The organism is Secundilactobacillus malefermentans (assembly GCF_008033155.1).
GTDB lineage: Bacteria > Bacillota > Bacilli > Lactobacillales > Lactobacillaceae > Secundilactobacillus > Secundilactobacillus malefermentans.
Window position 1 is genome coordinate 57,672 of the sequence record NZ_CP042371.1, and the last position, 57,671, is coordinate 115,342.

The following is a 57,671-nucleotide window of genomic DNA, read 5'->3' on the forward strand; positions in this document are numbered from 1 at the left end:
CTTCAATAAGTGACAACAAATCGTGAACAGCTAATGGATCAAGGCCTAAGAATGGTTCATCAATGATCATTAATGGTGCTTCAGTTACGAAGGCACAAGCAATCATAACCTTTTGCTTCATTCCCTTTGAAAAATTAGCTGGGAACCAATCCAATTTGTTTTCTAATCGGAAAATTTTAAGTAATTCAGTTGCACGCTTCCAGGCTTTTTCGTGATCAAGTCCGTAAGCCATAATCGTTAACTCAATGTGTTCTCTTAGGGTGAGCTCCTGATACAAAATCGGCATTTCAGGAATATAAGCAATTTGCTGTTTAAATTCTTGATTATCTTCCGTGATTGTCAGGCCATTGATTTTAATCGTACCCTTTTGTGGGGTTAAAAGTCCGATAATATGGTTAATAGTTGTCGATTTACCGGCACCATTTAGCCCAATTAGCCCCACTAATTCGCCATCCTTAACGTCAAAACTGATATCTTTTAATACTGGAATTTGTGAGTATCCACCCACAAGATGAGAAACTTCTAAAGTCAAATTAGTTCACTTCATTTCTTAGACATTTTATCGTGAGTAATTATAACATAGTCCCTGTTCTCATTCATGAAGATAGCTAATTGATAGTGTATAATATGAGGTATCAATTGAAGGAAGGTTATTTTATGGAACATAAATACGACGAAGATTGCATTTTCTGTAAGATTATTAAGGGAGAGATTCCCAGCTATACCGTATATGAGGATGATGACGTCAAAGCGTTTCTCGATATTTCGCAAGGAACGCCAGGGCATACGCTTGTAATTCCCAAAACCCACGTACCCGATATTTTTGCATACGATTCAGAATTGGCTGCAACGGTATTTTCAAAGATTCCTAAGATTGCAAATGCACTAAAAGCATCAAATCCAGCGATTATCGGTATGAACATCGTTAACAATAATGGTAAAGTTGCATATCAGTCAGTCTTCCATTCTCATTTTCATTTGGTACCTCGTTATAGCGATCATGATGACTTTAAAATGATTTTCAAGGATAACTCTGCTCAATATGACGAAGAGCAACTAACCAAGCTAACGAATCAAATTAAAGCTCAGTTCTAGGAGGTCATTTAATGAACCGATTTATTAAATTCAGTTTACTCACAAGCGCTGCGGCTGTCGCAGGCTATGTGGCGCTTAACCGAAACGAAACGATTGCTTTCGCAACAAAAACAGCTGATAAGTTCAGCGAAAAAAAGCAGGATTTAGCCAATTGGAATCGAAGCAAAAAGGCAGTCACAGGTAATCTAAAAAAACTAAAATCTTCTATTGAAGAAGCGCCCCCCCTACTTGATGAGCTCCAATCTGATATTGATAAGTTTCAATACAAGATTCAACCTTATTTGGATAAGATTGAATCAGTCACAAATAATCTACAAAAATAGTTTATTTTCACTCGTACCAGCACTTTTGACTTCTTGCGTTTTAATTAAATCCATCTTGAAAACTTTATTTTAAAGGTGATTGTGTTATATTAGTCAGAGAATGTTCACTTGACAGGTGGATAAATACTTAATTATAGGATGTGTTCACATAATGAAAAAATGGTTTATTGCTCTTGCCGGTGTCTTTTTGAGTTTGACACTAGCCGCATGTGGTAGCAAAACGGTTGCCACTACTTCTGGTGGAAAGATTACAGAAAGTGCTTACTACACCAGCTTGAAGAAGTCTTCAAGTGGTAAGCAAGTTCTTCAACAAATGATCTTAAACAAGGTTCTTGAAAAGGACTACGGTGATAAGGTTAAGAAGAGCGAAGTTACAAAACAATACAATGCCTACAAACAGCAATACGGTTCTTCATTTAGCAGCGTACTTTCACAAAGTGGTACAACAGCTTCTGGGCTTAAGACAGAAATTCGTTCAAACCTCTTATTGAAAGAAGCCGTTAAGGACAACACTAAGATTACTGACAAGATGTTAAAAGCTCAATACAAGAAATACGAGCCAAAAGTCCAAGTTGCTCAAATCCTAGTTGCAAAGAAATCTACTGCAGAAACAGTTATCAAGCAACTTAAAGATGACAAGAGCTTCACAACTTTAGCTAAGAAGTATTCAACAGATACAACCACTAAGAGCAATGGTGGTAAGATTTCTGCATTTGACAATACTGATACATCATTAGATTCAAGTTTCAAGACTGCTGCCTTTAAGCTTAAGACCGGTGAGTATACAACTACGCCAGTTAAGACAGATTCAGGATACTACGTCATTAAGATGATTAAGAACCCTGGAAAAGGCACTATGAAGGAACATGAATCAGAATTGAAGAGTCAGATTATCGATTCTAAGATGAACAGTAGCACTGGCCTTCAAAAGGTAGTTGCCAAAGTTCTTAAAGACGGTAACATTGACATCAAGGACAATGATTTAAAGAACATTTTATCTGACTACCTTTCATCAAGTAGCTCAAAATAATTGAATTTAAGTCAAAAAGAAAAGCCGGAAAATTAATTTTCCGGCTTTTTTGTATCTTGTTCATGATTTTTTGTTCCTTCGAATTCAAAGAAACGTCGATTATCCATTCCAAATAATCGCTCTGAAAACTCACCTGGTTCAGTATGATCAAGACTAGTCTGAATAGCCATAATTGAGGCATCTAATTCATCTAAATCGTGAAGTATTTCTGCTTCTAGTACTTGCGGACGAACTGGTGACCCATACTCAAGTAATCCATGATGGGCAAGAATCATATGCCTAAGCAAAATGACATCCTCTGAGGATGGATCAAGTTTTAATGTTTGGCATGCCTCGACTAACTCCCCATCAATTAGCGAAATATGACCTATCAAATTTCCGGCCACTGTATATTGTGTCGTAATTGGGTCAGATAACTCAACCGTTTTGCCTAAATCATGGAGAATCGCAGCAGCATACAACAATGGTGCATTAACGTTTGGATATTGGTTACAAACTGAATGCGCTAATCTTAGTATTGAGATTGTATGAAATGCCAATCCCCCTTCAAAAGCATGATGGTTCGTTTTGGCAGCAGGAAAATCAAAAAAATCAGCCTGATGTTTGTTAATTAAAAATCTGGTCAACCGATTCCAAGTCGGATTTGTTATTTCAAACATGACTTGGTTTATTTCATCAACCATTTCTGATTTTTTCATCGGCGCTCTCGTAACAAATTGACCTGGATCACTTGGTTCCCCAACGTTCGGCGTTCTCAACTGGCTAATTTTAATTTGTGGTTTGCTTTGATACTCTTCTCGTTTACCAATTAAATGAACTACTTTACCCGCTTTGAAGGTTTCAATATCCTGTTCTGAAGCATCCCAATACATGCCACCCATTTCGCCAGATGAGTCCTCAAAAGTAAACGCAATGTAGCGTTTGTTATTTTTTGCAGTCCGAACTTCCGCTGCCTTTAATAAGACAAATATTTCTATTTTATCGCCAACTTGATAAGACATCAATTTTTCATCCATCAAGCTCACCTCCTGGTTTATTGTCGTTTTAGCGTCATTATCTGATTACTTATTAACTCACTTGAAAAGCTGAAATTGGTTGTGAAGTAGATAACCTGAATATTTTGACTAAGCTTGTTTAGTAATTGAATTGCGGTATCTTTTCGGACATCATCAAAGTTCACAAATGCATCATCTATCAGAAGTGGCAAGTTAGCTTGTTTGCTAATGACAACTGCAAAAGCAAATGAAATCGCCAAATAAAGCTGCTGCGCCGTGCCCTTTGACAATTCGATAATATTAAATGACCGTGAATCTTTTCTAATGAGTGTTAACTGGTCATCAATAAATTTAACCTCATTATACCTGTTTTCAGTCAAAATTTTAAAATAGTTATTCGTCAGTTTCAGGATTTCCGGTTGTCGATCACTCACTGCCAAATCCAAAACTAATGTTATTAATTTACTTGAAAGAACAGCTGTCAGCCAGCTAAACACTAGCTCATTTATCTCACTTTGTAGAGATGCCTGTTTTTGCAAAAGTTCTTCGAGCTTAGTATCCCCCATCATGATATTAATTTGTGAGTTAACATCTGCTAATTGCTGAATAATCGTCTGATTTGTTTCAGCTAGTTGGGACATGTTTCCTTTAATCTGACTAATGTTATCAGTAATTGCCGCTAGATCAGTATACTGTTCTAATTTCTCGATTACCGAATCACTAAGCTCAGATTTTAGTATTGACTGAGTTGCCTGATCCTTAGCGACCACTTCTTGTTTTTGATAATCTGCTTCAAACTGGCTTGCTGTAGCGCGATGGTGTTCCTCCAAAAACTTTTGCATTTTGGATTGTACAATAACTATCTGCTCATTCGTATCAGATTTTTGTTGTGCCAAAAGTTGCGTCCGATTGTTTTCATCCATCATGCTTTGACTCTCTTGCTGTAGGTTATCCAGCAATTGTTTGAGCTCAAAAAGATTTCCCACTGCAGCCTTATTTTCTTCATGAGCAGGTAGAAGCCGTTTCCAGGAATTAGCATAATCATCTAAAAGGGATTCATTACTTTTAATCTTCTGAGATAAATTATCTAATTTCCGCTGGTTTTCCATTAAACTTTCAAGCTTCGATTGAACAATGAACCATTGGCTTTGTGGAAAATCACTAAGTTGGAACTCTTCCGCAATTTTGGTCAATCGATTTTGCACTTGAATCAAATCATCAGGACTTTTACTTAGTTGTAAATTACTTTTTTGAGTGCTCAAGTATCCAGCGATTAAAAGTAAAATTCCAACTACTGTACCAACAAATTTAAAACCACCATGGAAAAGTAGCAATGATCCAGCTGTAACAAGGATTCCAAGTAAGTAAAAAATAGTGTTTGTTTGTTTTTTCTCGCTCTGTCTAAGCCTACTTTTTTCGACAGGTCTATTCTTGACTAACTGCTCTTGTTGATTTAATAACTCGACGACTTCTTCATTTGTCGCTTCATCGAACGGGATTGCGGTTTTTACGTCTCGTTCAAAGGATGACTGCTCCTCCTGCAAAGACTGCGCATTCTTTTTGAGATCAGAAATTTCACTAGTTATTTGCGTCATTTCTGGTAACTGGCTCACAAGCTGATTCCAAATCACCTTATTTTGTTGTTGAATTACCATTAATTCTGACTGAGGATGCTTCTCATTAAATTCTTTTTGCTTTTGATAAAGTTGGTGGGTAGTGCTCTCTAACTGACTAATTTGTCCCTTCATCACGCCAAATTTTTGCCAAGCATCTTCATCAATTCGCTCTCGCAAATTCTGAGACGCTATTTTTTTAGAAATTTGGTGTAATCGTTCATAGGCGGGCCAGGAACTAGCAAGATTTCTAAACTTTTCCAATTCCTGAGTAAGTTTATCTATTTGCTGTTGATTTTGTTGATTTTCAGAATTAAGGTTCCTTTTTTTCAAAAGTAAATTTTGATAAGCAGTAAAATCTCTTTTTTTATGTGCAATTTGATCTTCAAATTGATTCAGTTCATGAAGTTTGACGACAATCGGCTGTTTACGACCACGAACTTTATAAAGTCGAGCAGCCTCTTCATCATACTCACCTATTAATTCCGCCCAATCGCCGCTTCCCACTGCACCAATAACTCTGATTCGATTGGCTAATTCCGATTGACTCATCTGAAAGGCTTGATTTAATTTATCATCACTCAAATCAAAAACCTGGTAAAAAATAGTTTCATTAATTGGATCAATTAAACGTTGAAAATCATCAGCGTCAAGTTCTTCTTCCGTCGTCAAGTTCTTTAGTGAAAAATCGCCGCCTCTTTTACCTGAAGTGCGGATTAAAAGATAATTATTTTCGCTATTACTAAAATACAGCTCACCACCATAGCGAGATGACTCTTTAGGAACATAGCGATTCAAAGCAGATTTACGAGTTGGAAAACCAAACAAAAGGTCATGAATAAATCTGGCAATCGTTGTCTTACCAGATTCGTTTGGGCCCACAATGATCTGCAATTTTTCATCAATCAGAATCGTCTGATCAATAAATTTACCAAATCCATAAATTCGAAGTTTGGTTATTTTCATTCACTTTGTCCTCCCTTATGCCCAGCTTTCTGTTTAATATTTCTTAAAACCGCCTGCTTCAATTCTGACTGAACCTTTTGGTCATGGAAATGATTCGCAATGAAGGCGTTTGAAAATAAGGTGCCAGCAGTTTCCGTGATGACATCATCCGTAAATAATTGTGCTTCAGATGCTTGCCAAAATTTGTTATCAACTTCCGAAAATACCCTTTCATTGGGTTGAATAACTTCTTTAATTTCATAAGGCCAATAACTTGTTTGTCGACTAAACATGTCCTGTAGGCGCTCTAAAAGAGTCCCATTCTGAATTGCCGTTTCTTCCGTATTGCCAACTTGATTCTCGATTTCAACTGAAATAAGGGCTAACTTATCACTTATATTTTCCTTTATTTTGTCAGCCATTAACTCCAAAATTTCAGCAATTGATGACTTCTCGTCAACTGAAATACTAATTTTTTGCCAGGTAATGACATCGGTTTCAATAAAGTTCACTTTAGTCTCCGTATGGGTTAGGTTAACTAATAACGCGCCCTTTGTGCCATCTTCATTGTGATTTCGTCCCTGAATCGTCCCTGAATAATAGATTGGAACGGAAGACGCCAACTTTTGGAATTGATGAATATGACCTAAAGCCCAATAGTCAAATCCTGCTGCCGTTAATTCACCTACAGTAAATGGTGCATAGTGGTTGTTCCGTATTTCTCCCGTTTTTTCACCGCCATGCAACATGGCAATGTTAAATTCTGCATTTTTATCAGGAACAAAGTTGGAAATTAAATCTTCATTTAGCCAGCGAGTTCTGTAACTGAAGCCACTAATCGCAACTTGTTCACCCGACTTTAATTGAATTTTATGCGACGAAACCTGAGAATCAAAGACTGTGACATTTGAAGGCCAATCAATTTCTGGCCGACTTTCGGATGAATAATCATGGTTTCCCCAGCTAATAAAAACTGGAATATCGACTTCATCAAGTCTTTCAAGCTGATTACGTAAAAACAGTTGTGCCTGAATATTTTGCGTTTCTCGATCAAACAGGTCACCAACAAGCAAGATAAAATCTACCTGCTCACTGATTGCACGATCAATTAGGTTGATTGTGGCCCGTTCGCTAGAAGAATAAATAAGCTTCCAGATTGAGGCTGGAGCGGTTTTTAATCCTAAAAATGGACTATCCAAATGTAAATCAGCAGCATGTATAAATTTCAACAAATTCACCTCCATAAAAAAATGTCGAAGTTTTTAATAGCAACTTCGACGTTTTATCAAACCAACTATTCTTAATTACGATAAAGTTCTTGAATTGGTTTTGTGATAGCTTGATTTAGTTTTGTGAGTAAATCATTCACTTCTTTTTCATGATCCATCAATGCTTTAATTTCATCAATTTTACCCACTTTTTCAGCAATTTCCTGGGCATGTTTCATTTCCTCATCTGATAATTTTTCGCCTTGCATTTGTTTTTGTTGAATCGTTAATTGGATTTCCTGGAAATCTTTAAAAGAATCGTAGGCTTCTTGGTTAGCTTTGATACTATCATAAGCTTCCTTTAACCCCTTAAATTCATCAGATTGTTGTAATTCTTTTGCCATTTGAGTTGCCGTTTTTTCTATATCAGCCATGCTGTATCCTCCTATAAGTTCATTAGTCTATTTTATCATTTATTAGGTTTTTTGCCTATGTGCGTTTCATCACTGGCCAAGAACCGATTTGGCTTGGTCCCATAAATCTTTCGCAGCTTGCGCGGCACCGGAGGCTCCCTTGGTCACCTTATCGCTGAAGTCAGATGCGCCTTTTGCAACGCTGTCCCAAATACTAGAGCTTGATCCACCAGACTCACCCTTGGCAATTGTCGCCGCATCCTTAGTGTTGAATGCGGTATTGGCGGTATACGGCAAAATACTTTGCATTTCATTTCTGAATAACGGTCCAACACCGGTCGCACTTAAGTTTTCCAAATGTTGAGATTTACTCGTATTGTCAAAACCTTCCCAGGTTGTCACTACGATATCTGGTGTATAACCCACAATCCATTTATCCTTTGTTGCATCGCTATCACCAGTTCCGTCTGCTTCCGTGCTACCAGTTTTACCCGCAATCGTGTAGCCATATGGTTTGGCACTCACGCCGCTACCACTATTAAACACACCCATCATCATACTGGTCATTTCTTTAGCAACTTTTTTAGTCATGATGCGTTTATTGCTAACTTTTGGAGAGTCAACAATCACGTTTCCTGAGGCGTCTACAATCTTTGTTATATAGTGCGCCTGAGTTACCTGTCCACCATTGGCAAACGCCGTATAGGCAGCTGCCAGTTGCTGTGGTGAGACGCCAGTACTTAAGCCCCCAAGAGCTAAGGCCAAATTCTTATCAGATTTGGTAATTGGAATCCCAAAATTTTTAACGGATTCATAGCCCTTATTAACCCCAATCTTATTTAATAACCAAACTGCAGGAACATTCATACTCTGGGCTAAGGCCTCATACATTGGAACCTTATTTTGATAAACGTTATTGTAATTTTTTGGAGAATAGTTATTGCTACCAAATGATTGCTTCTTATCACTCAGCTCAGAATCATAGAAGTACCCATTTTGCAGTGCTGGCGTATATACTGCCAGAGGTTTCATGGCCGATCCCGGCTGTCGGCGCATTTGGGTCGCTCGATTATAGCCACGGAACACGTGCTTCCCTCGACCACCAACAACGGCCATTACGCCGCCATCAGCAGGATCAAGCGCGATTGAAGCAGCTTGAACTTTTGTACCATCCGACGCATTAGCGGGAAATAAAGTAGAATTTTTAAATTGAGTTTGCATTTGCTTTTGATAATTTTGATCTAGATCCGTATAAATCTTATAACCACGGTTCATAATTTCTGACTCGGTTAATCCGTACTTACTAATTGCCTCGTTGATAACGGCATCAAAATAGTAAGGGTAGCGATAGGAACTTTGATAATTATAATTGTCGCTGATGTTCATTGAAGTGGCACTATATTTTGTCACTTCAGCACTAGATAGCACTTTATTTTCATTCATCAGCTTTAGGACTAGATTTCGTCGGTCACGCGATGCTTGAGGATGATCGATTGGATTATAGGCACTGGGATTCCTAAGTGAACCAGCAAGCGTTGCTGCCTCAGGAACTGTTAATTCACTAGCTGATTTACCAAAGTATTTTTCAGAGGCATCCTGAACGCCCCAAACACCATTACCAAAATAGGCATTATTGAGGTACATCGACAAAATATCTTTTTTGGTATAAACATTTTCAACCTCAATCGACAGAAATAATTCTTTAGCCTTACGTGTAATTGTTTGCTCCTGCGATAAAAAGGCATTTTTTGTGAGTTGTTGGGTTAAGGTACTTCCCCCGCCACTGATATAATTTCGACCGAGAAGTTTGTTCTTGCCATACAAATAGAAGGCCCTTGCGATACCCTTCACAGAAAAACCATATTCATGATAAAAATTTCGATCCTCTGTCGAAATAACCGCATTTTGAATATTCGGTGAGATCTTATCAAGCCCGACATACGTTCCTTTTTGTGATAGAAGCGTGCCGGCCTTCTTACCCTCTTTATCATAAACAACTGTTGGCTGCTCTAACGCTGCTTTCAGATTCTCAACGTCAGCAGTTTTTGCTTCATACGTCAAAACTGCACTTCCTACTAAAATAATAGCTAGAAGCGTTGCTAGTATGACTCTTGTTAGTTGGAAACGATGCCAAACCTGCTTTAATCGTTTTTTAAAGCTCTGCCAATATGGTGACAGCCCTTTTCTAATTTTTGTAAGGAATCCCCTAAATCCATTCTCGTTCATGTCCATCCTCGATTACTAAAGATTATTAGGTACATTGTAGCATAGACACGCTGTGACACTAATTTAGTGGAAAAATTTAATAAGGATTTAAAAACAAAAAAAGCCGACATTCGTCGACTTCAGTTCTTATGTATCATCAATTAATGAATAATATCGGGATTCATGCTCTCGGAAATTTGTTCGTTCATTTCTTTAGCAACTTCTTCGCTTGGGCTGATAATGAAAATTGTATCATGACCGGCCAGAGTCCCAGCAATTTCCGGCATGTCTAAATCGTCGAAAATAGCTGCCAACAGGTTTCCGTTACTGGGCAAGGTTCTCACAATATTAATAAATTCAACTCTAGTAAGCCCCGTCACAACCTCATTGATTGTCTCACGAAGGTGCTCTTTTTCACTTTTGTTTCCAGCTTTAAAAATCGTGTACCGCAAATTTCCTTGTCCATCTTGTGTCTTAACAATCTGCATTTCTCGAATGTCCCTTGAAATGGTCGCTTGAGTAGCTTTTATCCCCGTATCCTCAAGTCGTTTCATTAAATCTTCCTGGGTGCCAATTGGATACTGATTGATTAATTGTTCAATTCTAGCCTGACGAATACTCTTTTTCATTACACAACCCCCTATCACGTAAAATCGCTTTTATTATAACAAAATTAAAGAATGTTTGCTACTAATTTTTGAATATATATTAAGGAATTCAAGATATTTCGCCCTTTAAGCGGGCCATTAAGCTGATTTTTTTGAATAAAAATACCCTAAAGCAAATCTCGCTTTAGGGTATTCTTAGTAAATTTTAATTTAAATTACATCTGGTCTGGTGCTTGAACACCAAGCAAACGGAGTGATTCTTTTAGCACAACGGAAACACTCTTTACAAGTGCCAAACGAGCTGATTTCTCATCGTCTTCTTCAAGAATCTTAGAATGCGCGTAGTACTTATTGAAAGTCTTGGCCAAACGTATTGCATATTTAGCAATATCAGAAGGTTCAAACTCTTCTTTAGCTTCAATTACTGTCGCTGGAAAGTCCGCTAACGTCTTGATAGTATCCCAAGCTTCAGGATCCGTCATAATTGTATTGTCAGCGTTAATTTCAGTATCGCCAGCTTTTCTCAAGATACTTTCTGCACGAGCATGCGAGTATTGAACATATGGACCCGTCTCTCCTTCAAATCGGAGTTGATCTTCCAAATTAAAGTCAATACTATTTGTTCGTTCGTTCTTCAAGTCTCCAAAGATAATGGCACCAACACCGACTTGTTTGGCAACTTCGTCTTTATTAGGTAGGTCTGGATTCTTCTCAGAAATTTGCTTCTTTGCCATATTGATTGAATCATCAAGAACCTCATCCAATAAGATAATTCGACCAGAACGAGTCGACAATTTTTTACCATTTACTGTAATTAAGCCAAATGGAATATGGTGCAGTTCTTTAGCAGATGGTAGACCCATTTCAAGTAAAACAGCCTTCAATTGTTGGAAGTAATATGTTTGCTCAGAGCCAACAACGTATAAATTCATAGCTGGTTTATACGTCTTGTCACGGTAAATAGCCGTCGCTATATCACGGGTAATATAAAGGGAAGCCCCATCACTCTTCAAAATTAAAGCGGGATTCAGGTTGTACTTTTCAAGGTCAACCACTTGGGCTCCTTGTGATTCCTTAAGCAGCCCCATCTTCTTCAACCAATCGATACCTTCTTGCATCTTATCATTGTAGAAGGCTTCACCATTAAAGGTATCAAACTCAACACCTAACTTCTCATAGATAGCATTAAATGACTTTAAAGATTCTTCACGGAACCAGGTCCAGAGTCTAGTAGCTTCTTTATCACCATCTTCAAGCTTCTTAAACCATTCACGAGCTTCGTCATCTAGTTCAGGCTGGTCAACGTCTTCTTTATGGAAACGAACATAATACTTAACAAGGTTAGTGATTGGATCCTTTTTGACGTCTTCTTCAACACCCCATTTTTTGTAAGCAACAATCAACTTACCAAATTGAGTTCCCCAGTCACCTAAGTGATTATCTTTAATTGGGTTATATCCATTTTTCTTTAGAATTTCCGAAATTGAATTTCCAATAACGGTTGAACGTAAATGTCCCATCGAAATTGGTTTTGCAATATTTGGTGATGACAAATCGATTGGAACATTGCCACCTTCACCAGAATCATTGTCTCCATATGATGCGCCAGCTTTAATAACTTGGCTCAAAACATCTGAACTAAAAATAGCTTTATCCAAGAAAAAGTTAACGTATGGGCCTACAGCCTGGATTTTTTCAAATTTTGATTGATCAATTTTTTCAATTAAATCCGTTGCTATTTGTTGAGGTGCCTTCTTTAAAACTTTTGCAAGTACAAAAGCAGGAAAGGCATAATCCCCCATCTTCGAATCCTTAGGACGTTCAATTTTATTATAAATATCTTCCGTACTTAACGCACCATCTACTGCATCTGATAATGCTGCTGCAACTTGTTGTTTATAGTCCATTTGAATACCTCCAGTATTTTCTTAGTTCCATTATAACAGTCTTAAAAGTGAATAAAAAAAGTCCCTTACAAAATTAATTGTAAGAGACGAGTAAACCCGCGGTACCACTCTAATTGATAGATTATCCACTTATTATTCGATTATATATTCTAAAAAGCGCGCTTCATCAGATTCTTGATTCGGCTTCCATCGTCCCGAATTTGCTATGGCAAGTTTTAACTGACTACTCTTCTTTTATGATTGAATTAGAATGCAGTGACAAATTCCTGTATCCTAAGCGGGTGACGGGAATCGAACCCGCGACACAAGCTTGGGAAGCTTGAATTTTACCACTAAACTACACCCGCAATAACAGAAATTACTATACCACATAAAAACTCATTTGTCAGTATATTCTGCATGAACTTACATTCAAAAAATGCTTAGGCGTCTAGTTCAGCTGGCTTTTCTGGTTCTGGAGAAGCTTTAAGTAACTTAGTTAATTTCTTGCTAACAACCGCGCGTTCATTAAAGTCCGTAACCGTGACGCGATCTTCTTTATCGTACTTTTCAATGTGGACTAAAACCGTGTTTTCGTATACTTTTTCAATTGTTCCTTCAAAATCATGTTCTAGGGAATTAAATTTTTTTGCTTTGACGTAATCCCCCAACTTTAATTCTGCCATGTGATCCACCCACTCTCTCCTGTTTTCAAGATATTATCAAAATCCGCTAAGAAATTCAAGGAAAATTTGGTACTTTATGCAATTAGTGTCATCTTTTTCTAAAACCCAGTAATTTTCAATAGGATTATAGCCATAAATACGATATAATCGGCGTGAATGGGGATACACACCATCAAATGGAGGAATAATTTATGAAAAAGAAATGGCACCTATTAATTACTAGTTTCGCCTTTATGGGCATGGCGCTTTTAGTTCAAACAAATGCTAGTGCCAGCAGCAAAGTCAATGATTACATAAGTTCTCAAGGCTATTCACACGCAAGCATCACGAAATCAATTTGGAGTGGCTTTCCAAAGAATAGTTACCGAAATGGCAAACCTGAAGGGGTCGTTGTCCACGAAACCGCAAACCCAAGCTCAACCATTTATAATGAAATTTCTTACATGAAATCCAACTACCAAAATGCATTTGTCCACACCTTTATAGATGCTTCAAACATCATCAATATTGCCGATACTTCAAAGCTAAGTTGGGGAGCGGGACCAGCGGCAAATGCCCGATTTGTTCAATTTGAGCAAGTCGAAGTTCACTCTAAAGCTGCATTTGCTCAAGAAGTAAATAACGCCGCATACTACACTGCTTATATCTTAAATCAATATGGTCTCACTCCGAGTCGGGCAACAGCAAAGGCTGGAACCATCTATTCCCACCACGACGTTACCAATTATTTAGGTGGAACGACTCATACAGATCCAGATGGTTATTGGGCTACTGCTGGGAAGAATTACTTTGGCCAAGCTTACACAATGACCGATTTTGTGACCCTCGTTCAGAAAAAGTACGCATCTTTAGCAGGGTCAGACACCTCAGATTCCTCGACTTCCTCGACTTCATCTACCTCAAACACCGCAACCAATGCGGTAACGCCTCAAAAAATCACTTACTATCACGGTTACAACAATGAAACTGCAACCTTAAAATCCAATTATACTAAATATTCTGTTTATAACCACGTCAAAGGAACCAGCGGCGCCGTCAAAATTGGATGGCAAGCACTTTCGGCAGATTATGCGGGCAAAAAAGTCTACGTTGATAGTCGGGGCGTGAAAAGTGGTGGCTGGACTGGAACTTGGTATAGAATTCGGTTTAGTAAAGCCAGCAATGCACCTAAATACTGGGTTTATTCCGGCACATTAACCTTCCCTGCCATTAAGTATTCAAACGCAAGCGGTACCGTTAAAATTGCAAATAACACAACGCCTTTGTACAATCACGTGCTTAATTCACGCTTCTTATCTAAGAAAACAGGCACAGCAAGTACGTTTGCAAACAAAAAAATGACAACTAATCAAAAGGCTATTATTAAGAACACAACTTGGTACAGAATTGTAAATGGCTCATCAACTTTCTGGATTCCTGCTGCTGGAACTACGAAATAACTTAAAGGATTAGTCCCTATGTAAAGGCGGGAACTAATCTTTTTTAAATGGCAAACTCAATTTATAACTCACTAGGAGGGTGATTTGTATGTGGTCAATTTTCCACATTTTACTGTACCTCATTCTAATTTGTACGATCTTTGGTACCCGTTTCCAAAATGAAAAGCGAATTTCCTGGACACTCATGTTTCTCAGATTAGTTTATATTTTGGTGCTAGTAACCGGTATTTTAGCTCTTTTCCCCCTCATTCATTCCGTTGCCATATTCATCATTATTATCAGAGTCCTCTTAGACTTGTTATCAATTCTTCTAATTGAACTAATATTTTGGCGTCAGCAAACCCAAAGCGCCTCCAAGTGGTCCTTTTGGGCATTCGGAACAGTTGCCCTTGTCGCCTTAATATTTGACGTATTTCAATTAATCTAAAAAAAGATTGACCAAAATTTTCGTTTTGGTCAATCTTTTTTTACTTCTGGTCCTTTAACGCTAATTCTAACGTTCGATCAACTAATACAGATTGGGCATCAATGATATCTATCTTTTCAATTGGCTCACGTTCCTGAGCCAAAGAAAGTTCTGTACAACCTAAAATAACCACATCACAGTTTTGTTCCTCAAACATTTTTTGAACAAAGCCGTGAAAAAGGGCTCGGTCTACAATATTCTGGTCCTTTATGTCATCAAAAATAAGTTCATTCGTCTGATCCTGAATTTCCTGAGTAGGTCGGACAAATTCATATCCAGCAGCCATAATTTCATCATCATAAATATGGTCTGCAATTGTCCCTTTGGTCGCCACAATTCCAACTCGTTTGGCCTTGGGATATTTCGTCTTAATTTCTTTCACTGCTTCCCTTGGCATGTGCAAAATTGGAACATTGGCAGCAGCCTGCAGGTCTTCATAAAAATAATGAGCTGTATTACATGGCAGCGTGTAAAAATCAGGCTTAAGTGTGTTTTGTTGGGTTAAATCTTCCAGCAACTCTGGCAACGGATTTGGCTTTGAATTATCTAAAATATAATCAGACCGGTCTGGAACGGTAGCATGATTAACTAGGATGTAGTTCAAATAGTCCTGATCCTTGTGTGCTGGTGTCCTTAAATTTAGCTGATGAATATAGCTTTCAGTGGCCATTGTTCCCATTCCACCAATAATTGTAAAGAATTTTTTCAATTTAGTTACCCCTTATTTTCAGCAAAATACTGATTAAAGTTCTTAACATAATTGTGATTCATCCATTTATTTAGGAGCCATCGCTTAAAACTCATATCTTTGGCGTAAGCAAATGTTGTCCCAACTTGCTGTTTTTCAATTAATTTAATGGCAGCTTGTTTGTCAGAGTTTTCCTTAGCATACTTCTTGAATGTTTTTACAGGGACGCCCAACCATAATACATGGTGATCGACATCCTTATTACCGTACACCGGTGTCTGATCCTTAGTTTCACCCGTGACGTAATCCTTTACCACCCAGTCCGCCAAATTATACCCATTTAGCGTAACGAAAAAGCTACTACGGCCCTGTCGTAAATTGATTTCAAATAATTTGAAAGACTGATCTCTTGAATCAAATTTCATATCGAAATTTGCGTAGCCCGTAAATTTGATTTCTTCCAAGAATTTTTGAATTTTATCATATAAGTCCTTGTTATACTCTGGCAAAATGGCAACATAATTTCCAATAGCGGACGGTGCTGGATCTTCAAGTAACGGGTGACCCAAACACATCATTTTAACATGATGGTACTGATCAACGTAGGCATTGAGAACCCGCATGTTACTGTCATCCCCAGGAATAAAGTCCTGTAAAATGAAGTCAGACTTGTAGCCATGTGTATAGGCTTGATCAACGACACGATCAAACTCTTCACGACTTTGAATTCTAAACGCCTTTTTACGACCTTCAAAATGAACATCAAGCCACTCAACACTATTGGCCGGTTTTAACGCAACTGGGTAGTCAAAAGGTTGTTCAATTTGAGACCCCTCATCATGCATTTGCTTACTAACAATGGCAGTTTTAGGGTATGGCAATCCATACTGGTCACAAATTTTGTAGAAACGTTCTTTATTATTTAACTGCTTGAGTAAATCGTAATCAATATATGGGCAGATGAAGGTATCTGAAAGTTCATCCTTATGCTTGGCAATCAACTCGGCATAACCATCCCCACAGCCAATTAATATGACAGGTTCAGTATGATTAGCGTAGCGCTCCTTAATTTTTCTCATGGAGTCAATCCAAACTGGATCTTCATCAAACCCATTAATCAGTTCAAGGTCGACAATTTTAGTAAACCTTGTTGGTGCCAGCTGAATACTGGCAAATGCCTTAACTGGCTTTCCATACTTTTCATAAAATGATCTTGCCATTCCATAGACATTAAAGTCACTTCCTAGCAAAATTGGTGTAAAGTTTGGCACCGATTCATTTTGATTAGTCATTTTCAATCTCCTTCACTACTTCTCTTGCAACCGTCACGTCAGTTGGATACGGTGTGTCCACCCCGTCGACTTTTTGATAGGCATCCTCACCCTTACCAGCTAAAACAACAATATCTTGATTAGTACTGGTCTGGATTGCCTCTTTAATTGCGCTAATTCTATCCATATTAAAATGGACCTCAACTTTATCATGATCAATATAGCTGTCGATTTCCTCAGCAATTGCTTGAGGGCTTTCAAATGCAGGGTCATCCGCAGTTAAAAAGGCGACGTCCGCCTCTTCACTTAGGGCCTGTCCAAATCCTTTACGGCGTGATTCACCTTTGTTACCAGTACTACCAGTTAAAGCAATAACCCGTCCCGCATTCGTTTGCTTTCTTAGGAATGCGAGAAGCGACTTCATACTGCCATAATTATGCGCATAATCAATGTAGACTGTCCCGTGATTTTTCGTTTTAACAAATTCCATCCGTCCAGGTACTAGAATTTTATCCAGACTATCTTTAACATTAACTACCCCAGCACCGGCTAAACCGGATGCAATAATAGCACTTGCTGCATTACTTTCATTATAGTCGCCTGGTAAACTCAATTCATACTGATTGTCCAGTGAAAGTTCTTTTGCCTTTTGACTGATGGAACGTAACGTAAAGTTGCTACCGTGGAGGGTTTCTGATTGATTTTCAAATTCAAAATCCAATGGCAATGCGACTTGCTTTTTCCCACCCTTGCGTGCAAATAGATAAATATCATCAGGTTGACTCGTTGCTTTTGCAGCCTCATAAACATCTTCTAAATGATCTGTTTCCGCATTGATGACACATATCTTGGAGTTAACGAGGAGTTGTTCCTTACAGTGCAAGTAATCTGCAAATGTTGGATGTTCATTTGCCCCAATATGGTCGGGCGAAATATTTAGAAAAACGCCAACATCATACTTTAGATTGTAAACCCGATTTTTTTTGTAGGCTTGTGATGAAACCTCCATGACCAAATGAGTCATGCCATTGTTGACAGCCGTCCTCATGTCGTGAAATAGGTCCAGTGATTCTGGCGTTGTTAAATGCGATTTAAAATGTTGATCTGGTTTAGACCCAACAAATCGGTCAATAGTTGAAAACAGAGCGGTTTTTTCTTGCGTACTCTTTTGTAAAATACCGCGAGAAAAATAAGCAGAAGTTGTTTTTCCCTTCGTTCCAGTAAAAGCCACAATAAATAGGTCGTTCTGAGGGTAATCGTAAAAAGCGGCACCTAGCAATGCCATTGATTTTTGAATATCAGTCACAATAAATTCTGCGAGTCCGGATCCTTCGGCCAAATGACTTTCTGAAACGTAACCAAAAGCACCCTTTTCCTTTGCACTTGTAAGATATTCTGGTTTAAAGTTTCCCTTACAACAGAATAAAGCACCCTCGCGAACCGTTTGCGAATTATAAGTAATTTGATTAAAAATATCGATTGTATTGTCAGGCACATTAACTGATTTCAGCAAATGATGCTCCTTGAGTAACACAATTGTCTCCCTAATGCCGAGTGACATAAATCATTCATCTCCAACTCGTTATAATACCTATCATTATTTCATGATTTTGCAAAAAAAGAAACCAAGTTTGCTGATTGACAAGGGAATCTTCAGAAAATTAAGTCAATTAGGCTACTCGGTTTCTATTGTTAACTAAATAACGGTTCGGTGCACTTTTGAAAGCGTGTCAGCCGTTGTATCCTCTGGGAAATAAACTTGGTACCAAAGAATAAAGGTGTAAATAGTAAAAATCTTTTGCATGCTAGATTTTCCGTTAATATGCTCTTGTAAAATATGCATTAACTCATCCGTATCAAAAAACTTCTGTGCAACATCAGAGGTAAAAGCCTCCTCAATGCGTTTACGATACTTGTCTTCTTTAATCCAACTCGCAATTGGAGAAGGGAAGCCCATTTTTTCCTTATTAGCAACTCGTTCTGGAAGCTCAGATAGAGCCGCAGTCCTGAGTGATACTTTTGTTTCGGTACCGCGGATTCGAGTCTTAGTTGGCATTGTTTCAGCGAACTTCGCAACCTCTTTGTCCACTAGGGGCGTTCTAACTTCAAGGGAGTTACACATACTCATTCGATCTGCTTTGTGCAAGATATCATATGGTAACCAAGTATTGATATCAAAGTACTGCATTTGTGTAATTTCGTCTTTGCCCTTTACGTCATCAAAAATATGCTGCGTGTACTTTGCCGTATCCATGTTTAAACTCTTATTTTTTAGAATTCGGCCACGGTCGTGTTCGTTAAAGACGTAGTTCACTCGATAATAGCGTTCGCTTAGCGGTTCTGCCCCACGGGTTAAGAATCGTTGACCGTGGAAACGAGGTAGGTTTTCTACCGCTTTAGCAAGGCCCTTCCGAACGAATTTTGGAACCATCTTTTGATAGCGTTCAAATGGTACTGCTTCTAAATAAGTGTTGTAACCACCAAAGAATTCATCAGCACCTTCACCTGATAGGGCTACTTTGACACTCTTTCGCGTTCCCTTTGAAAGGTAGTAAAGTTGCATCGCTGACGGATTTGAAAGTGGTTCATCCATATAATACATAATTGTCGGTAAAATATCGAAATAGTCGTCACCCGTCATGGTAAGTGGCGTATTTTTTTGCTTGATTTCCTTTGCAAATTCAGTTGACCAGCTTAGTTCGCTGTACTTTGAATGGTTAAAGCCAAGTGAAAACGATTGAATTGGCTTCAACTTAGCCGCTTCATTCAAGACGTAGCTTGAATCAATCCCACTGGAAAGGAAACTACCAACTTCAACGTCAGCAATCATGTGCGCTTTTACGGAGTCATCAACAAGTCCGCGAATTTTTTTCGCATCATCCTCGATTGTTTGTGAATCATCAATATTATCGTAATTGAACTTGTAATAAGTATGGGTTTCAGTTTCACCATTTTTGTGCAAGAAATACTGTCCAGGAAGTAATTTAAACACATTCTTGAACATTGTTTCCTTTGATGGAATAAATTCAAAACTCAAGTGAACTGGTAATAATTTTTCATTAAACTCTTTAACAAAGTTTGGGTGTTCCAAAAAAGCCTTAATTTCAGAGGCCCAAAGGAACGTTTCGCCATTATCAAAATAATAAAGTGGTTTAATCCCAAAGTGGTCACGAGCACCGAAAACTTCTTTGGTTTTAGTATCATAGATAACGAATGCGTACATTCCTCGCAGTTTTTGCAATAAATCTGCACCCCAGGCGTCATAACCATGAATTAATACTTCAGAATCAACGTCAGTTTGAAATTGATAGCCAAGTTCGATTAATTCTTTACGAATGTCCTGATAGTTATATATTTCACCATTAAAGGTTAAGACCTTAGTTTGGTCACTGTTGAACATTGGTTGCTTACCGTGCGCAAGATCAATGATTGATAAACGACGGAAACCCATTGATGCTCCCTGGTCGTTAAAATAAGCGTCATCATCTGGACCACGGTGCTTAATTCGGTCTGCCATATTTACAATTGTGTCGCTTGGGACATCTTTTTGGTTAACGTAACCAACAAATCCACACATGCACTTTATCCCCTTTAGTTCTTTTCAATTTTTCTTTAGTTATTATTTTTAAATACACAACAGAAATATATTATCAAATTTGGGCAGTGATTACTAGCACCGTAAAGCTTTTTTAAGCTTTGACACTACTCTTGGAAAGTTAAATCGTCTCGATTTAGAATCTTAATTTTTCGCCGACCACTTTGCTTAATGAGTGACCCATCCTCAAATTCGCGTAATTTTCTTGAAAGCGATTCAGGTGTGATTCCCAAATAGGAAGCCAAATCTTTCTTCGTTAGTGGCAACTCAAAGGTTTCACCCTCCTCATCTTCTGCATTCAATAAGTAACTTACCAAACGCTGTGCAGCGCTTTCCGTTGTAAGTGAGGCTGAACGTCGCTCACTATCTTCCAACCGCTTTGCCATTTCAGCTAATAGCGCAACTGCAGTCGTCGGATACTCCTCAAGTAAGTCGATCATATCCTGATGATTGATTGCGCAATAGTGTGTATCCTGGGCAGCTTCAGCAAACGATTCATGGACTGAAACAGTGAATAGCTGATTTTCCCCGATAACCTCACCCGTACTAACAACTTTCAGCAACTGTTCCTTTCCTGACTCACCCATACGCGTCAGTCGAACTTGGCCATGATGGATGATGTAAAGTGTTCCAGACGCTTCGCCAGCACGATACAAAAATTCCCCTTTTTGGGCAGCCCTCATTTCAATCAAATTAGCAACTTGTCCCGTTTGTTCATCATCTAATCCTTGAAAAATAGGCACTAATTTAACACAGCGCTTTCTTTCCTCGAAACTTTCATCCAAATGCATTTGCTTGACCCCCTTGTGTTCCTTTCATGCTGATTATATCAAACATCAGTCCAGGCTGCTTACTCTCGGTTTTCTCATCCAGCCGTGATACACTTATAGTGACTACTTCGAAGGGGGAATTCACCATGTCAAAACGTTATACGCACGCTGCTTGTACTTCGTTTCTTGCTGGAAAAAAAGCGACCTTAGACCAAACCACACTAATTGCCCGAAACGAGGATAATTTTGTTGCCGTTTGGCCTAAACGAGCAGTGATTCATTCTGCAACAGAACTAGTGGCACCACAATTTGTATCTAAAGGAAATCAGTTTTCGATTGAGCTACCTGACACTCATTTAGCATATAGTGCCACACCCGACACTGATTCATCTGCGGGTCCATATGAAGAATCCGGTATTAACAGCCAAAACGTTGCCATGAGTGCTACCGAGAGTGCTTATGCAAATGAACGAATTCTCGCCTTTGATCCATTGGTTGATAATGGAATTGCGGAAGATGCCATGTTAACAGTTGTCTTACCTTATATTTCAACCGCTCGGGAAGGAATTAACCGGCTTGGTAAAATCGTCACAACTTCTGGCGCTGCAGAAGTTAACGGGGTTCTCTTTAGTGATCAACAAGAGGTTTGGTATATGGAAATCGTTTCTGGTCACCATTTCGTTGCGCAACGAATTCCCGATGACAGCTATGCAGTCGTTGCCAATCAACTCGCAATTCAAGAAATTGATTTTAATAATTCAACCGATTTCATTGTTTCCGATGGGATTCAAGAATTTGTTAAAAAGAATAAATTGAACCCAGACGATTCAGGTTTTAACTCACGCCATATTTTTGGAACACGTGATGTCAGTGATCAGCATTACAACACCCCGCGCGTTTGGTACGGACAAAAACTATTTACTCCTAATGTGGATCAGGAACCTACCAGCTTAGAACTCCCCTTTATTCGGAAAGCTAACCATAAAATCAGTGTAGAAGACGTTGAACGTCTGTTAAGTTCTCACTATGAGGAAACTAAATTTGATCCACTTGGAAATGGGACAGATGCTGAAAAAACACGCTTTAGAGCAATCTCACTTTCAAGGACTCAAAATTCTCACATTCTACAAATTAGAAATGAAAAACAGTCAGAATTAAATGGACTCATTTGGCAGGGATTCGCAACAAGTGCCTACACGCCTTACGTACCGTTCTTCGCAAATGCAACAAAATTTGGTAGTCAATATCAAACGATTGATTTGAAGAACGTCAACTTAGAAAATGCTTATTGGCTATATCGTTCTATTTCGACATTAGTTGACACAAATCCTACCCATTTCAGTAGCGCTATCCAGAAGTATAAAAAGCAAGTTCAGCAATATGGACTTGCTAGGATCCAAGCTGCTAATGATTTGAAGGACTTCACTCCGGATAATCTGGGCCGTTTCAATCAGAAAACGTCCGATGAAACACTTAAATTAGCTAATAACTTTTTCAGTGAGCTTTTGCTGTCATCAGCTGAATTTTCCAAACTGACATTTACCATGGACCAAAGTTTATAACAACAAAATAAGGATTCGGCAAATTGCCGAATCCTTATTTTGTTCGATGCATTTTTAAAATTAACAAAAGCCACACAATAAATACGATCGACAAGATGACGATAAATACCCACGCATTTGCCCATTTTTCAAAAGGTAGGTGAACATTCATCCCGTAAAATCCCGTTAATATCGTTGGAATCGCCATTGTAAGCGACCAAATTGTCAGAACTTCCATCGTATCGTTCAGATTATTGTTAACAACACTATTAAAGGTATCGGAAATTCGTTCGACCACTTCAGTTTCAATTTCAATCATTCGTTGAACCTGTTCTGCCTCAATCCTAACATCTTCTATTCGATCTAATCGCTCTTCGTCCCCACTCTGGCCAAAATGAGTTGAAGCAAGATGCTTAAACAAATCTAAATTTAACTGTACGGCACTCGAAAAGAAAGTCAGCGTTTGTCGCAAATAAGATAAGGCAATCAAATCTCTGTTCTTGGCGTTTTTATTCAATACTTTATCCAATTGATTTCGCTTACGCGTAATAAGCCGAATGACCGGAATATAGCTGTCCATCATCGCAAAAAGTGATTCTAAGATAAATAGGTCGGCCCGCTTTGAATTTGAATTTTGCCCCATTTGATCAAATAGGACGTTGACTTCAGGAATATCACTTTGATTAAAGGTAAACAGGTTACCACTGTGAATTAGAAAACTGACTGGTTGGGTAATATAACGAAGCTTATTATCGTCTAAAACCCGAGGCACATGGACAGTGATTAACTCGTTTGAATCATCATCGTCATAGACAAAGTGGGGACTTTCATCCCTGTCAGTCACATACGTTAACATCTCATCCGTCAATCCATAGTCCGTGGCCAATTGGTCCATTTCAGTCTCGGTAAGTTTCTGCGTCTCTATCCATTTAAAATCATGAAAGGTTTTATTAGTCTCAATCATTTTACTGTCTCCCGCCAATCGCCTATATTACCTTAATTATCAAGCTTATGTTTATGGATTTCAACACTTTTTCAAATAAAAAAGTTTCGAGAAAAATGGTCTCTCGAAACTCAATCATGCTATTGATCCACAACCGTGAATCGCTTATTCAAATGAGTTGGACTTTCAATTTCATCAACAACCGCTTTTGCAACATTACCAGTCGTCACAGTTGATTTTCCTTCAGAATTTTTCATGATGCTTTCCTTACCCATCACATACCCCGTTGCTGGGCCCACATTAAATGTCTCTTGTGGTGAGATCGCCGTCCATTTAACATTATCAATCCATTGCAGATAGTCATATTCATGAGCCTGTTGCAATGGTGTCGCAATCCATGGCTGATCAGCGTAATTTGCCAAAATTGTGTCTAAATAACGCTTTCCATTATCATCGTTCAGTGATGCTGCACCCAAAATGAAGAAGAGGGTTGTTTCTTCGTTCTCTCTAAACATTCGAATCAATTTTCCAGCTAAATCCAAATGCTCATATGCTTTTGGTGAGGCAAAGGCGTCAACAATGTAGTCAAAGCCCGATAAATCAGCCTGATTTAATGTAAAGACATCCTTCTTAATCATCTTTACATTATCGCCAAAAAGTTCACGCGCTTTCTCACTACTTCGAACAATTGCTGTGACATCGTGATTTCTCTTCTCGGCTTCCCTATAAATTGCCTGTCCAGCTTTTCCGGTTGCACCAATAATTCCAATTTTCATGTTTAATTAACCTCCATTTATTCTACTGAATTATGATAGCACGCTTTTTACTAATCCATTCAGAAAATGTCCCGCGGCCTTTCATTTTAAAAAATTGAACTCATAGAAAAGAAATGTTCATTAGGTATGATATAATGAAAGCGGTTAATTAGCGTAACATCTTATTTGCTTTAGCAATTTACTATTTTGGGAGGCTTTATTATGTTTAGGGGATTAAAGAAAGCATTACTTATTGTCACAATTAGTGCAACACTCGGGGGCGGATTTGGTATTATTCTACCAAGCACCCTTTCAGGAGATGCGACACCAACTGCTCAAGCTGCAACAACACCTAAATACTATGTCGCAAAAGTTAAGAAGTCCAAGGTTGTCTACCAAATCAATGTTAAAAAGAATACGATCAAAAAATACTCAACTATTAAAAAAGGGAAGTATATTTATACCACATACAATTCTTCTCTAAAAGCTTGGATCATCCTGGCCACCTACAAAAATAAGAAAATAACATCGACAAACACAACTATTTATTGTGTACAAGGCAAAGCTTCTACATGGATGACCAAATAATTAAGTAATCAAAAACACTTTCCAAAACGGAAAGTGTTTTTTGTATGTTCAATCAATAAAGAAATTCATTTATTAGTTTATAGTTAATTCAATTGGAACAGCATTCTTCAGCGTATTGTGAACCGTGCATCCCTTTAAAACGCGACTCATAAATACTTTCTGATCTGAATCTGAAAGATTTGTTTCCAACTCAACGTGGACTTTAATTTTAGTAACTGCTGAACCCCCATCTTGAAAATTGGTGGTTGTGCCACTCGTTTTGACATCAAATTTTTTCAGTTCAAGCTCATCATTTTTACGTGCGACATCGTTAGCTGTAATTGCTAAACATCCGCCAATTGAACTCAATAGATATTGGACGGGGTTTGGACCCGCATCAGTTCCATGCCCCGAGATTGGCTCATCATTAATAAATCGATGTTGTCCAGTTTGTTGATCAACTTGTGCGCCAATGTTTCTTAACTTTGAATGTACGATATATTGTCCCATTAAATTACTCTCTTTCAGTCAAAAATTTTATTTCTCTAAATAGGCATTTGCGTAATAGAATCCACCTTCGAGCGTGTTTGTAACCATTCCCTTTAGTTTCGGATTCTTTAAGTACGTTAACTTAGAAGCAAAAAGTGGTGAAATACCATTATCTTTAAGCAGGATTTTCTGAGCGTCTTCCAAATCATTCCAACGCGCTGTTGTCTTAGTTGCATCAGCCCCATTGGCTTTATCAAGCAAGGCATCATACTGCTTGCTCTTATAACTGCCCCAATTATTTCCAGAATCTGACGCAAACAGGCTCAGTAAACTTGATGGATCAGGATAATCGGCTCCCCAACTTACTAAATAAATGCCAAACTTACCAGCAGTCGCATCCTTAATAAAGTTAGAAACTGGTAAAATCGTTAATTCAATCTTTAACTTTGGAAGATACTTATGAACTTGGCCCTGAATGTATTGTGCGGTTGTCCGTTGGGTACCACTATCAAAAGTAAGCAATTTAATTTTAGTTGTGCCCTTTAAATTCAGTTCTTTACGGGCTTGTTTCCAAGCTGCCTGTGCATCCTTTACGTTGGTACTCGTGAGCGTACCGGCCTGCGTTCCAAAGTCCTTGTTCGTTTTGGTGTTCGTGAACACGTCCTTATTAATCAGGCCAGTTGCAGCGTTACTACCGTCTTGTAAAATATTTTTAGTCAATGATTTCCTGTCCAGCACAAGCGAAAGTGCTTTCCGTGTATTTGCATTTTTAAAGAGTGTTTGATTAAAATTAAAACCAATATAATTTGAAGTTGAAGATGATTTGGTATTAAAACCCTTATCATTCTTCATATTTTTGACAAACTGACCATCTATGGGCGCATAATCTGCTTTACCAGCTTGGTAAAGGTCAGCGCCAGTTGCAGTTGCCTTAACCAGTTTAAATTTCAAGGTATCCAGTTTGACCTTCTTACTGTTCCAATACTGATCATTCTTAACGAGCGTCCAATTGTCTCCAACCCCTGTAAACTTGGTTAACTTAAAGGGACCATTATAAATGGTGTTGGATGATTTTGTGCCAAATTTTTTCCCTTGAGATTCAACGTACTTCTGATCAAGCGGCTTATAGCAAATGGTGGTCAGTTGCTTTGTAAAATAGTCTGTTGGTCTAGCTAACGTAATCTGTAATTCATATTTACCTAGAGCTTTAACACCTAAGGTTGATGCCTTTGCCTTGCCGTTAATAATTTTAGCCGCATTTTTGACACTTTGATACTGCGCCAAATTAGATGCTGCATTTTTAGAACTAACGCCACGTCGTAATCCGTAGACATAATCTTGGGCAGTTACTGGATCGCCGTTTGACCACTTTGCAGACTGACGTAGCTTTATCGTATACGTCTTGCCGCCATTCGTAATTTTCGGTAATTCCGTTGCGCCAGTTGGTTGTGGATTATTATTTTTATTCAACCGGTACAATCCCTCATAGACATTTTGTATCATCGTTGAGGTTGTTGCATCAATCACGTTCGACGGATCGATTGATGTAATTTCCTTATTAGATAGTATCGTAACTTCCTGCTTCTTTGCTAAATCTTGAGTTGATGGTCCTGACGATGACGTTTGTTTGCCACACCCCACCAATGTGATGGCCGTCATGACCAACACACCTAAAACTAACCCTACTCGCTGCTTCTTCATATCAAATTTCTCCTTTCCCCCGCAAAAACAAAAAAATCCCTAATCTCAAAACGAGATTAAGGACGACACTTGCCGTGGTACCACCTTAAATTGCCTAGAAACGATTCCAGACCACTTAGTATTTCAACGTCGTAAACTAACGCTGGCTGTATGATAGAGGACAGTTGCCTATTATTTTTACAAGGAGACCATATTCTCAGTAGCATCGCGGTTTTCTTTCCACTAGTTGAAAACTCTCTTCAGCGTGATATTACTAATACTCATCTCAAAATAAGTCGTGTTTGATTGACTAAAGCATATCGATAAATGTCAGCGCTGTTAACTGAATTTTATCGCATCAGTGAAGTTTCTAATCATACTAATCTTGTTCCCCTACTTAGTTGTTTCTTCCTGCTGATTGTTTCGCTTTAACATTTCGCCGATTGCGGGTAATTGTCCTAGTGCATCGGCAGTTTTATTTGGCATAACAACTGTATTTGCCTTTGAGTTAGCTAACTCAGAAAAGGCTTTTGTGTTTAAATCAATAAAGTATTTTTCATCTGCGTCTTTTAAGGCGGCATTAATCGTTTGGACCTTGTAGGCATCTGCATCAGCCTGAATTTTAATGGAAGTCGCATTGGCTGTAGCTCGTTTGACCATTGCCTCGTTTTCCGCCTTGTTGGTATCTACTAGGGCTCTATTATTTGCTTCGTTTTCTAAAGTAATTGAGCGACTCTTACCCTCTGCGGTTGCAATCGTTGCATCCCTTTCACGAGTTGCCTGTAAAAGGCGGTTCATCGAGTTTTGAATGTCAGCAGACGGGTTAACAGAGTCAATATTTATTCTATCAACGTTTAGCCCATATCCTGCTGTGACTGAAGAAATTTCTTTAAATAACGCCGCATTAATTTCCTGCGTCCCGTTTAAGACTTCATTTAACTCTTTGTTCCCAATAATTCCCCGAAGCGATGCACGAGTATCTTGCACCATTGAACGCACTGAATTTTCGTTTTTAAAAACAAAATCAGAAATATTAGTGACGTGAAATTTCAATGAGATTTTAACTGAAATTTCTGCATTATCCTTCGTTATCACGATTTGTTGATCCAAATCTAGAGGTGTTTGTGCGGTATTAACCGTCACAATTCTTGAAATAAACGGTTTGATAAAGTGGAGTCCAGGATTCAGTGTTTTTTCATACTTTCCCAAAGTGATGACAACCCCAACGTTTGGTTGAACAACGATTCTAATTGAGAATACCAGCAATACAATAACAATAATTAAAAATAAAATACTTAAAATAAATAACATCTAAATTTCCCCCAATATTTTTGATTTCCAATGAAGCTAATTTTCTCGACTGTTATCTTTCACTTTCCCTTTAGTACCAGAAATATGATTAAGAGAAAAGCCATAGTTATAATTACTATTATCGCCAGCTTGTGTTTTCACATCAGCTGCGTTTGCATCAAAACTAACTGTCATACTCTTGATTGAATCAACCGTTGTTAACGTTGGTAGAAAAACGAAAACATTTTCTCCACGAGAAGAATTATAGGGCACACCTCCATCAAATGCACCGCTTATATAATGTGGATCATACGCAGTTCCTAAATTCGTGAGTAATTTCATTTGAGCAGGATAGTAATCATTGTCATATTTACCCGTTTTGACAGTCATGTCAAAAACAACTAGTCCTCCTGCGCGTTCCTTACCTGATCCGACATCCAATTTTTTGACCGGTATTTTCACAATGTAGGCTTTATCTATTGCAACTTTCGAATCCAACCATTGATCATTTTGCCAATTTATTTTGATTTCTTTCGAATCTAGTATTGACGCATTAGATTCATATCCCAACTCCACCTTATTGCTAGCAGGGTCAAAAGTGACGCTTCGCTGTGCTGGATCGGAATTCTTGTATCCATCTGTGAATTCTTTAACCGGCGTTATTCCATTATGAGGTTGAGCTTCGTCAGCTCGTTTTTGAGAACTGGACGCATTAGTCACCTTCTTGCTTGATTGCTCACTACGATTATTAGCTATTTGACGGGCAGAGTGCGTTACCTGACTAATTACGTATCCCAATGCAATGACGACGAGGATTGTGACAACCCCACCAACGACCCAAATTACCCAGTTTACGTGTGGCCTGGGTGATTGATTGTTTGTCCCCATTACTTCTTCGTAAAGAGAATTTTCGACCGAAGGGTACGCTTTTATAGGCTCACCCACTAAATTTTTAGAATCTTCAGGAATGGGGTTACCTGATTTTGTCGCTCCGTTACCATTTAGGTTGTCCATGAGTGGCTCTGTCTTGTTTTCAGGACTTCCCTTTAACCCCACATAAAAAGCAACCTGAGCCATCAATATGTACGGTAATAGCCATAGCATACCAATCCCTAACGTTAGGATTGCTAAAAGGCCCCAGCCAATAAAACTTAATTCTAGTAAAAATAGTCGCCCTTTTTGTCCATTCATCAATTTTCTGCTTTGCGTAATACAGTCCATTGCTCGAATTTCCTTAGGATTTTCACCATTATTGAGTCGCTCAAAATAAATGTAAAAACCTTGAGAATATGAAAATGTTTTAATGATTCCGGGAATATAAAAAAGTAACGACCAAAGTGCTGTAAAGAGCCCAATGAGAAATCCCAGTTTAAAAATTCCCCACGCGTGCTTAAACGCAAACGGAAATGCATCTAACACATTTGGGATTTTCCCAGTCATGTACCAGTTAAAATGCACAAAATTAATGGATGCCATTAAAATCTGCATAAAAATAATCAGTGCAACGTAAACAATTAATAAGAAGATAATTAGCCCGCTTGAAGTTCTCCCAGTCAATTGAGTTAAATATACGGCACCAAACAAAAATGAATAAATCATTGCAACACAAACATACATAAGAACCAGCGATACTAGAATTAACAGCGCTGCAGTTCCCCATTGGCCTGAAAGTACATTTCTTGCCTTTTCCCTAAAAGACGAGATTGGTGCATGTTTCATATTTTTATCCCCCTAAAAAGATAATGAATTATGTAACTATAATATTCTTAAAATATACTAAAAAACGGCTAGGAACGCAATGTATGCTCTACAAATCCCATTTAAATGTAAAATAGTCAGGCAATATGACTAAATACGTCCATATTCTTATCCACCATAAAGCTAAGTATTTATTTTTAGACAAACAAAAAGCGCCTATTTCTAGGCGTTTCACGTGGTTCTATTAGAAACCGATTGATCTAATGATGCCCCGAGCAAGATTCGAGCCATCCCCGAAAACGCTTATATATCAACGTTTATAAACACACAATAGTTCTTAGACCAAAATATGACCAAAATTCCTAGGCGGGAAAAATACATAAATTTACCGAGTTTGCCTATCGTTTGATAGCCATCTCATTCCATCAAACCCGACATAGTCAATCCTTAGCTTTGTCTCAATTCCAGCAACAACTTTCTCAAGATACGCTCATTGGTTATTTTAATATCGCTAACAATCTTTCGTTTTCGTCCATCTTGTTCAGTTAGTTTCTCCAGTGTTGTTACCTCGATTAGCCTGCTTTGCTTCAATCAATTCAGTTAATTCAGATAGTTCTTCATCGGTAGCATAGTTTCGAATAAAGTGCTTGGCGTTTGATTTATAGTTTCGGTGTTTTCGTTGTTCCGGATTTTTTTGATCATAAGTCCTTGTGGCCTTTAGTTGTGCTTCTGATGTTTTCTTGGGCATTGTCGATATAATATGCATGTAAAGGAAGAGACTGTGCTACCAGCCCCTTTAAGTTCGCAAGTCTAGTGCGGTAGTGTTGGTAGAAGTTAATCTTTTAGGTTAGCTTCTTTTATTATCCGGTAAGCTTTGGCGAAATTAATCGTCGCTCGGGATAATATATACAACGCTATCACTAGCGCCATACCCGCCCTCCGTTTTCTAGAAAGTGCATACTCATTCCCCCTTTATCTAGGATAGGTGTGAATGTGAGCCTGCACTATACTCACTAAGCCGGTGTCGGGGTAATTAATTCCTTCCTTGATTATATTTATATATATACGCATTTGCGTATACGGTTAACCTTTTTTATAATTTATTTTATTAGACACAAAAAGCCCCACTATCATTGAGACAGTGGGGTCTACCAATATGCACAGATTAGTCCTTTTGCTTTTTCATGAGCTCTATTATATTCATCGTTGGTAATATTAAAGTTGGCATATTGTTTGAAAGCATCGTAACAGATGATACTACCGATCTGAGATAAGGAAATAAAATAGCAACCGCGTTAGTTGAAAGGAGTTGCTCCGCTCCTACAGAATCTTTGTCATCCTCTACGGTGTATTTAAATTTTCCTTCTATAGCCACCTCCAGTTTAAAAGGTGAATTCACATCTAAAGTGACACTGAGTCCAACCAACGAAACATTCCCCTCCAGATTCGATACTATCACATGGAATTCCGGTTTTAGACGTATTTTTTCTTGTTCTACAAAAGATATATTTTCTTCGAAATTTATTTTTTTTACTTTATATGATTTAAATTCTATCACTGCCACTATGCAATCAAACTCCTTTTTCCATCAGTATCAAAAGATTCATGTTTCGTAGTGGTAGAATCTTCGATGTCGTAAATATCGTGTGTATCAGACAGATAGATTGTTTGTTCATAGAAAGAACGTTCCACAAACAATTCTATTTCAGGTTCAAAATTTTCAGAATAGTCTATAGTTACAAACTCACCACTAGTTGACTTTATTTTATTATCAGTACTGCTTTTATCATACTTACGTCTCAAACTTTTTATTTCATCTTCCGATAATTCATGTTTAAAATTTAGTGCGTCAGCATCAAAATGAAAACTCATCTGAAATAACCTCCTTTGTGGGATCCGCAATTTCTCTTCTTTGTAATAAACTCCTGTCCCTTACTGCATACACTGTCTTTACTTTGGAAGTAGGAAGTGGAATTACCTTTTTCCTGTCCCCATGGTACCCTATTTCGTTGCTCCCGATCAACCCTTTGATCTTAGTTTTGGGATATAGCCCATGTTCCTTAACAACAGAAAAAATGTGCTTTGCTTGTCGTTTTTCTAAAACATCATGTAAAAAATTAATCACTTCTCCATTTTTATCCATGTCGAGATCCACATCGAATTCACCAGAAAATCTAATAGCAAAGACTTTTACCTCTTGGCTTGTATCAGTCCTTGTCATGTCCAGGATGTCTTTTTCAGAACAAATCAATTTGCTCTTCGAAGTATTGAAATTTTTGTCAGGCAAGTGAGAATGCTGTATCTGTAGCCAATATTTAGCGTTGCTAAAATTGTCCCAAAAATACATTCCTTTTCCTGCCCAAACACCGTCCTCTTGAGACGGAAAAAAGCCACCGTGAACAAATTTATCGTTCTGACTTTCCGTATCAACATGATAAACGGGTATCATTATATCAAATCCAGCCAAATCCGTTTCTCCCATCCGTACTGTTATAAGTCTGAACAATGATACCTTATTTTAAAAAAAACTGCAAAAAGCCACCCACCTCAATTAAGAGATGAGTGGCTTTAACTGTCTCATTAATCAGTTTGTTTCCGCTGATATACAGACCATTCGCAAGATTTAATCGTGATCCATTTCCGTATGCTTGTATCCCAACAATCTCAAATTCAGTTCCTTTTGGAAAACTATCGACCTTATTCTTTAACGCAACATCTTTATACCGTCCAGTTCCCTTAACGGATTCAACCACTTTAGGCGCGTCAACAAAGTATTGGTTATTAACGTAATCCTTATTAGCCGTGATCCAGTTACCATTAGTTAATTGGAATCGGTGACCGTCACGATCCTTTAGTTTTAGAGTCGAGTTCTTGCCATATGTGGCAACAGCGCTTTTTCCGGAGCCAACCTGACTAGCAGACTTATAAGCCTTCACTAGTTTTTTTGTAAAAATAATTTTTGGCGTCCAGTCGAAGTAACTGGCTTTAATTCTGATTTCCGTGGAAGTGGTGCTATCACTTGCCCCATTTTTGAGGTCCTTAGCAAACTGAGCTTCACTGATACCCCGCTTAGCTAGATAGCCGTATAGTCAACGTGACTTCCACCGTAATGCTGAGTACACCAGTAGTGCGATTTAATTCACTTTGTACCGGTACCACCGGCATCTAATGTTAGTGGAATATTGTGCTTTTTAGCGTATGTTTGAATTACCAAATATATCGCTTATACGATTCATTAAATCGACTTTGACTATTAACATGCGCTAATTCTACTTGCATTGGACTATATGGATTTGCATCCAATGAACCCCAAACAACATAACCTGGTTCTCCAACCTGATGATATATTGCCTTATCATCCACAATAAAGCGAGTATAAGCTGCCTTACTAATGATGGCTTTGGTCCACTAAAAGCCCTCAATCAGTGCGAGTGATCCAAGTTGAAAAGGAATTGTTTAACATGCTGGATATATATCGGCGATCACAGCAACGTTTGAACTTAAACAATCCAAACAATTTGATATTTGCGCAAACCAACGGCAATCCATCAAGCGACAGCGGCGTCAATCAAACGCTCAAAACGACCCTAAAAAGGATCAATGCGGATAAGATAATAACGTTCCATGGACTGTGACACACGCACGCCTCTTATCTGATCTATCAGGGCTTATCAATCTACGCTATATCACAACGGCTAGGCCACGCAAATTATATGGTCACGATCAAGACTTATTCTCACTTGTTGCACGTGATGGAAAAAGCCGAAAATAAGAAACTTATGACTGCTTTACAGGAACTAAGCGAAAGAAGTTTTGGTCAAGATCACGCCCTCTAACCCGTTGAGCGCCAACGAGTTTCACGATTGTAAATTTCAACTTTTGGTCACAGACCAAATCGACCATATTTTCCAGTTTGTGACCAAATTCTGACCAAAAGTAAATCATTATCAATCACTTTTAGTCACTTTAACAAAAACAAAAACGCCCATTTCTAGGCGTTTCAAGGTTATTCATGATGATGTAATAGGTATCCGAATGCCCTGGGCAAGATTCGAACTTGTACTTGGTTTCCCAAACAGCGACCTGAACGCTGCGCGTCTGCCAATTCCGCCACCAGGGCAACAACAATATTATTTTACACTACTTTTAAAAGTAAGAAAAGGGTTTTATTCGTTCTTCTTCGGTAAAGAGATAACCGTCCCATACCCATGTACCACCAAAAACTTGGGTGCTACATTCATCTGAGCGATTTCAGTATTAAATCGAACATCCACAACTCCGTCACCATTTTTACTTTTTGCCTGCTCAAATAATTTTTGCTTAACTTCTTCAAATAATCCATCGAACAAATCAAACTGGTCAGGCTTTTCGGAAGTCAACATTTTTTGAGAAGTTGCCGTAATGACCCCTTTTATCACGTGTGACTGATTATAGCTACCTGTACTCATGAACAAACTAATCACCTCAAATAAGCTTTCCAAAAGAAAAGGCGCAATTTCTGCGCCAAATCAAACTAAAATCGCTTTGAAATCTTGTATGGTTTATCGGTATCGGGATTCTCTGGACTTTCTAAATGGCTAACTTTATTGTCAGCTAAAAAGATGTCGAAGGACTGGCTGTCATCGCTGACACCCTTTACAACTAACACGTGACCGTCCTCAATATCGTGATGTTCTCGGTAAATTTGAGCTTTAGAAACTGCCTCATTGTAATCATGAAACTTTCCAATTGAATCTCCGGGATTGAAGAAAATAAGTTCATCCATAGTTAATCATCCCTTCTCTATTTATTACCCTGATTATACCCTACTTCGCTTCTTACTTCGAGATTTTACACATAAATAACCCGTATATTTGCCGATAACAATTATATTGTGTACAATATTCATAGATAAATCGAGTAGAGAGGGTGTTAAATTTGCCAAAAATCGAACCGCGTTTGCTAAACAGTCAGCTGTGTTTTGCCCTTTATTCAGCAAACAAAAATTACAATCATTTTTATCAAGCTGCATTGGAACCCTTCTCACTTACCTATGCTCAGTACATTACGCTCCTTGCACTTTGGGAAGAATCACCATTAACCGTTAAGAAACTTGGGTCAAAATTAAATCTAGATTCAGGAACCTTGACCCCTCTTCTCAAGCGACTTGAAAAGCAAGGCTGGGTCATTCGAAAAAGAAGTAAAAATGATGAACGCCAAGTTAATGTTTCTCTAACTGAATTAGCAGTCAAAAATCGCGATGAAGTCTACGATCGTGTTAACAACTGTATGAATATCGTCAATATTCCTAACCAGGAGTATCACGATTTGATTGAAGAGCTGCAAAGAATAGGTACTAAACTTGAAGCGGCTGCAACATCTGATGAAATTAAGACTGATTAATTAATGAAGCCAAGACAAATTTTCTTGTTTGCCTTGGCTTCATTTTTGCTTCCTACTTTTATTTTATGGATATGAGCAACGCTGTCATTGCAATCAAGTTATTCAACATATGAATCGAAATTGACGCCCATAAGCTGCCAACTTTTCGATAGGTGAATGCTAGAACCCAACCCATCCCAGCGTAGATTAAAAAGCTGATAATGGTCGTACTCCCATGCGCAACCGAGAAAAGTAAGCCACTAATGATTACCGGTAACCAAAATGCGTTTGGTTTGAAAAATGCATTCATTAAATAACCCCGAAAAACCGTTTCTTCTAAAATTGGTGACAAAAATATTCCTGAAAAAGCCATCAAATATAGGGACCAAGAGTCAGCGCCCATCAATTGTCGCAGTGTGTCATTATTTGCGGTTTGATTTTGACCAGTCAGTTTAGCGTTTAAGAGGCCAAGAACTATTTCGACCGCAAAAAATGCGACCAATCCAAGCCCCGTCACTGCCCATTGATGTGAATTAAGTTTTGCAAAGTAATGTTGGCCTGGTAGTCGATGGAGTAGAAAAATTGCCAGCCAAATCACCGCCGCAAAGGCGCCTACATAGAGGACACTATTGGCAATTTTTAACGGTGTATCTTTAATCCCAATGTACCGAAATAAAATTATGGGAATCTGAACTAATTGAATCAACACGAATAATGAGATGAACCAAAGATATCGATTAGTCTTTGGTGTTAATTGCTGTTCTGGTAATGACTTATTCAATGCTGTTTCCCCCTTGCTCATAAAATCAAAGTAATTGCTTATTTTTCATCTGAATCATGCTTATTTTTTCCAACACCAATAATTAACCAGAGATAGAGTACAGTTACAAGCGTCATACAAACGAGCCAAGTTATAAGCCACACGGCAATTGTTCTAAAACTACTAATTGGCCATCCTTGAGTCAGCATTAGGACACCCACGATGATAATAATTGGGACCAGTAGAATCATGATAAATGAGACCCATTTTGGCATTTTGAATCCTCCGTTTAATTTAAAATGAATTTATTAATTATCTCAGCAATTGCACCATGCTCATTATCTGCTTCAGTGACGTAATTAGCGATTTTTTTAACCTCATCACGACCGTTTGACACACAAATCCCTAACCCGGCCTTCTCAATCATGGGTAAATCATTGAAATTATCCCCAACCGCAATTACCTCTGACGGTTTAATGCCTAATTTCTGAGCCAACTCCAGGGTCGCAGTTCCTTTGTTAACGCCAAATGGATTAAACTCTACGTATCGATTTGATGAATATGTCGCCACAACCTGACCCTTTAACTCTGCTAAGACGGCATCGTGGACTTTAGTTCGAATCTCAGGATCCGAGTGGTTAAAGATGACTTTCATGATTGTTCGATTTCCAATCCGCTTGATATCAGGTTCACTCATATTCTGGTAAAAGACGCCTCGCGTTTGTAAATAATGTTTTTCGTCCGGACCAACCCCGTATGCAAACATTTGATCCAAGGTATTAATATGTGCCGAGGTTCCTCTAAAACCTAGCCCTATTTTAAAAATTCTTTCCGCTACTGAATCAGAGAGCGGATGACAAATTTGGACGTTGTTTTTAAAATTCTCTACTGTTGCCCCACCGTTAAATGAGATAACAAAATTATCTCGCTTATTAATTAACCCAATTTGTGAAAGTAACGGTTGAATAGAATCAAATGCTCTGCCGGTGTTGGGCACAAAAATCGTGCCAGCATTGATTGCCCGTTTGATTGCCTGCTCATTAACCAAAGACAAGTCGCCATTTGCTTGCAAGAGCGTTTCATCTAAATCTGTCACAATCATTTTGTATTTACTCATTTTAATTCCTCACTATCCCACGTTATGCGTCCTATTCTACGGTAATTCACGCGGAATTTCCACATTTCTATGGGAACCTCAATGATTTACTTACATACATTTTCCTTTCAAAAAGCTTGCAAAGCTCACATAACCTTCGTTAAACTAATCGTAACAATACAAACGAAAGAGAGACTGCTTATGCTGAAAGAATTTAAAGAGTTTATTGCGCGTGGGAATGTCATCGATCTGGCCGTTGGGGTCATCATCGGATCCGCGTTCACTGCAATCGTCACGTCTTTAACGACTAATTTAATTAATCCCTTGTTAGGAATCTTTTTAGGAAGAATGAATCTCACAAAGCTGGCCTTTACGGTTGGTGGTGCTCAATTTAAATATGGTGCTTTTCTCAATGCAATCGTAAATTTCCTCATTATCGCCTTCGTTGTCTTTCTAATGGTTAAAGCAATCAACAAAGTGACTCGCAAATCTCCAGAACAACAGGCTGCACCGACACCCACCGAAAGCTACTTAAAGGATATTAAGGAACTTTTAGAAAAGCAATCAAAATAACCGTTATCGAAACCAGAAATGTAGATCCATACTACATTCCTGGTTTTTTTATTGGAGTCACAACAGTTGAATAATGCCAATTTCAGACCTAACATTAAACTAGAAGGTTTATAAGAATACGGAGGTAATTAAATGCGAACAGTTTCACTGAAGGTCATGCATGAATCAATGGAATTATCATACTCTGAAAAGGATAATCAACCGCCCTTTCGGAAATTTATGATTGCGTATGATAAGAAACAGAAAATTGGTGAGAATCTTGAAAAAATTAAGATTGCACTAGCTGGCTTGTCTTTTGACGCTGGTATTATTGAAGATCCGCTGATTTATAACTTTTCAGACACGATTGTTGGCATTAATCATCAGCAAATTGATATGGGACTTGCTCTCACAAACATGCTAAATATTCCAGTCGTTAGCGAGCAAGCTGTCAACACATCGGGACTGGCCGAAGCTGTTTCTCAGAAGAAAAAGTATAATGAGTGGCATCTCGACTACTTTGGGCAATATAACGGTAAACGTAACTATGGGCAGGAGGCAATGCTGACCATTGGTAATGGTTACTTGGGACTAAGAGGTGCTTACGTTGAAGCAAACGCTGATTCCAATAATTACCCTGGCATGTATGTTGCTGGCGTCTATAATCAACTGACAACGAACATAAATGGACGTCAAGTGACCAATGAAGATTTAGTAAATCTACCAAATGCGCAGTATCTCTCCTTTGGCGTTGATCATCAAAATCCGTTCAAAATTGATAAAGATGATATTCAGGAAATATACCGTAGTTTGGATCTTAAAAATGGTCAGTTAAGCACGTCCATGCTCATTCAACTATCAACCGGACACCTGCTTGAAATAAAAACCACAAAAGTTGCGGATATGGTCAATTGGCACCGATTTTCAATCAAATATGACATAACCCCAGTCAATTTTACCGGGAGTCTACAAGTTTATTCAAAAATTGATGCGGCTGTAATCAACGGTAATGTAGAACGATACCAAGATTTTGACCAGCACCACATTGATGTCACAAGCATGAGCAGTCAGGATAATGTTGTCCTGTTGGCGGGACAAACAAAGCAGTCAAAGATCCAATTTTGCGTGGGAAGTACCCTGTCCCTTTCTGAATCAACGGACAAGCTAAAAATTCAAACAACGAACGATAAGCAGCAAATTCTTCAAGTTGCTTCCGTTCAGGTTACAGCTGGTCAGTCATTTTCTTTTGAAAAAACAGTAGCTGTTCACACAAGCCTTGAAACAAAAGGCGATTTAGCTGCGGCAACAACGGCTGATTTACCCCATCAATTATTTGATGCTATTTCTAAAGATACGACAACCTATTGGACTGATACCTGGAAAAAAATCGACATCCAAATTGAAAATGACATTAGCAGTCAAAAACTGACGCGTGTCAATCTATACCATTTAATGATTTCTGGAGCTGCAAAGGAATCTGGCAAGTTAGATGCATCAATTGGCGCCCGTGGATTACATGGTGAAGCCTATCGGGGTCATATTTTCTGGGATGAAATGTTTTTCATGCCATTTTATGCGCTTCACTATCCTAAAATTGCTAAATCCTTATTGATGTACCGCTATAATCGCCTTGATGCAGCCCGTGACTACGCCAAGAGCGAAAGCCATGAAGGTGCCATGTACCCGTGGCAATCTGGATTAAAAGGTGACGAGCAATCTCAGTTTGTTCATTTAAACCCAGTTACCCACCAATGGGATCCAGATAACAGTCGCTTGCAGCGGCATGTTTCAATTGCCATTGCGTACAATGTGCTCTATTACGTCAACATCACTGGCGACACCACTTTTATGAACCAATATGGTCTTGAAATGCTTCTCTCCATTGCCAAATTTTGGATTAGTATGAGTCACTATGATTCCAAAGAAAAACGCTATAATATTTCTGGAGTGATGGGTCCGGATGAGTTTCATGAAAACTACCCTAACTCTGATAAGCCTGGCCTAACAAACAACGCTTATACAAATATCATGGTTGCTTGGCTATTCGACCAGATTTTAGAAATAGCCCCTAAAATTGATAAAAAAATTCTCACCACTGTGGAAAATAAATCCAAATTCAGTCATGAGGATCTAGTGAAGATGACAGATATTTCTTCAAAATTAAAACTAAGCATAAATTCATCTGGCATCATTGCCCAATTTGAAAATTACTTCAAACTCCCAAGACTCGACTTCGATGCTTATCGAAGAAAGTACGGAGATATTTCAAGAATGGATCGGCTCTTAAAATCAGAAGGTAAATCACCTGATGCCTATCAAGTAGCAAAGCAGGCAGACGCTCTTATGGCTTACCATTTGATTAGTCCTAAATCAGTTGAGGCAGTTATTCAGAAACTGGGTTACAAACTGCCGAACGGGTATCTAACTCGAAATATTCAGTACTATTTAGATCGAACGACTCACGGTTCAACGCTCTCCAGAATTGTGTATGCAGTTCTAACCGCGATGGATCAAAACATGGATCAATCTTGGAAATTCTTCTCGACCGCCCTCTTTTCAGACTATTATGATATTCAGGGTGGAACTACCGCTGAAGGAATTCACCTAGGCGTGATGGGCGCCACTATTCTGATTGAAACTCGTGATTATGGTGGCGTTCATTATGAAAATAACCAATTATCTGTCTCACCAAAGCTGCCGGATGAATGGACGACGATTCATTTTAAAGAAGCGTTTAGGGGGAACTGGTTTGATTTTTCAATTAGTCATCATTTAGTGACTGTCAAATCAGAAAAGCCAGCAATAATAACTGTTTGCGGGAAAAAAGTTAATTTAGAAGCCAATAAACAAGAAAAAACAACCTATTAAACAAAATGACGGTGGCAACTAAAAATTGCCACCGCCTTTTTATTTTATTATCCGATTAATTTAAAATGCTTCAATCCGTTTGCAATACCATCATCCATATTCGTTGTCGTAATGTATGCTGCCTTCTCTTTAGCCAATTTGTGCCCATTCCCCATTGCAATCGGCGTATCAACGACATCAAACATCTGCAAATCATTTAATTGATCCCCAAACGCGTAGGTATGAACCCCATCCAAATGGGCGGTCTTTAATAATGCCTCAATCCCGGTTCTTTTAGAAACACCAAATTTCATCGTATCTAAAGCTCGTGGATTGTTTCGGACAAGTGATAGTTTATCTTTAAACTGGGTCTGATATAGTCCTTCTTTATCTGTATTAAAGACGTTCATAAAATTAATAGGCTCTTTTAAATAAAACTTTGGATCAACTTTTGCGGTTAGTCTAAGTGCTTTAAAGTTTGCCCTGGTTAAGTCATTTTCTTTATTTAATCTAACTCCTCGATTATTAAAGTAGCCCACCACGTCACCTTGCTGCGTTGCAAAATCCGTAAACTCTTCAATTAGCTTTGGATCAAGTGTTTCAGCCAACAACTTTTGACCACGGTACTGAACGTAGCTTCCATTTGCACTCACAACCGAGTCAATTCCAGTTTCGTCTAGCAATGATTTAATTTCAAAAATGTTCCTACCGGTCGAAATAACTGGTAAAATATCTTTATGCTGTAATTGATGGATGGCTACTAAACTTGACGGCAAAATGTGCTTATCGTCATCAAACAGGGTTCCATCTAAATCAAAAAATACAATTGCTTTCGTCATAATAATGTCTCACTCTCCATATTTAATATTACGACTCCATTGTAACGCAGCTACGGCAAAGATGAGATTTTAACGAAATTCTCAAAAAGTTCAAAAATAGATGTTGTGTCAAATTAGAATATGTTACACTATATATTGTAGATTTCAATAAAAAGAGGGGCTATCATGGTGATTATTACAGCAGGAATGATTGGCGTTGGAAAAACGACATTATCAGGAAAGATTGCAAAACATCTGAATTCAAAACCATTTTTTGAACCAGTTGGCGACAATCCAGTTTTACCATTATATTATAAGGATCCAAAACAGTATGGCTTTTTACTTCAGATTTACTTTTTAAACAAGCGATTCGCAATGATTAAACAGGCTCTAGCAGACGATAACAATGTCCTAGACCGTTCAATTTATGAGGATGCCCTATTTACTAAGGAAAACAATGCTGAAGGAAACATCTCAGATACAGAATTGAATGTTTATCTTAAATTACTAGATAACATGATGACTGAACTGGATGAGTTACCAAAGAAAGCACCTGATTTATTAGTGTATGCTTCTAGCGACTTTGACACGATTCTTTATAGAATCAAGAAACGTGGACGAGATTATGAGCAATTTGACAATAATCCAGAGCTGGAATCTTACTACGAAAAGATCTGGACTGCTTATCAAGAATGGTTCAAAAATTATGATATTAGCCCTAAGATCAAGATTGATTTACAAAAATACGATCTTGAAGTTCCAGGCAACGAAAAAATTGTACTTGATCAAATAGATGAAGCACTTGCAAAGATTCGTAAGCCAAGTATTTCAGAAGCAATATAAACAAAAAACACCAATCAGCTGATTGAAGTGAACCCCAAATATTGGACGAAACTTTAAGCAACTTTCTGGGTGGTAAGAGTTCGGTATTTAACCGGACTCTTACCACCCAGTTTTGTTTTAATTCTAGAAAAATTATAATATTGAATCCAGCTCGATATTGCTGAAGTTAACTCTTCAAGCGTATTGAGCTCTTTTTGATAGTACACTTCTGCTTCCATTATGTGAAAGAAGCTTTCCATTGCGGCGTTATCTAAACAGGTTGCTTTTCGAGACATACTTTGAATAATTCGACGTCGTTTCAAAATCTGAACCCAACGAATATTCTGATATTGGAATCCTTGGTCTGAATGGATTGTTGTGCGATAACCTAATTGTTTGGGAATGCGATTGATTGCTGACTCTAAAACCTTTGTCGTGAATGTCACAGTTGGATTTAAAGAAATATTATAGCTAAGTACTTCGCCAGAAAACAAATCATAGATACACGTAAAATAAGCACGCTCTTCAATCGTTTTCTTGCCCCAACGAATTTCAGTAATGTCTGTCGTTAATTTTTGATAAGGACGATCTGACATGAACCGGCGGTTAAGTCTGTTTTTCGCAATAGTGCCAACCGTTCCTTTATAAGAATTATACTTTCGAGATTGTTTACTAAAGGCAGTCGACAGTAGGTTTAATTCTCGCATCAAGCGTAATACTTTCTTGTGGTTAACGACTATACCCATTTCGCGTAATTGCCCAGTAACCTGACGATAACCCGCCGCAGGAGCCTTAGTCTTGAAATCAGTAATTGTTTGTTTAAGTCCCGCGTCTTTGTCGCTATCAACGGCAACGTGACTTACAGCGTAGCTGTATGTACTTTTGGCCATTCCAACTACTTTGAGGATCTTGACAAGCTTATAGCTCGACCTTAATTCTTGGATGATTTGTGCTCGTCGTCTTGTTGTGATCGAACCAAGGCCTTCAATTTTTTTAGATATTCGTTCTCAATCTTTAGTAATTCGTTCTCTTCGCGTAAATGTTCTAGTTCACTTTGCTTCTTAACTTTCTTGTTTTGTTTATTCGTTGGCATTAGCTTTGGTTGCCCCTTACCACGATACAAGGCATCAACACCATTTCTTTCGAAAGAACGTTGCCATTGCCAGATTGTGGACGGCGCAGAAATATCGAAGTTAAGGGCAGTTTCAGTTAAGGACGCCTGGTTCGTTTTCATCCATTTTAAAACATTTACCTTAAAGGAGCCATCATAAACTTTTCCTGGTCTTCTAACTTCAAGTCCTTCAGTACCGAAATGTTGATATTGTCTGATCCATTTATTAACGGTTGTATAACTTTTGATCTGGTATTTACGAGCGATTAACTTAAGTCCGAGCGAAGTGGTCAAATAGTCTTGAACAACCTTAAATTTAAATAGTTTAGTGTATTTTGTCATAGTAAAACCCCCGGTATTGGATTTGGTCCAATACCGGGGGTTCACTTCAGATTGGTGTTTTTATTTACTCAAATTTTGGATTCTTCGTTAAAACCTTATTATCCAAGTTCGTTCTTATAATTAACACGTCACAAATTGCATTTGTGACAACGTAACTGGCTGTCGACCCCATCATCATTCGTTCAACAACGTTTGATCCCGTTGCCCCCAAAATAATTAGGTCAACACCATAGTGAGTCGAAAGTTGACTCGCAATCTCAACTTTAGCATTGCCAAATTTGACAATTGTTTGTACTTTTTTAATACCAGACTCAACGGCCATATCCTTGTATTTAGCAACTAGATTTTCAAATTCTTCTTTCACGCCGTCCAGTACTGATTGATCAACGTATCCAAATCCAACCCGAGTCGATCCAATGCCAACAACTTTATCACTGCTAATTACCGTTGCAATGATTAATTCAGCATCATTTCGCTTGGCAGAAGCAATCGCTTTAATAACTGCTCTCCTTGCTTGCTTTGAACCATCAACACCAACGAGAATTTTATGATATGGAATACTTGCCATTTAAATCACCTCAGTCTTTAGTTGTCTTAACTCACTACTTTGCTAATTCATAGATGGATTCTGCATAAATTGAAAGTGCCTGAATTAAATCATTAATTGGTTGGAACTCATTTGCCTGATGCATGCTATCAGTTGTATGTGGAAATAACGCGCCAAATGCAACTCCTCGCTCCATCAATCGGCCGTACGTTCCACCACCAACAACTTCTGGTTGTGCTTGATGATCACCCGTCTGATTACGATAAACTGTCATAAGTGTTTTAACAATTGGATCTTCAAGAGAAACATAATGGGGAACCATCGTCCTGCCTTCCGTAACCGTGAAGTCCTCAGTTTCGCCAAAAGTCTCCAACTTGGTTAAAATCGTTTGATCGTCCATTCCCTTGGGGTATCTAAAGTTAAGAATGATTTTGCCACTTTCACCAGTTTGAAATTTCATAACCCCAACGTTCATAGTTAGGTCGCCCATAATATCATCCGTATACGTTAATCCTAGTTTATAGACCCTAGAATCATCGTGGAGACGATTAGCAATAAAATTGATGTAACGATCGGCATCCCCACCTAATCGGGTTGCTTGCTGCAGGAACAGTGCCAAATAAGTTCCTGCATTAATTCCGTTTTTAGGCTCCATTCCATGAGCAGCTTTCCCAATAACGTGTAAATCAACCCCATCTCCCGAAATTGAAACATCACCGGTCACTGGCAACTCGTCAAGGAATTTAGTAAACCTGACAACTAGTTCCTCATTATTACTCGTTTCGATTGTGGCAGTTGCATCCCGCGGCACCATATTTTCACGGAGACCAGAGTCAAATGAAACCAATCGATCTTCTTCACCATTGGTTCCGGCAGTATTAATCGTAAACGACGCATTTCCTTTTTCACCATTAATTAGCGGGAACTCAGCATCTGGAGAAAATCCCAATGTTGGCGCAGGTTCTACGTCAAAATAATGGGTCATTCCCGTCCACTCGCTTTCCTCATCGGTCCCAATAATAAAGCGAATCTTTTTATTTAACTTTAGGCCTAATTCTTTGATTAACTTTAACCCATAATAGGCAGCTAGTCCCGGTCCTTTATCGTCTGAAGTCCCACGACCATAAACGTTTCCATCCTTTTCAGTCAGCGTAAATGGGTCCGTATCCCAGCCATTTCCAGCAGGCATGACATCTGCATGAGCCAAAATAGCCAAGGTTTCGTCCCCTTCGCCATACTCTACATACCCCACAAGGTTATCTAAATTTTTCACTTTAAATCCGTCGCGTTTAGCAATATCTAAATACTTATTGAGTGCTTCTGCTGGTCCAGGACCTAATGGTGCATCAGTCGATTTTTTAGAATCATCACGAACGCTTTCAATCGCGACTAAGTCCTTTAAATCTGATAAATAATGTTCCTTGTATGTTTCTGCTTTTTTCTGCCAATCAATCTCCAAAATAGTCGGCCTCCTGATATTATTCTTGCTACTCTTATTCTAGCATAGCTTAAGTCAAAACAGGCATTCAGTAATCTCCTTTTAACATGGTATACTCAAGGTAAGGAAGTGGCTTAGATGAAAAAAATAACAAAGGCAATTTTACCAAATACAATTCGCCAGAGGCCAGTGGACAGCTATAAAGGGACGTATGGTCGCGTTGTTTTGATTGGCGGCAATCGAAACTTCGGGGGTGCCATTATTATGGCTTCAGAAGCTAGTGTTTATAGTGGTGCTGGCCTAGTAACGACCATCACCGATTCAGCTAATCAGGCTAGTTTACATGCCCGCTTACCAGAAGCAATGGTGACTGATTTCAGCCAGCACACGCAAATAACCTCTCTCATTCAAAGCGCTAACGTCGTTGTTGTCGGTCCAGGTCTGGGTGATGATGCGAATAGTGTCGAACAATTAAAAAATGTTTTAGCGACTGTTACGCCTTCGCAAATTGTCATCATTGACGGGTCGGCAATCTCAATCCTTGCCAGTAACAATTGGAATTTGCCAACAACTAATCTCATTTTTACGCCCCATCAAATGGAGTGGCAACGCTTATCTGGAATTAAAATTGCCGATCAAACCGAGACGGCTAATCAGCAGATTCGAAACCAGTTAAACGCGACGGTTGTTTTAAAATCACACCGAACTGAGATTTATACCGAAACTGGGTGTTTTCAAAATACGCTAGGTACCCCTGCTCAAGCAACGGGTGGAATGGGCGACACCCTTGCAGGAATGATTGGCGGCTTTACTGCCCAATTTGCAAACACGACCAATGCCGTGCAAGCAGCAGTTTATACACATAGCGCTATTGCAGAGCAGCTTGCTCGAAATCAGTACGTTGTTTTACCAACCCAGATTATTCATGAAATTCCCAAGTTCATGTACGAAAACCAAGCATCTAACTAAAAATACCGTCCAGCTGATTGTTATCAACTGAACGGTATTTTTTATTTTATTTTAAATAAGGTTCTTAACCGGCCCACCCGTGACCCCATAACGCGATCGGCTAATCTTGAGTGGAGGGCTAAATAAACGTAGACGTAGCCACCAATTGCTGCGGCAATCAGTACCACAATCAAACTAATGACTTTACCACTGCCTAATCCCAACCAGTTAACTAAGATTTCCAAAAGTCTGGTCATTACCCAAGCAACCACAAACGTTAATAACGAATACAAGAGTACCCTGTTTGTGTCTCGACTAATTGCATGGTAATTTAAGCCAAATTGACGATTCAGTGATCGAATGATGAGATAATTTGCAACGATAAATCCAGCAGCCGTTGCAACTAATGGTCCAAAACTACCCAAATAGTAAACAGCCGGCACTTGAACAATAAACTTAACAACCGTTCCAACTAGAAAGTATCTGACGGCCCGTTTATTCTGTGAAATTCCCTGCATAATAGCGGAAGTCACCGTAAAAAGTCCTAAAATAATCGAAACGTATGATGAAAATTCCAGAATTTGTGTTGCCAATTGTGCTTGTTGATGGCCGTAAAAAACGGTATTCAACGGCCCCGCAATCGCGGACATTCCTAAGGCGCTCGGCAACATGATGAATTCAAACATCAAAAAAACGTTTGTAATTTGTCGGCTGATTTCACCGTGATCTTTTTTGGTATACGCTTCCGACAGTAACGGAACAGCAGTTATTGCCAACGCTGAGGATAAGGAAACTGTAATCATAATCAATTTATTTGAATTAGCAGCGAACATGGCAAATAAATCATTTAAATAAACTTGCGAATAATTTGCAGCTAATCTCATAATCCTAAAAAAGGTAAATTGATCAATCAGTTGAAAAATTGTAATTCCAGCTCCCAAGATAATAAACGGAACCGCCTGCTGTAATATTTCACGGTAAAGCTGCTTTGCTGGAACAATAATTTCGTTGCTACTGTTTCTTACTAGTTCTTGGAATTCATCACGTCTTCGTAAGTAATAAACGCCAAGAATGAGTAGCCCGGCTACAGCGCCAACAAATGCTGCAAATGTTGATTGAGAAACAGCAGTTACCCAGCTACCGTGCATGACGCGCATAATAACGAACGCCGTCACTAACATGTAGATAACCCGTGCTAATTGCTCAACAAATTGAGAAATCGCAGATGGTGCCATTTGCTGATATCCCTGAAAATAGCCCCTAGTCAGACTCATGGTTGGAATGATCAAGACTGCCCAAGCTAGAGAATGAAGAACCGGAATGACATTTTTATCGTCTCCAGCAAATATGGGTGCGCCAAAATAAAGTAACAAGGCACAAACGATTCCCGTTGCAGCAGCCAATACTAGCCCAAGCTTGTAAAGTCGAACGCCAACCCCATATTCATTTAGTGCATTATAATGTGCAACTTGCTTTGCTATTGCTGATGGGATTCCAGCAATCGCCGCAATTAGAAAGAAACTGTAAATATTATAACCCTTTGCAAATAGCGCGTTACCTTGAAAGAAGAGGCTACCAAACCAAATACCCCAAGGAATAATGTAAATTGCACCAAGTATTCGTGATAGAATGCTTCCCGCTGTCATCCAGGCGGAGCCATTGACCATTTGTCGTTGTGCATCAACAGTTGGTTTGCTGGTAGTGTCTTGATTTGAACTCTCAGACATTTTGTACCCTACTTTCTATTAATCAATCTTAACTATTCTAATATGAATTTAAAGACTTAGCAACGACAATTAGAAAAGCTTAACTAGCTTCTCAAAATCGAGTCTGCTATCATGGGTGCAATACATATAAAATTAAAAAAGTAAGGTCGGTTTGATTTCAATTGAGACGTAAAATTTGGCTATCCCTATTAATACTAGTTGTAATTGTGTCGATTGTTCTTGGTATCAACACAATTCATTTAAAAAAAGCGAAACTTAAGAAAACTTATTCCTTCAATTCTACCCCAACGCTCTTTGTTCACGGATGGACTGGAAGCTTAAAATCAGAATCACAAATGGTTAAAACTGCTGAAAAAATTGGCGTGGCAAAAACTGAATTAATCATTCATGTTAAGCCCAACGGTAAACTTAACTACATCGGACACTATCATCAACACGTCAAAAACCCAATCATTGAAATTGTATTCGATAACAATCGGGCTGGCGAGTTCAAAGATGCCGCTTGGATTAAATCTGTTATTAAGTCCTTAAAAAATAGGTACCATATCAAGCGATTTAATGCCGTTGGCCATTCAATGGGGAGTTATGCCCTTCTATACTATTGCTTGCTGAATGGTAAAAACCCCAACCTTCCCAAGCCCAATAAACTGGTCTTAATTGCAGGTCCATATGACGGCATCATCAATAATCATAAGCTAAATCAACCACAAACTGCGCCACTTAGCAATCTTTGGGAAGACAAGCCTAATGAAAATGCACTTTTAGCAAATGGCCGTCCAAAGATTGTTCATCCGGAATACCGTCGACTCCTTCGATTGAGAAAAAATATTCCCCGAAATATTCGCGTTTTAAATATCTATGGAAATTTGGAAAACGGCTCTAACTCTGATGGCGTCGTCACAATCACGTCGGCAAGATCACTTGGCTTTCTATTACGTGGACGAATTGCGAAATATAAAGAACTAAAAGTCGTTGGCGAAAATGCACAGCATAGCAAATTACACAAAAACAACTTTGATGTTAATAGAGGATTAATTTCCTTCCTATGGAAAAAGGAAAAGCTTGAGACCAAATAGTCTCAAGCTTTTTTCTACGATTAGTCAAGAGAAACCTCTATTTTATGGGGTTCTCTTTTTTTTGAGCAGTACTTTAAGATTTTTTCCCGTGTTTTATAGATTGTATTACCGAATAAATGTATGATAAATAGCACCTCTGGTGTTATTGATTTTTTGAGGTGTTATAATTGTGTGTGAATGAATTATGATTTATTTCTCTGGTGAGAATTGTGCTGAATCATATAATTCATTATTTTTAATTAGGTGGTAGATGGTCCTAATCAGACGTCCCATCGCAGCTATGGCAATCTTCTTAGTGTGTGATTCACTAGAAGATTGCTTTTTGCGTTGATAAAAAATACTGATATTCGATGGATGATATTTGGCGACACTCATCATGTTTAAGACAGCTTTAAATAATATTTTTCTTGCATATGGATTACCGCGCTTTCGAATATGCTGCATCATCTCGAAATCCCCAGATTGATACTGGATCAAATCAATTCCAACGTATGCATTAATGGCATTGGAGCTATGAAATCGGCTAATATCACCTAACTCAGCTAAGAGACAAACTGCTGTTTTAATACCGAATCCCGGAATTGATTCTAAGATTGGGATTTCGGCAAGTAAGCTTGAAATCTTAGTCATTTCCTCAATAATATCTGCCTTAAGTCCGCTTAAGTGTTCAACCTCGTTAGCTAGATAAATAACGGAGTGAACTGCGTGAGCGTTGTAATCAACTGCGGGGGCAGATTGACTTGCCAAATCATGAAGATGCCTAGCTAGAGCGAATGCACGCTTCTCACTCATGTTTTTTGGTGTAGCCTTTAAAATGAATTGGGCTAACGCTGGTAATTCGATTGCTAATACAAGGCTGGCATGTGGAAATTGTTGCACGACGTGCCAATACAATGCACCATCGGTCGTGCTTATAAATTGTTCCACCTCTGGGAAAGTAAGCTGCAACTTTTGATGTAATCGATTTTTAGCTCGTACAATATCTTCGTTGAATTCTTGATAGGTTCGCTCCAAGTCGTGAAGCTCGCCATACACAGCTTTTTCCTTAAAGGTCGACTGATAATGATGTTGTGCCATTGCCATTGCTAATGAAACGGCATCTAACCGATCATTTTTATTATGCCTAAACCCATCCATGTCTTTTTTTGCTGCTAATGGGTTAATTTCCGTATAATTCCAATTTTCCCTTTGAAGAAAGGACCGTATACTTCGGGAATAGATGCCAGAAGATTCAAAAATTACCTTCGGCGATCTAAAACTGTTAAGCGCATCATCAAGTATTTTGTAACCTGGTCGGTTATTGGTTATTTTAAATTCTTTAAACGTCCTGCCATCAATCAAAATGGCTACGTTTGAACTATGTTTACTGACATCAATACCAAATATGATTTCCATATCAAGCATCATCAAACACCACCTACATAAAAGTTGTATTCATCGATTCACTCATCTCAATTTTCAATACACGACTTTAATAGCCAACAGACTTCGAGCGAGCTCATTGGTGAACCGGATGAAGTTGCCGTTTTTTGTTACGACGTCACCGTAAGGTGCGCCAAAAAGCAATTCGACATGTCAACTTCATTTCCACTTTAACAGAATATAAAAGTGGTGAATCATAATTCCGTCGAATTATGATTCACCACTAATGTTAGTCAGTTTTTGTGGTTAACCAACCACAATATTCACAATTTTATTTGGAATAACAATCACTTTTCGAACCGTAACATCTTGTAAGTGCATCTTAACATTTTCATCTGCCAAGGCGATCTTTTCAATTTCATCCTTTGTTGCCTTAGTTGCTACCTTGATATGAGAACGAACTTTTCCGTTAACTTGAACGGCCAGCTCTACTTCATCCACAACTAATTTAGACTCATCAAACGTAGGCCATTGGGCATACGTGATTGTTTCAGTGTGTCCCAATAGTTGCCATAGCTCTTCAGTAATATGTGGGGCAATTGGCGAAAGCATCTTTACCAATCCCTCCATATAGATGATTGGCAAGTTGTCAGCTTTATACGCCTCGTTTACAAAGACCATCATCTGTGAAATGGCAACATTAAACCTTAAATTGGTCATATCGTCAGTCACGATTTTAACTGTTTCATTATAAATTTTATCGAGTTTATGATCATTCACCGTTGTTACGCGGTCGCGAAGATGATTATTATCATCGATCATAAGTCGCCAAACGCGGTCCAACCATTTATGCGCACCAGAAATTCCCTCAGTACTCCATGGCTTAGAAGCATCCAACGGGCCCATAAACATTTCGTAAATACGTAAAGTATCTGCACCATATGCGTTTACAATTTCATCAGGGTTGATGACGTTTCCTTTAGATTTAGACATCTTTTCGTGATTAGTTCCCAAAATCATTCCTTGGTTAACAAGCTTGTGGAATGGTTCCTTAGTTGGAACAACACCCAAATCATAAAGGACTTTGTGCCAGAATCTCGCGTAAAGTAAATGTAAGACGGCGTGCTCGGCACCACCAATATAAAGATCTACCGGTAACCAATACTTTAATTTTTCTGGGTCAGCGACAGCTTTGTCATTATGTGGATCGATATAGCGGAGGAAGTACCATGAGCTACCAGCCCATTGTGGCATTGTATTTGTTTCTCGCTTCCCCTTACGGCCATTCTCATCCACAACATTAACCCAGTCATCCAAATTAGCTAATGGGCTCTCACCGGTCCCTGAAGGCTCTAATTGATGAGTTGCGGGTAATTTCAACGGTAATTCATCTTCTGGAATTAGTGTTGTTTCGCCATCCTCCCAATGAATAACAGGAATTGGCTCACCCCAGTATCGTTGTCGAGAGAAAATCCAGTCTCTTAGACGGAAGTTAACCTTTTTCTTACCAACATTATGAGACTCTAACCAATCGATTGCCTTTGAAACGGCTTCTTTCTTGCCTAAACCATTCAAAAAGTCGGAGTTTATATGCACACCATCGCCAGTATAAGCTTCGTTTGCAACATCGCCGCCTTCAATAACTGGAAGAATTGGTAACTCAAATTTCTTGGCAAAATCATAATCTCGTTCATCATGAGCAGGCACGGCCATGATTGCACCCGTCCCATATGAGGCAAGTACGTAATCACCAATCCAAATTGGAACTTGTTTGCCATTAATTGGATTAATCCCATACGCACCCGTAAATACACCTGATTTATTTTTATTTAAATCAGTTCGTTCAAGATCAGACTTACTTTCAATTTGTTGCTTATAGGCATTCACCGCTTCACGCTGTTCGTCAGTTGTAATTTCGTCAACTAACTCATGTTCCGGTGCTAAAACCATGTAAGAAGCACCAAATAACGTATCGGGTCTAGTCGTAAAGACCTCAATCTTTTGATCATCACTGCCCGCCACATTGAAGAAAACGCTAGCTCCTTCAGAACGGCCAATCCAATTACGTTGTTGTTCTTTAATACTTTCAGGCCAATCCAAATCATCTAGATCATCAATCAGTCGGTCAGCATAAGCAGTAATCCGTAAAACCCATTGTCGCATTGGCACTCGGTATACGGGATAACCGCCTCGTTCTGTTTTACCGTCAATAACCTCTTCATTAGCAACTACCGTACCGCCCATGAAGTCAGGTGCCCAGTTAACCATAATTTTATCTTCGTATGCTAACCCTTTTTTATAAAGTTGCTCGAAAATCCATTGCGTCCATTTATAGTACGATGGATCCGTGGTATTAATTTCACGATCCCAATCGTATGAAAAACCAAGTGATTTAATTTGGCGTTTAAATGTTTTAATATTTTGAGCTGTAAAGTCCTTAGGATTATGCCCAGTTTTGAGCGCATATTGTTCAGCAGGTAATCCAAACGCATCCCAACCCATTGGATGAAGCACGTTATAGCCTTGCATGCGTTTCATTCGAGAAACAATGTCAGTCGCCGTATAACCTTCAGGGTGACCAACGTGTAATCCTTGACCAGATGGATAAGGAAACATATCAAGTGCGTAAAACTTCTTTTTTGATGAATCATCATACGTCTTGAAAGTTTTGTTTTCCTTCCAATAGTGTTGCCACTTTCGTTCAATAACCTCGTGATTATAAGCCAAATTTAAACGCTCCCTCTCAAAATAATAAAAATAATTTTTTTAATTTATACAAAAAAAGCCTACAAGAAGTTATCACTCCTTGTAGGACGAACTAGCCGCGGTACCACCTACGATTCCCAAAAAATGGGCTCTTAAATTCGTAACGCGAACTAAACGTCCTGATCTACTACAATTCAACCAGAAATCAATCAAGGTGAGTTCGGTTAATGAATGGGCTAAGTTCACAGCAACCACTTAGTTTCTGAACGCAATCATTTGCCTACTATTCCTCTAAAGATTAAAATTTTATAAGATGTCCTAATGCTACCAAAGCTATCCTCAAAAAGCAAGGTAGCTCAAGATAATTTGGCACTTTCTTCGTGCTATACTATGACTAGTTTATGAATGGGAGGACTCCTTTTGCAATCAAACTCACTAACAACTGAATGGAAAGTTTCCGGTATTCGCTGGTTGTTCGCCATCATTTCATTATTATTGTTCTGCATCATAGCGGTGGCCGTCAGTAAGCATCAATATTGGATTTCAGTCTTTGACTCTTGGATTATTAATCATGTGCGAGCACCTGAATTTAACTCGTATAAGCAACTAGGCATTTTTGTGACTAAAACTGGTAACCAGACCCCAGCTGGTATTCTGACGTTTGCGATCGTCGTCATTGCGTCAATTTTTAAAAACTACCGGTACGCCACTTTTTTGCTTGTTAATGTTTTACTGTTGGGCGGCCTGGGAAATTCGATTATCAAAGAAATCGTAAAACGACCACGTCCGGATGAAAATCCTTTTTTACATTTAACTTCATACAGTTTTCCAAGCGGCCATTCAATCACTGCAATGTTAACCTTTGGAACCCTTATCCTACTGATTCGCCATTTGATAAGGTCAAAGAAAATTCAAATTCCGCTTATCTTCGTCCTATGCATATGGATACTCATCATTGGAATGAGCCGAATTTATGTTGGCGTTCACTATCCAAGTGATGTATTGGCCGGATTCTTACTGGGTTACTTTTTTTTAACCCTTTCTCAAACTTTTTTCTATGGTATCAAATGGAAATAATAAAATTTGAATTTTACCAAGTTTCACGCTAATTAAGGATTACTAATCAGACAAAGCAAAAGGCTTAGCACATTTTACAATATGCCAAGCCTTTTTATGTCTACTCTAACTTATCTTGCTTTATTTCTGGTCGATCAAACCAGTTGGTTACAAATGCAATCAGAATCAAACAAACTCCCAAAATAAAGACATAATGAATTCCTTGATACAAAATATGTCGTAGAATTGGTAAAAGTTTTTCCTGAAGATCTGTTGCAGTTTTAGGATTAATTAACTTATTCATCATTGACATGGATGTCGATTGATGCGAATTAACGCCCTTCGCCATGGTCACATTCAACACAATTCCAAATACGGAAACCATCAGCGTTTGTCCAAGTGTTCGACTAAGCGTATTTAATGAAGTTGCGATTCCAATGTCCTTGGCGGAAACTTCATTTTGAACAGTAACCGTTGTTGTTGTAATCGTAATTCCAAACCCAGTTCCGCAAATTGCGGCGACTAAGTAGAACCAGCCAAATCCTGTTGAATATGGAAAGAGCGCAAAAATAGCAGATCCAATTAAAATAATCGTCAGACTAATCATCACCACTCGTTTGGGGGTCAAACTCAATAACAGTTTTCCTGCAATAAAGGACCCCACCATCCACATAATTGAGCTAGGCGCTAAAGCAAATCCGGCAATCGTAGCTGGCAAACCTTTGATTCCCTGAGCCCACATTGGAATGTAAACATCAAAACCAATAAGATAACCACTAATCAGCGCCGCAACCAAATTTTGAGTGACAAATGTTCTGTCCTTAAATAGTTCAAGAGGAATGATCGGATAGCTAACTCGTTTCTCTCGACGAATAAATAAATAGCCAGTTATAATTGCTAACACAAAAGTCCCGACCACCATGAACCAGTTTATGGTCGTTTCACTGAGCATTTGAAAAATATACATAATTGCTAACAAGGTAACTGATAGCCATAAACTCCCTTGATAATCCATCTTTGTTTTTCGAGGGACAAAGGTTTCGTGATGAAAAATAATAATTAATGCAATGACAATAATGCCAATTGGAACGTTGATAAAGAAAATCCAGTGCCACGTTAACTGATCAACAATGAACCCTCCAATTAACGGCGCTACAATAGATGCAATTCCCCATGAGGCTCCGTTAAAGCCAAGAACTTTGGCGCGCTTTTCGAATGGATAAATATCAGCAATAATCGTAAACGTCACTGGCATAATAGCACCAGCACCTATCCCTTGTACTGCCCGCCACATAATAAGCGTTCCCATGCTTTCAGATAAACCGGAGAGAGTTGACCCTATGATAAATACTGAGAGCCCAAAGACCAACACTTTTTTCCGCCCAATTGTATCTGAGAGTTTTCCGTATATCGGTGTAGCAATTGCGTTTGTCAGTAGATAGATAGAGAAAATCCAGTTCATGATTGAAACACCATGCAAATCACCAACAATCGTTGGCATTGCGGTTGAAACAATGGTTCCCTCAATTGCAGACATGAATGAAGCCACAAAAACGGCAATTGTCACAATGACGACATTACTCTTCTTTTCCAAAATTTCACCTCCGTGTTTCATCTCAATAAAAAACAGTGACAATTTTGTCAGAAAACAAAATTTATCGCTGTCCTTTTTTAGTTTCTATCGAAAAACTTCTTTAATTCATCAACCTTATCCAAATGTTCCCAAGGCAAATCAATATCTGTACGGCCAAAATGACCATATGCAGCAGTTTGCTTATAGATTGGGCGCTTCAAATCAAGCATTTTAATAATTCCTGCTGGACGAAGATCAAAAATTTGACGAATAGCACTCGTTAGCTTAACTTCCGAAACGTTTCCAGTTTCAAACGTATTAACAGAAATAGAAACTGGTTGTGCCACACCAATTGCATATGCTAATTGAACTTCAACTTGGTGAGCCAATCCTGCAGCAACAATGTTTTTTGCAATGTAGCGAGCAGCATAACTAGCTGAACGGTCTACTTTAGTGGCATCCTTTCCTGAGAAAGCACCACCACCATGACGTGCGTAACCGCCGTAGGTATCCACGATGATTTTACGGCCGGTTAGGCCTGCATCACCTTGTGGTCCACCAATCACAAAACGACCAGTTGGGTTAATGAAAAATTTTGTTTTATCATCAAGTAACTTAGCTGGAATAACAGCTTTAACGACTTGATCGATAACGTCTTTTCGAATTGTGCTTAACTCAACATCTGGATCATGTTGGGTACTAAGAACAACAGTGTCTACTCTAATTGGTTGATTATCATCATCATACTCAACCGTCACTTCAGCCTTAGCATCTGGCCGTAAGTAACTGATAACACCATCTTTTCGTAACGCAGCAATTTTTCTCATCAACCGGTGGCTTAATGAAATTGGAAGTGGCATCAGTTCAGGTGTCTCATCAATTGCATAACCGAACATCATACCCTGATCTCCGGCACCAATTTGGTCAAGTGGATCCTCATCACCCTTACGAGTCTCCAGAGAATCATCAACTCCTTGAGCAATATCCGGTGACTGCTCGTCAATCGCAACCATAACGGCACAGTTATCGCCGTCAAAGCCATACCGACCATCTGTGTAACCAATACTCTTAATGGTTTGACGAACAACATGTTGAATGTCGACATATGCCTTTGTTGAAATTTCACCAAAAACGAGTACGAGACCCGTCGTAACTGAAGTTTCACAGGCAACCCGCGCATCAGGGTCTTGTTCAAGCATCGCATCTAGGATTGCATCACTGATTTGATCAGCGATTTTATCGGGATGCCCTTCTGATACAGATTCTGAAGTAAATAAATGTTTTTCTTGCACTTTAAAATTCCCCCTATGGATTAAATACGGTTACAAGG

At 38.7% G+C, this 57,671-nt stretch carries 53 protein-coding genes, 2 tRNA genes, 1 riboswitch and 1 other annotated feature (2 of these 57 cut by a window edge); of the genes, 14 read left to right on the forward strand and 41 right to left on the reverse strand.

Features of this window, described 5'->3' with window-relative positions:
• Positions 1 to 532: the 5' portion of an ABC transporter ATP-binding protein gene (locus tag FGL90_RS00310; RefSeq protein WP_010619980.1), read on the reverse strand. 203 nt of this gene lie to the left of the window's left edge; the window shows 532 of its 735 coding nt (coding positions 1–532); it begins with the start codon at positions 530 to 532; its stop codon lies beyond the left edge, outside the window.
• A 125-nt stretch (positions 533 to 657) separates the two neighbouring features.
• Here FGL90_RS00310 and FGL90_RS00315 point away from each other — a divergent pair, with 125 nt between their 5' ends.
• From FGL90_RS00315 to FGL90_RS00325, 3 genes are all read left to right on the forward strand, one after another.
• On the forward strand, positions 658 to 1,095 hold the full coding sequence (locus FGL90_RS00315) for an HIT family protein (RefSeq protein WP_010619981.1): 438 nt from the start codon (positions 658 to 660) through the stop codon (positions 1,093 to 1,095).
• Positions 1,096 to 1,106: 11 nt separating this feature from the next.
• Complete coding sequence (locus FGL90_RS00320; RefSeq protein WP_010619982.1) at positions 1,107 to 1,418, forward strand: hypothetical protein; 312 nt, start codon at positions 1,107 to 1,109, stop codon at positions 1,416 to 1,418.
• Between the two features lie 151 nt (positions 1,419 to 1,569).
• A complete protein-coding gene (locus FGL90_RS00325) occupies positions 1,570 to 2,448 on the forward strand; it encodes a peptidylprolyl isomerase PrsA (RefSeq protein WP_010619983.1) in 879 nt (292 codons plus the stop codon).
• Positions 2,449 to 2,480: 32 nt separating this feature from the next.
• On the opposite strand, the gene FGL90_RS00330 is transcribed toward FGL90_RS00325, so the two are convergent.
• The 9 genes from FGL90_RS00330 to FGL90_RS00370 form a co-directional block, all read right to left on the reverse strand.
• Positions 2,481 to 3,464 carry a 3'-5' exoribonuclease YhaM family protein gene (locus FGL90_RS00330; protein WP_010619984.1) on the reverse strand — a complete coding sequence of 328 codons (984 nt, stop codon included), beginning with the start codon at positions 3,462 to 3,464 and terminating at the stop codon, positions 2,481 to 2,483.
• A gap of 17 nt (positions 3,465 to 3,481) precedes the next feature.
• A complete protein-coding gene (locus FGL90_RS00335) occupies positions 3,482 to 6,022 on the reverse strand; it encodes an ATP-binding protein (protein WP_010619985.1) in 2,541 nt (846 codons plus the stop codon).
• Entirely contained in the window at positions 6,019 to 7,230 is a 1,212-nt protein-coding gene (locus tag FGL90_RS00340; protein WP_010619986.1) for a metallophosphoesterase family protein, read from the reverse strand. The genes FGL90_RS00335 and FGL90_RS00340 overlap by 4 nt, the downstream gene beginning before the upstream one ends.
• A 71-nt stretch (positions 7,231 to 7,301) precedes the next feature.
• On the reverse strand, positions 7,302 to 7,643 hold the full coding sequence (locus tag FGL90_RS00345) for a YlbF family regulator (protein WP_010619987.1): 342 nt from the start codon (positions 7,641 to 7,643) through the stop codon (positions 7,302 to 7,304).
• Between the two features lie 69 nt (positions 7,644 to 7,712).
• Positions 7,713 to 9,848 carry a PBP1A family penicillin-binding protein gene (locus FGL90_RS00350; protein WP_010619988.1) on the reverse strand — a complete coding sequence of 712 codons (2,136 nt, stop codon included), beginning with the start codon at positions 9,846 to 9,848 and terminating at the stop codon, positions 7,713 to 7,715.
• Positions 9,849 to 9,988: 140 nt separating this feature from the next.
• Positions 9,989 to 10,456: an arginine repressor gene (gene argR / locus FGL90_RS00355; RefSeq protein WP_010619989.1), complete on the reverse strand. Its 468-nt coding sequence runs from the start codon at positions 10,454 to 10,456 to the stop codon at positions 9,989 to 9,991.
• 194 nt (positions 10,457 to 10,650) lie between these two features.
• Positions 10,651 to 12,342 (reverse strand): arginine--tRNA ligase, encoded by a 1,692-nt coding sequence (gene argS, locus FGL90_RS00360; protein ID WP_010619990.1) that lies wholly within the window; start codon positions 12,340 to 12,342, stop codon positions 10,651 to 10,653.
• A gap of 276 nt (positions 12,343 to 12,618) precedes the next feature.
• Positions 12,619 to 12,689: transfer RNA gene (locus FGL90_RS00365), tRNA-Gly, on the reverse strand.
• Between the two features lie 75 nt (positions 12,690 to 12,764).
• On the reverse strand, positions 12,765 to 13,007 hold the full coding sequence (locus FGL90_RS00370; protein ID WP_029327554.1) for a hypothetical protein: 243 nt from the start codon (positions 13,005 to 13,007) through the stop codon (positions 12,765 to 12,767).
• 191 nt (positions 13,008 to 13,198) lie between these two features.
• Between FGL90_RS00370 and FGL90_RS00375 the strand changes: the two genes are divergently transcribed.
• Complete coding sequence (locus tag FGL90_RS00375) at positions 13,199 to 14,446, forward strand: N-acetylmuramoyl-L-alanine amidase (RefSeq protein WP_010619992.1); 1,248 nt, start codon at positions 13,199 to 13,201, stop codon at positions 14,444 to 14,446.
• 88 nt (positions 14,447 to 14,534) lie between these two features.
• Entirely contained in the window at positions 14,535 to 14,873 is a 339-nt protein-coding gene (locus FGL90_RS00380) for a DUF1516 family protein (RefSeq protein ID WP_010619993.1), read from the forward strand.
• 40 nt (positions 14,874 to 14,913) lie between these two features.
• Here FGL90_RS00380 and FGL90_RS00385 read toward each other — a convergent pair whose 3' ends face one another.
• From FGL90_RS00385 to FGL90_RS00405, 5 genes are all read right to left on the reverse strand, one after another.
• A complete protein-coding gene (locus tag FGL90_RS00385; RefSeq protein WP_147656426.1) occupies positions 14,914 to 15,621 on the reverse strand; it encodes an aspartate/glutamate racemase family protein in 708 nt (235 codons plus the stop codon).
• 5 nt (positions 15,622 to 15,626) lie between these two features.
• Complete coding sequence (locus tag FGL90_RS00390) at positions 15,627 to 16,892, reverse strand: carboxylate--amine ligase (protein WP_010619995.1); 1,266 nt, start codon at positions 16,890 to 16,892, stop codon at positions 15,627 to 15,629.
• Positions 16,885 to 18,432: a UDP-N-acetylmuramoyl-L-alanyl-D-glutamate--2,6-diaminopimelate ligase gene (locus FGL90_RS00395; protein ID WP_010619996.1), complete on the reverse strand. Its 1,548-nt coding sequence runs from the start codon at positions 18,430 to 18,432 to the stop codon at positions 16,885 to 16,887. Before FGL90_RS00395 ends, FGL90_RS00390 begins: the two co-directional genes overlap by 8 nt.
• 135 nt (positions 18,433 to 18,567) lie before the next feature.
• Positions 18,568 to 20,448, reverse strand: coding sequence for an asparagine synthase (glutamine-hydrolyzing) (asnB, locus tag FGL90_RS00400; protein ID WP_147656428.1), 1,881 nt, complete (start codon positions 20,446 to 20,448; stop codon positions 18,568 to 18,570).
• 125 nt (positions 20,449 to 20,573) lie between these two features.
• Positions 20,574 to 21,257 (reverse strand): Crp/Fnr family transcriptional regulator, encoded by a 684-nt coding sequence (locus tag FGL90_RS00405; RefSeq protein ID WP_010619998.1) that lies wholly within the window; start codon positions 21,255 to 21,257, stop codon positions 20,574 to 20,576.
• 125 nt (positions 21,258 to 21,382) lie between these two features.
• On the opposite strand from FGL90_RS00405, the gene FGL90_RS00410 reads away from it, so the two are divergent.
• A complete protein-coding gene (locus FGL90_RS00410) occupies positions 21,383 to 22,798 on the forward strand; it encodes a C69 family dipeptidase (RefSeq protein WP_010619999.1) in 1,416 nt (471 codons plus the stop codon).
• A 34-nt stretch (positions 22,799 to 22,832) separates the two neighbouring features.
• Here FGL90_RS00410 and FGL90_RS00415 read toward each other — a convergent pair whose 3' ends face one another.
• Both FGL90_RS00415 and FGL90_RS00420 read right to left on the reverse strand, forming a co-directional pair.
• A complete protein-coding gene (locus tag FGL90_RS00415; RefSeq protein WP_029327556.1) occupies positions 22,833 to 23,741 on the reverse strand; it encodes a magnesium transporter CorA family protein in 909 nt (302 codons plus the stop codon).
• A gap of 119 nt (positions 23,742 to 23,860) precedes the next feature.
• A complete protein-coding gene (locus tag FGL90_RS00420) occupies positions 23,861 to 24,496 on the reverse strand; it encodes an NAD(P)H-binding protein (RefSeq protein ID WP_147656432.1) in 636 nt (211 codons plus the stop codon).
• Positions 24,497 to 24,697: 201 nt separating this feature from the next.
• On the opposite strand from FGL90_RS00420, the gene FGL90_RS00425 reads away from it, so the two are divergent.
• Positions 24,698 to 25,063, forward strand: coding sequence for a hypothetical protein (locus FGL90_RS00425; protein WP_010620002.1), 366 nt, complete (start codon positions 24,698 to 24,700; stop codon positions 25,061 to 25,063).
• Positions 25,064 to 25,135: 72 nt separating this feature from the next.
• Here FGL90_RS00425 and FGL90_RS00430 read toward each other — a convergent pair whose 3' ends face one another.
• The 12 genes from FGL90_RS00430 to FGL90_RS00485 all read right to left on the reverse strand — a co-directional run bounded on the left by FGL90_RS00430 (position 25,136) and on the right by FGL90_RS00485 (position 34,964).
• Positions 25,136 to 25,552, reverse strand: a complete 417-nt coding sequence (locus FGL90_RS00430) for an OsmC family protein (RefSeq protein WP_147656434.1) — start codon at positions 25,550 to 25,552, stop codon at positions 25,136 to 25,138.
• Positions 25,553 to 25,579: 27 nt separating this feature from the next.
• A complete protein-coding gene (locus tag FGL90_RS00435; RefSeq protein WP_147656436.1) occupies positions 25,580 to 27,232 on the reverse strand; it encodes a peptide ABC transporter substrate-binding protein in 1,653 nt (550 codons plus the stop codon).
• A 372-nt stretch (positions 27,233 to 27,604) separates the two neighbouring features.
• Positions 27,605 to 28,522 carry an SPFH domain-containing protein gene (locus FGL90_RS00440; RefSeq protein WP_010620006.1) on the reverse strand — a complete coding sequence of 306 codons (918 nt, stop codon included), beginning with the start codon at positions 28,520 to 28,522 and terminating at the stop codon, positions 27,605 to 27,607.
• Between the two features lie 36 nt (positions 28,523 to 28,558).
• Positions 28,559 to 30,220, reverse strand: a complete 1,662-nt coding sequence (locus tag FGL90_RS00445) for a DUF975 family protein (RefSeq protein WP_147656438.1) — start codon at positions 30,218 to 30,220, stop codon at positions 28,559 to 28,561.
• A gap of 520 nt (positions 30,221 to 30,740) precedes the next feature.
• Positions 30,741 to 30,947, reverse strand: a complete 207-nt coding sequence (locus FGL90_RS00450; RefSeq protein ID WP_029327557.1) for a hypothetical protein — start codon at positions 30,945 to 30,947, stop codon at positions 30,741 to 30,743.
• A 417-nt stretch (positions 30,948 to 31,364) separates the two neighbouring features.
• The gene (locus FGL90_RS00455) at positions 31,365 to 31,763 is read right to left on the reverse strand and encodes a protein-export chaperone SecB (protein ID WP_010620009.1); all 399 of its coding nucleotides are present in this window, start codon (positions 31,761 to 31,763) and stop codon (positions 31,365 to 31,367) included.
• Positions 31,763 to 32,071: a hypothetical protein gene (locus tag FGL90_RS00460; protein WP_010620010.1), complete on the reverse strand. Its 309-nt coding sequence runs from the start codon at positions 32,069 to 32,071 to the stop codon at positions 31,763 to 31,765. Before FGL90_RS00460 ends, FGL90_RS00455 begins: the two co-directional genes overlap by 1 nt.
• The gene (locus FGL90_RS00465; RefSeq protein ID WP_010620011.1) at positions 32,055 to 32,666 is read right to left on the reverse strand and encodes a hypothetical protein; all 612 of its coding nucleotides are present in this window, start codon (positions 32,664 to 32,666) and stop codon (positions 32,055 to 32,057) included. Before FGL90_RS00465 ends, FGL90_RS00460 begins: the two co-directional genes overlap by 17 nt.
• Positions 32,667 to 32,712: 46 nt before the next feature.
• Positions 32,713 to 33,135 carry a DUF5776 domain-containing protein gene (locus FGL90_RS00470; protein ID WP_010620012.1) on the reverse strand — a complete coding sequence of 141 codons (423 nt, stop codon included), beginning with the start codon at positions 33,133 to 33,135 and terminating at the stop codon, positions 32,713 to 32,715.
• A gap of 1,100 nt (positions 33,136 to 34,235) precedes the next feature.
• Positions 34,236 to 34,319: transfer RNA gene (locus FGL90_RS00475), tRNA-Leu, on the reverse strand.
• 46 nt (positions 34,320 to 34,365) lie between these two features.
• Complete coding sequence (locus tag FGL90_RS00480; protein WP_404814659.1) at positions 34,366 to 34,647, reverse strand: hypothetical protein; 282 nt, start codon at positions 34,645 to 34,647, stop codon at positions 34,366 to 34,368.
• Between the two features lie 65 nt (positions 34,648 to 34,712).
• On the reverse strand, positions 34,713 to 34,964 hold the full coding sequence (locus FGL90_RS00485) for a hypothetical protein (protein ID WP_147656442.1): 252 nt from the start codon (positions 34,962 to 34,964) through the stop codon (positions 34,713 to 34,715).
• 152 nt (positions 34,965 to 35,116) lie between these two features.
• On the opposite strand from FGL90_RS00485, the gene FGL90_RS00490 reads away from it, so the two are divergent.
• Entirely contained in the window at positions 35,117 to 35,581 is a 465-nt protein-coding gene (locus FGL90_RS00490) for a MarR family winged helix-turn-helix transcriptional regulator (RefSeq protein WP_147656444.1), read from the forward strand.
• Between the two features lie 58 nt (positions 35,582 to 35,639).
• On the opposite strand, the gene FGL90_RS00495 is transcribed toward FGL90_RS00490, so the two are convergent.
• From FGL90_RS00495 to FGL90_RS00505, 3 genes are read right to left on the reverse strand one after another with little or no spacing between them, the layout of a single operon-like run.
• A complete protein-coding gene (locus tag FGL90_RS00495) occupies positions 35,640 to 36,341 on the reverse strand; it encodes a CPBP family intramembrane glutamic endopeptidase (protein WP_187240422.1) in 702 nt (233 codons plus the stop codon).
• 38 nt (positions 36,342 to 36,379) lie between these two features.
• A complete protein-coding gene (locus FGL90_RS00500; RefSeq protein WP_147656448.1) occupies positions 36,380 to 36,595 on the reverse strand; it encodes a hypothetical protein in 216 nt (71 codons plus the stop codon).
• Positions 36,596 to 36,609: 14 nt separating this feature from the next.
• Positions 36,610 to 37,437, reverse strand: a complete 828-nt coding sequence (locus FGL90_RS00505; RefSeq protein WP_147656450.1) for a Cof-type HAD-IIB family hydrolase — start codon at positions 37,435 to 37,437, stop codon at positions 36,610 to 36,612.
• A 180-nt stretch (positions 37,438 to 37,617) separates the two neighbouring features.
• Between FGL90_RS00505 and mscL the strand changes: the two genes are divergently transcribed.
• Complete coding sequence (gene mscL, locus FGL90_RS00510) at positions 37,618 to 37,989, forward strand: large-conductance mechanosensitive channel protein MscL (protein ID WP_147656452.1); 372 nt, start codon at positions 37,618 to 37,620, stop codon at positions 37,987 to 37,989.
• Between the two features lie 132 nt (positions 37,990 to 38,121).
• Positions 38,122 to 40,836, forward strand: a complete 2,715-nt coding sequence (locus tag FGL90_RS00515; RefSeq protein ID WP_010620015.1) for a glycoside hydrolase family 65 protein — start codon at positions 38,122 to 38,124, stop codon at positions 40,834 to 40,836.
• Positions 40,837 to 40,883: 47 nt separating this feature from the next.
• Here the strand turns inward: FGL90_RS00515 and FGL90_RS00520 are convergent, their stop codons facing one another.
• The gene (locus tag FGL90_RS00520) at positions 40,884 to 41,654 is read right to left on the reverse strand and encodes a Cof-type HAD-IIB family hydrolase (RefSeq protein ID WP_010620016.1); all 771 of its coding nucleotides are present in this window, start codon (positions 41,652 to 41,654) and stop codon (positions 40,884 to 40,886) included.
• Positions 41,655 to 41,819: 165 nt separating this feature from the next.
• Between FGL90_RS00520 and FGL90_RS00525 the strand changes: the two genes are divergently transcribed.
• On the forward strand, positions 41,820 to 42,476 hold the full coding sequence (locus tag FGL90_RS00525; RefSeq protein ID WP_147656454.1) for a deoxynucleoside kinase: 657 nt from the start codon (positions 41,820 to 41,822) through the stop codon (positions 42,474 to 42,476).
• Between the two features lie 53 nt (positions 42,477 to 42,529).
• On the opposite strand, the gene FGL90_RS00530 is transcribed toward FGL90_RS00525, so the two are convergent.
• From FGL90_RS00530 to pepV, 3 genes are all read right to left on the reverse strand, one after another.
• A protein-coding gene (locus tag FGL90_RS00530; protein WP_147656456.1) for an IS3 family transposase occupies positions 42,530 to 43,908 on the reverse strand; the annotation gives its coding sequence in 2 pieces (ribosomal slippage) (positions 42,530 to 43,419 and positions 43,419 to 43,908; 1,380 coding nt in all).
• A 64-nt stretch (positions 43,909 to 43,972) separates the two neighbouring features.
• Positions 43,973 to 44,476: a universal stress protein gene (locus FGL90_RS00535; protein WP_010620019.1), complete on the reverse strand. Its 504-nt coding sequence runs from the start codon at positions 44,474 to 44,476 to the stop codon at positions 43,973 to 43,975.
• Between the two features lie 34 nt (positions 44,477 to 44,510).
• A complete protein-coding gene (gene pepV / locus FGL90_RS00540; RefSeq protein WP_147656458.1) occupies positions 44,511 to 45,914 on the reverse strand; it encodes a dipeptidase PepV in 1,404 nt (467 codons plus the stop codon).
• A 117-nt stretch (positions 45,915 to 46,031) separates the two neighbouring features.
• Between pepV and FGL90_RS00545 the strand changes: the two genes are divergently transcribed.
• Complete coding sequence (locus FGL90_RS00545) at positions 46,032 to 46,862, forward strand: NAD(P)H-hydrate dehydratase (RefSeq protein WP_147656460.1); 831 nt, start codon at positions 46,032 to 46,034, stop codon at positions 46,860 to 46,862.
• Between the two features lie 41 nt (positions 46,863 to 46,903).
• Here FGL90_RS00545 and FGL90_RS00550 read toward each other — a convergent pair whose 3' ends face one another.
• Positions 46,904 to 48,568 (reverse strand): putative polysaccharide biosynthesis protein, encoded by a 1,665-nt coding sequence (locus FGL90_RS00550; RefSeq protein ID WP_147656462.1) that lies wholly within the window; start codon positions 48,566 to 48,568, stop codon positions 46,904 to 46,906.
• A 161-nt stretch (positions 48,569 to 48,729) separates the two neighbouring features.
• On the opposite strand from FGL90_RS00550, the gene FGL90_RS00555 reads away from it, so the two are divergent.
• Positions 48,730 to 49,644 (forward strand): alpha/beta hydrolase, encoded by a 915-nt coding sequence (locus FGL90_RS00555; protein ID WP_050899322.1) that lies wholly within the window; start codon positions 48,730 to 48,732, stop codon positions 49,642 to 49,644.
• Positions 49,645 to 49,833: 189 nt separating this feature from the next.
• On the opposite strand, the gene FGL90_RS00560 is transcribed toward FGL90_RS00555, so the two are convergent.
• Positions 49,834 to 51,051: an IS110 family RNA-guided transposase gene (locus FGL90_RS00560; protein ID WP_147656464.1), complete on the reverse strand. Its 1,218-nt coding sequence runs from the start codon at positions 51,049 to 51,051 to the stop codon at positions 49,834 to 49,836.
• 261 nt (positions 51,052 to 51,312) lie between these two features.
• Complete coding sequence (gene leuS / locus FGL90_RS00565) at positions 51,313 to 53,733, reverse strand: leucine--tRNA ligase (protein ID WP_010620024.1); 2,421 nt, start codon at positions 53,731 to 53,733, stop codon at positions 51,313 to 51,315.
• Positions 53,734 to 53,812: 79 nt separating this feature from the next.
• Positions 53,813 to 54,016, reverse strand: a binding site (T-box leader).
• A gap of 116 nt (positions 54,017 to 54,132) precedes the next feature.
• Between leuS and FGL90_RS00570 the strand changes: the two genes are divergently transcribed.
• Positions 54,133 to 54,789, forward strand: coding sequence for a phosphatase PAP2 family protein (locus tag FGL90_RS00570; protein ID WP_010620025.1), 657 nt, complete (start codon positions 54,133 to 54,135; stop codon positions 54,787 to 54,789).
• A 100-nt stretch (positions 54,790 to 54,889) separates the two neighbouring features.
• Here the strand turns inward: FGL90_RS00570 and FGL90_RS00575 are convergent, their stop codons facing one another.
• Together FGL90_RS00575 and metK are read right to left on the reverse strand one after the other, a co-directional pair.
• Positions 54,890 to 56,383 carry an MDR family MFS transporter gene (locus tag FGL90_RS00575; RefSeq protein WP_033445234.1) on the reverse strand — a complete coding sequence of 498 codons (1,494 nt, stop codon included), beginning with the start codon at positions 56,381 to 56,383 and terminating at the stop codon, positions 54,890 to 54,892.
• Between the two features lie 56 nt (positions 56,384 to 56,439).
• Entirely contained in the window at positions 56,440 to 57,633 is a 1,194-nt protein-coding gene (metK, locus tag FGL90_RS00580; protein WP_010620027.1) for a methionine adenosyltransferase, read from the reverse strand.
• A riboswitch (SMK box riboswitch) is annotated at positions 57,631 to 57,671 on the reverse strand; it runs 50 nt beyond the window's last position. It overlaps the preceding gene by 3 nt.

Coding starts and splice junctions, on each gene's coding strand:
- FGL90_RS00315 (WP_010619981.1), top strand. CDS start 658: ATGGAACATAAATACGACGAAGATTGCATTTTCTGTAAGATTATTAAG.
- FGL90_RS00320 (WP_010619982.1), top strand. CDS start 1,107: ATGAACCGATTTATTAAATTCAGTTTACTCACAAGCGCTGCGGCTGTC.
- FGL90_RS00325 (WP_010619983.1), top strand. CDS start 1,570: ATGAAAAAATGGTTTATTGCTCTTGCCGGTGTCTTTTTGAGTTTGACA.
- FGL90_RS00330 (WP_010619984.1), bottom strand. CDS start 3,464: ATGGATGAAAAATTGATGTCTTATCAAGTTGGCGATAAAATAGAAATA.
- FGL90_RS00335 (WP_010619985.1), bottom strand. CDS start 6,022: ATGAAAATAACCAAACTTCGAATTTATGGATTTGGTAAATTTATTGAT.
- FGL90_RS00345 (WP_010619987.1), bottom strand. CDS start 7,643: ATGGCTGATATAGAAAAAACGGCAACTCAAATGGCAAAAGAATTACAA.
- FGL90_RS00350 (WP_010619988.1), bottom strand. CDS start 9,848: ATGAACGAGAATGGATTTAGGGGATTCCTTACAAAAATTAGAAAAGGG.
- argR (WP_010619989.1), bottom strand. CDS start 10,456: ATGAAAAAGAGTATTCGTCAGGCTAGAATTGAACAATTAATCAATCAG.
- argS (WP_010619990.1), bottom strand. CDS start 12,342: ATGGACTATAAACAACAAGTTGCAGCAGCATTATCAGATGCAGTAGAT.
- FGL90_RS00370 (WP_029327554.1), bottom strand. CDS start 13,007: ATGGCAGAATTAAAGTTGGGGGATTACGTCAAAGCAAAAAAATTTAAT.
- FGL90_RS00375 (WP_010619992.1), top strand. CDS start 13,199: ATGAAAAAGAAATGGCACCTATTAATTACTAGTTTCGCCTTTATGGGC.
- FGL90_RS00380 (WP_010619993.1), top strand. CDS start 14,535: ATGTGGTCAATTTTCCACATTTTACTGTACCTCATTCTAATTTGTACG.
- FGL90_RS00390 (WP_010619995.1), bottom strand. CDS start 16,892: ATGACTAATCAAAATGAATCGGTGCCAAACTTTACACCAATTTTGCTA.
- FGL90_RS00395 (WP_010619996.1), bottom strand. CDS start 18,432: ATGTCACTCGGCATTAGGGAGACAATTGTGTTACTCAAGGAGCATCAT.
- asnB (WP_147656428.1), bottom strand. CDS start 20,448: ATGTGTGGATTTGTTGGTTACGTTAACCAAAAAGATGTCCCAAGCGAC.
- FGL90_RS00405 (WP_010619998.1), bottom strand. CDS start 21,257: ATGCATTTGGATGAAAGTTTCGAGGAAAGAAAGCGCTGTGTTAAATTA.
- FGL90_RS00410 (WP_010619999.1), top strand. CDS start 21,383: ATGTCAAAACGTTATACGCACGCTGCTTGTACTTCGTTTCTTGCTGGA.
- FGL90_RS00415 (WP_029327556.1), bottom strand. CDS start 23,741: ATGATTGAGACTAATAAAACCTTTCATGATTTTAAATGGATAGAGACG.
- FGL90_RS00420 (WP_147656432.1), bottom strand. CDS start 24,496: ATGAAAATTGGAATTATTGGTGCAACCGGAAAAGCTGGACAGGCAATT.
- FGL90_RS00425 (WP_010620002.1), top strand. CDS start 24,698: ATGTTTAGGGGATTAAAGAAAGCATTACTTATTGTCACAATTAGTGCA.
- FGL90_RS00430 (WP_147656434.1), bottom strand. CDS start 25,552: ATGGGACAATATATCGTACATTCAAAGTTAAGAAACATTGGCGCACAA.
- FGL90_RS00435 (WP_147656436.1), bottom strand. CDS start 27,232: ATGAAGAAGCAGCGAGTAGGGTTAGTTTTAGGTGTGTTGGTCATGACG.
- FGL90_RS00440 (WP_010620006.1), bottom strand. CDS start 28,522: ATGTTATTTATTTTAAGTATTTTATTTTTAATTATTGTTATTGTATTG.
- FGL90_RS00445 (WP_147656438.1), bottom strand. CDS start 30,220: ATGAAACATGCACCAATCTCGTCTTTTAGGGAAAAGGCAAGAAATGTA.
- FGL90_RS00450 (WP_029327557.1), bottom strand. CDS start 30,947: ATGCCCAAGAAAACATCAGAAGCACAACTAAAGGCCACAAGGACTTAT.
- FGL90_RS00460 (WP_010620010.1), bottom strand. CDS start 32,071: ATGAGTTTTCATTTTGATGCTGACGCACTAAATTTTAAACATGAATTA.
- FGL90_RS00480 (WP_404814659.1), bottom strand. CDS start 34,647: ATGAGTACAGGTAGCTATAATCAGTCACACGTGATAAAAGGGGTCATT.
- FGL90_RS00485 (WP_147656442.1), bottom strand. CDS start 34,964: ATGGATGAACTTATTTTCTTCAATCCCGGAGATTCAATTGGAAAGTTT.
- FGL90_RS00500 (WP_147656448.1), bottom strand. CDS start 36,595: ATGCCAAAATGGGTCTCATTTATCATGATTCTACTGGTCCCAATTATT.
- FGL90_RS00505 (WP_147656450.1), bottom strand. CDS start 37,437: ATGAGTAAATACAAAATGATTGTGACAGATTTAGATGAAACGCTCTTG.
- mscL (WP_147656452.1), top strand. CDS start 37,618: ATGCTGAAAGAATTTAAAGAGTTTATTGCGCGTGGGAATGTCATCGAT.
- FGL90_RS00515 (WP_010620015.1), top strand. CDS start 38,122: ATGCGAACAGTTTCACTGAAGGTCATGCATGAATCAATGGAATTATCA.
- FGL90_RS00520 (WP_010620016.1), bottom strand. CDS start 41,654: ATGACGAAAGCAATTGTATTTTTTGATTTAGATGGAACCCTGTTTGAT.
- FGL90_RS00525 (WP_147656454.1), top strand. CDS start 41,820: ATGGTGATTATTACAGCAGGAATGATTGGCGTTGGAAAAACGACATTA.
- FGL90_RS00535 (WP_010620019.1), bottom strand. CDS start 44,476: ATGGCAAGTATTCCATATCATAAAATTCTCGTTGGTGTTGATGGTTCA.
- FGL90_RS00545 (WP_147656460.1), top strand. CDS start 46,032: ATGAAAAAAATAACAAAGGCAATTTTACCAAATACAATTCGCCAGAGG.
- FGL90_RS00550 (WP_147656462.1), bottom strand. CDS start 48,568: ATGTCTGAGAGTTCAAATCAAGACACTACCAGCAAACCAACTGTTGAT.
- FGL90_RS00560 (WP_147656464.1), bottom strand. CDS start 51,051: ATGATGCTTGATATGGAAATCATATTTGGTATTGATGTCAGTAAACAT.
- FGL90_RS00575 (WP_033445234.1), bottom strand. CDS start 56,383: ATGAAACACGGAGGTGAAATTTTGGAAAAGAAGAGTAATGTCGTCATT.